Annotated in this window: 54 protein-coding genes and 1 tRNA gene (2 of these 55 cut by a window edge); 29 read left to right on the top strand and 26 right to left on the bottom strand. The window is 55.3% G+C overall.

The features are described 5' to 3' along the window. Positions 1-617, bottom strand: partial view of a 5-(carboxyamino)imidazole ribonucleotide synthase gene (gene purK / locus ACT3RT_RS04450; RefSeq protein WP_485903633.1) — the 5' portion only. The gene continues 448 nt to the left of window position 1, outside the view; 617 of the gene's 1,065 nt are visible here — the first part of the coding sequence; it begins with the start codon at positions 615-617; its stop codon lies beyond the left edge, outside the window. After that, positions 614-1,123 (bottom strand): 5-(carboxyamino)imidazole ribonucleotide mutase, encoded by a 510-nt coding sequence (gene purE, locus ACT3RT_RS04445; protein ID WP_034792251.1) that lies wholly within the window; start codon positions 1,121-1,123, stop codon positions 614-616. The genes purK and purE overlap by 4 nt, the downstream gene beginning before the upstream one ends. A gap of 182 nt (positions 1,124-1,305) precedes the next feature. On the opposite strand from purE, the gene ACT3RT_RS04440 reads away from it, so the two are divergent. Then, complete coding sequence (locus ACT3RT_RS04440; protein ID WP_034792250.1) at positions 1,306-1,917, top strand: MiaE family protein; 612 nt, start codon at positions 1,306-1,308, stop codon at positions 1,915-1,917. Between the two features lie 19 nt (positions 1,918-1,936). On the opposite strand, the gene lpxH is transcribed toward ACT3RT_RS04440, so the two are convergent. Both lpxH and ppiB read right to left on the bottom strand, forming a co-directional pair. After that, a complete protein-coding gene (gene lpxH / locus ACT3RT_RS04435) occupies positions 1,937-2,659 on the bottom strand; it encodes a UDP-2,3-diacylglucosamine diphosphatase (RefSeq protein ID WP_496200616.1) in 723 nt (240 codons plus the stop codon). A gap of 11 nt (positions 2,660-2,670) precedes the next feature. Beyond that, positions 2,671-3,165 (bottom strand): peptidylprolyl isomerase B, encoded by a 495-nt coding sequence (gene ppiB, locus ACT3RT_RS04430; protein WP_034792247.1) that lies wholly within the window; start codon positions 3,163-3,165, stop codon positions 2,671-2,673. Positions 3,166-3,451: 286 nt separating this feature from the next. Here ppiB and cysS point away from each other — a divergent pair, with 286 nt between their 5' ends. Further along, positions 3,452-4,843, top strand: a complete 1,392-nt coding sequence (gene cysS / locus ACT3RT_RS04425; RefSeq protein WP_496202564.1) for a cysteine--tRNA ligase — start codon at positions 3,452-3,454, stop codon at positions 4,841-4,843. Positions 4,844-4,940: 97 nt separating this feature from the next. On the opposite strand, the gene ybcJ is transcribed toward cysS, so the two are convergent. Both ybcJ and folD read right to left on the bottom strand, forming a co-directional pair. Then, entirely contained in the window at positions 4,941-5,162 is a 222-nt protein-coding gene (gene ybcJ / locus ACT3RT_RS04420; RefSeq protein ID WP_034792243.1) for a ribosome-associated protein YbcJ, read from the bottom strand. A gap of 28 nt (positions 5,163-5,190) precedes the next feature. After that, the gene (folD, locus tag ACT3RT_RS04415; RefSeq protein WP_485903639.1) at positions 5,191-6,057 is read right to left on the bottom strand and encodes a bifunctional methylenetetrahydrofolate dehydrogenase/methenyltetrahydrofolate cyclohydrolase FolD; all 867 of its coding nucleotides are present in this window, start codon (positions 6,055-6,057) and stop codon (positions 5,191-5,193) included. A 182-nt stretch (positions 6,058-6,239) separates the two neighbouring features. On the opposite strand from folD, the gene ACT3RT_RS04410 reads away from it, so the two are divergent. Next, complete coding sequence (locus tag ACT3RT_RS04410; protein WP_353503015.1) at positions 6,240-7,151, top strand: L-lactate dehydrogenase; 912 nt, start codon at positions 6,240-6,242, stop codon at positions 7,149-7,151. Between the two features lie 159 nt (positions 7,152-7,310). Further along, a tRNA-Arg gene (locus tag ACT3RT_RS04405) sits at positions 7,311-7,387 on the top strand. Between the two features lie 193 nt (positions 7,388-7,580). Here ACT3RT_RS04405 and ACT3RT_RS04400 read toward each other — a convergent pair. Next, on the bottom strand, positions 7,581-8,024 hold the full coding sequence (locus ACT3RT_RS04400; RefSeq protein WP_396131059.1) for a helix-turn-helix domain-containing protein: 444 nt from the start codon (positions 8,022-8,024) through the stop codon (positions 7,581-7,583). A gap of 114 nt (positions 8,025-8,138) precedes the next feature. Further along, positions 8,139-8,927, bottom strand: a complete 789-nt coding sequence (locus tag ACT3RT_RS04395; protein ID WP_396131058.1) for a MipA/OmpV family protein — start codon at positions 8,925-8,927, stop codon at positions 8,139-8,141. A 127-nt stretch (positions 8,928-9,054) separates the two neighbouring features. Between ACT3RT_RS04395 and ACT3RT_RS04390 the strand changes: the two genes are divergently transcribed. The 3 genes from ACT3RT_RS04390 to eco all read left to right on the top strand — a co-directional run bounded on the left by ACT3RT_RS04390 (position 9,055) and on the right by eco (position 11,956). Next, positions 9,055-9,750, top strand: a complete 696-nt coding sequence (locus tag ACT3RT_RS04390) for a response regulator (protein ID WP_396131057.1) — start codon at positions 9,055-9,057, stop codon at positions 9,748-9,750. Next, positions 9,747-10,931 (top strand): ATP-binding protein, encoded by a 1,185-nt coding sequence (locus tag ACT3RT_RS04385; RefSeq protein ID WP_485903643.1) that lies wholly within the window; start codon positions 9,747-9,749, stop codon positions 10,929-10,931. The genes ACT3RT_RS04390 and ACT3RT_RS04385 overlap by 4 nt, the downstream gene beginning before the upstream one ends. Before the next feature lie 518 nt (positions 10,932-11,449). Beyond that, positions 11,450-11,956, top strand: coding sequence for a serine protease inhibitor ecotin (eco, locus tag ACT3RT_RS04380; protein WP_496202563.1), 507 nt, complete (start codon positions 11,450-11,452; stop codon positions 11,954-11,956). A gap of 48 nt (positions 11,957-12,004) precedes the next feature. On the opposite strand, the gene ACT3RT_RS04375 is transcribed toward eco, so the two are convergent. Next, positions 12,005-12,811, bottom strand: a complete 807-nt coding sequence (locus tag ACT3RT_RS04375; RefSeq protein ID WP_496202562.1) for a polysaccharide lyase family 7 protein — start codon at positions 12,809-12,811, stop codon at positions 12,005-12,007. A gap of 265 nt (positions 12,812-13,076) precedes the next feature. Here ACT3RT_RS04375 and ACT3RT_RS04370 point away from each other — a divergent pair, with 265 nt between their 5' ends. Further along, positions 13,077-14,015: an alpha/beta hydrolase gene (locus ACT3RT_RS04370; RefSeq protein WP_353502975.1), complete on the top strand. Its 939-nt coding sequence runs from the start codon at positions 13,077-13,079 to the stop codon at positions 14,013-14,015. 64 nt (positions 14,016-14,079) lie between these two features. On the opposite strand, the gene ACT3RT_RS04365 is transcribed toward ACT3RT_RS04370, so the two are convergent. The 7 genes from ACT3RT_RS04365 to ACT3RT_RS04335 form a co-directional block, all read right to left on the bottom strand. Continuing rightward, a complete protein-coding gene (locus ACT3RT_RS04365; RefSeq protein ID WP_496202561.1) occupies positions 14,080-14,877 on the bottom strand; it encodes a hypothetical protein in 798 nt (265 codons plus the stop codon). A 31-nt stretch (positions 14,878-14,908) separates the two neighbouring features. Continuing rightward, positions 14,909-16,072 carry an MFS transporter gene (locus ACT3RT_RS04360; RefSeq protein WP_496202560.1) on the bottom strand — a complete coding sequence of 388 codons (1,164 nt, stop codon included), beginning with the start codon at positions 16,070-16,072 and terminating at the stop codon, positions 14,909-14,911. After that, on the bottom strand, positions 16,069-16,896 hold the full coding sequence (locus ACT3RT_RS04355) for a hypothetical protein (protein WP_496202559.1): 828 nt from the start codon (positions 16,894-16,896) through the stop codon (positions 16,069-16,071). The genes ACT3RT_RS04360 and ACT3RT_RS04355 overlap by 4 nt, the downstream gene beginning before the upstream one ends. Positions 16,897-16,907: 11 nt before the next feature. Further along, entirely contained in the window at positions 16,908-18,347 is a 1,440-nt protein-coding gene (locus ACT3RT_RS04350) for a radical SAM protein (RefSeq protein ID WP_496202558.1), read from the bottom strand. Next, entirely contained in the window at positions 18,347-19,624 is a 1,278-nt protein-coding gene (locus tag ACT3RT_RS04345; RefSeq protein WP_485903655.1) for a glycosyltransferase family 2 protein, read from the bottom strand. Before ACT3RT_RS04345 ends, ACT3RT_RS04350 begins: the two co-directional genes overlap by 1 nt. Before the next feature lie 52 nt (positions 19,625-19,676). Beyond that, the gene (locus ACT3RT_RS04340; RefSeq protein ID WP_485903657.1) at positions 19,677-21,026 is read right to left on the bottom strand and encodes a glycosyltransferase family protein; all 1,350 of its coding nucleotides are present in this window, start codon (positions 21,024-21,026) and stop codon (positions 19,677-19,679) included. A gap of 336 nt (positions 21,027-21,362) precedes the next feature. Continuing rightward, positions 21,363-22,274, bottom strand: a complete 912-nt coding sequence (locus tag ACT3RT_RS04335) for a LysR family transcriptional regulator (RefSeq protein WP_496202557.1) — start codon at positions 22,272-22,274, stop codon at positions 21,363-21,365. Positions 22,275-22,423: 149 nt separating this feature from the next. Here ACT3RT_RS04335 and ACT3RT_RS04330 point away from each other — a divergent pair, with 149 nt between their 5' ends. Further along, positions 22,424-23,155: an SDR family NAD(P)-dependent oxidoreductase gene (locus tag ACT3RT_RS04330; RefSeq protein WP_496202556.1), complete on the top strand. Its 732-nt coding sequence runs from the start codon at positions 22,424-22,426 to the stop codon at positions 23,153-23,155. Positions 23,156-23,168: 13 nt separating this feature from the next. Further along, entirely contained in the window at positions 23,169-23,369 is a 201-nt protein-coding gene (locus ACT3RT_RS04325; RefSeq protein ID WP_353502966.1) for a tautomerase family protein, read from the top strand. 37 nt (positions 23,370-23,406) lie between these two features. On the opposite strand, the gene ACT3RT_RS04320 is transcribed toward ACT3RT_RS04325, so the two are convergent. Continuing rightward, on the bottom strand, positions 23,407-23,823 hold the full coding sequence (locus tag ACT3RT_RS04320) for a hypothetical protein (protein ID WP_485903661.1): 417 nt from the start codon (positions 23,821-23,823) through the stop codon (positions 23,407-23,409). Positions 23,824-23,936: 113 nt separating this feature from the next. Here ACT3RT_RS04320 and ACT3RT_RS04315 point away from each other — a divergent pair, with 113 nt between their 5' ends. After that, a complete protein-coding gene (locus ACT3RT_RS04315) occupies positions 23,937-24,827 on the top strand; it encodes a LysR substrate-binding domain-containing protein (protein WP_496202555.1) in 891 nt (296 codons plus the stop codon). 40 nt (positions 24,828-24,867) lie between these two features. Here ACT3RT_RS04315 and ACT3RT_RS04310 read toward each other — a convergent pair whose 3' ends face one another. Beyond that, the gene (locus tag ACT3RT_RS04310) at positions 24,868-26,004 is read right to left on the bottom strand and encodes an ABC transporter substrate-binding protein (protein WP_496202554.1); all 1,137 of its coding nucleotides are present in this window, start codon (positions 26,002-26,004) and stop codon (positions 24,868-24,870) included. Positions 26,005-26,173: 169 nt separating this feature from the next. On the opposite strand from ACT3RT_RS04310, the gene ACT3RT_RS04305 reads away from it, so the two are divergent. After that, the gene (locus ACT3RT_RS04305; RefSeq protein WP_496202553.1) at positions 26,174-28,351 is read left to right on the top strand and encodes a TonB-dependent receptor family protein; all 2,178 of its coding nucleotides are present in this window, start codon (positions 26,174-26,176) and stop codon (positions 28,349-28,351) included. A gap of 99 nt (positions 28,352-28,450) precedes the next feature. On the opposite strand, the gene ACT3RT_RS04300 is transcribed toward ACT3RT_RS04305, so the two are convergent. After that, positions 28,451-29,644: a cytochrome P450 gene (locus ACT3RT_RS04300; protein WP_496202552.1), complete on the bottom strand. Its 1,194-nt coding sequence runs from the start codon at positions 29,642-29,644 to the stop codon at positions 28,451-28,453. Between the two features lie 626 nt (positions 29,645-30,270). On the opposite strand from ACT3RT_RS04300, the gene ACT3RT_RS04295 reads away from it, so the two are divergent. From ACT3RT_RS04295 to ACT3RT_RS04270, 6 genes are all read left to right on the top strand, one after another. Beyond that, positions 30,271-31,575, top strand: a complete 1,305-nt coding sequence (locus tag ACT3RT_RS04295) for an Nramp family divalent metal transporter (RefSeq protein ID WP_496202551.1) — start codon at positions 30,271-30,273, stop codon at positions 31,573-31,575. 165 nt (positions 31,576-31,740) lie between these two features. Further along, the gene (locus ACT3RT_RS04290; protein ID WP_486031262.1) at positions 31,741-33,309 is read left to right on the top strand and encodes a hypothetical protein; all 1,569 of its coding nucleotides are present in this window, start codon (positions 31,741-31,743) and stop codon (positions 33,307-33,309) included. A 57-nt stretch (positions 33,310-33,366) separates the two neighbouring features. Then, entirely contained in the window at positions 33,367-34,938 is a 1,572-nt protein-coding gene (locus tag ACT3RT_RS04285; protein WP_496202550.1) for a hypothetical protein, read from the top strand. 12 nt (positions 34,939-34,950) lie between these two features. Further along, positions 34,951-35,415, top strand: a complete 465-nt coding sequence (locus ACT3RT_RS04280) for a CesT family type III secretion system chaperone (protein ID WP_353502957.1) — start codon at positions 34,951-34,953, stop codon at positions 35,413-35,415. A gap of 176 nt (positions 35,416-35,591) precedes the next feature. Then, complete coding sequence (locus ACT3RT_RS04275; protein WP_496202549.1) at positions 35,592-40,676, top strand: AvrE-family type 3 secretion system effector; 5,085 nt, start codon at positions 35,592-35,594, stop codon at positions 40,674-40,676. Between the two features lie 78 nt (positions 40,677-40,754). Continuing rightward, positions 40,755-41,180: a type III secretion system chaperone gene (locus ACT3RT_RS04270; protein ID WP_486031258.1), complete on the top strand. Its 426-nt coding sequence runs from the start codon at positions 40,755-40,757 to the stop codon at positions 41,178-41,180. On the opposite strand, the gene ACT3RT_RS04265 is transcribed toward ACT3RT_RS04270, so the two are convergent. Beyond that, positions 41,130-41,654 (bottom strand): lytic transglycosylase domain-containing protein, encoded by a 525-nt coding sequence (locus tag ACT3RT_RS04265; protein ID WP_353502954.1) that lies wholly within the window; start codon positions 41,652-41,654, stop codon positions 41,130-41,132. The genes ACT3RT_RS04270 and ACT3RT_RS04265 overlap by 51 nt on opposite strands. A gap of 266 nt (positions 41,655-41,920) precedes the next feature. Here ACT3RT_RS04265 and ACT3RT_RS04260 point away from each other — a divergent pair, with 266 nt between their 5' ends. From ACT3RT_RS04260 to ACT3RT_RS04210, 11 genes are all read left to right on the top strand, one after another. Next, positions 41,921-42,988: a lytic transglycosylase domain-containing protein gene (locus ACT3RT_RS04260; RefSeq protein ID WP_353502953.1), complete on the top strand. Its 1,068-nt coding sequence runs from the start codon at positions 41,921-41,923 to the stop codon at positions 42,986-42,988. Positions 42,989-43,814: 826 nt separating this feature from the next. Beyond that, the gene (locus ACT3RT_RS04255) at positions 43,815-44,798 is read left to right on the top strand and encodes a sigma 54-interacting transcriptional regulator (RefSeq protein ID WP_496202548.1); all 984 of its coding nucleotides are present in this window, start codon (positions 43,815-43,817) and stop codon (positions 44,796-44,798) included. Positions 44,799-44,937: 139 nt separating this feature from the next. Then, complete coding sequence (locus tag ACT3RT_RS04250) at positions 44,938-45,156, top strand: hypothetical protein (RefSeq protein ID WP_185689488.1); 219 nt, start codon at positions 44,938-44,940, stop codon at positions 45,154-45,156. 64 nt (positions 45,157-45,220) lie between these two features. Then, the gene (locus ACT3RT_RS04245) at positions 45,221-45,583 is read left to right on the top strand and encodes an EscI/YscI/HrpB family type III secretion system inner rod protein (protein ID WP_496202547.1); all 363 of its coding nucleotides are present in this window, start codon (positions 45,221-45,223) and stop codon (positions 45,581-45,583) included. A gap of 5 nt (positions 45,584-45,588) precedes the next feature. Next, on the top strand, positions 45,589-46,374 hold the full coding sequence (gene sctJ, locus ACT3RT_RS04240; protein WP_353502950.1) for a type III secretion system inner membrane ring lipoprotein SctJ: 786 nt from the start codon (positions 45,589-45,591) through the stop codon (positions 46,372-46,374). Between the two features lie 19 nt (positions 46,375-46,393). Then, entirely contained in the window at positions 46,394-47,005 is a 612-nt protein-coding gene (locus ACT3RT_RS04235) for a hypothetical protein (RefSeq protein ID WP_496202546.1), read from the top strand. Next, positions 46,992-47,612 (top strand): type III secretion system stator protein SctL, encoded by a 621-nt coding sequence (sctL, locus tag ACT3RT_RS04230; RefSeq protein WP_496202545.1) that lies wholly within the window; start codon positions 46,992-46,994, stop codon positions 47,610-47,612. The genes ACT3RT_RS04235 and sctL overlap by 14 nt, the downstream gene beginning before the upstream one ends. A gap of 137 nt (positions 47,613-47,749) precedes the next feature. After that, a complete protein-coding gene (locus ACT3RT_RS04225; protein ID WP_353502947.1) occupies positions 47,750-47,977 on the top strand; it encodes a type III secretion protein HrpF in 228 nt (75 codons plus the stop codon). Positions 47,978-48,160: 183 nt separating this feature from the next. Then, positions 48,161-50,203 (top strand): type III secretion system outer membrane ring subunit SctC, encoded by a 2,043-nt coding sequence (gene sctC, locus ACT3RT_RS04220; RefSeq protein ID WP_353502946.1) that lies wholly within the window; start codon positions 48,161-48,163, stop codon positions 50,201-50,203. A 9-nt stretch (positions 50,204-50,212) separates the two neighbouring features. Continuing rightward, positions 50,213-50,401 (top strand): HrpT family type III secretion system protein, encoded by a 189-nt coding sequence (gene hrpT, locus ACT3RT_RS04215; protein WP_496202544.1) that lies wholly within the window; start codon positions 50,213-50,215, stop codon positions 50,399-50,401. A 250-nt stretch (positions 50,402-50,651) separates the two neighbouring features. Next, a complete protein-coding gene (locus tag ACT3RT_RS04210) occupies positions 50,652-51,635 on the top strand; it encodes a hypothetical protein (RefSeq protein ID WP_496202543.1) in 984 nt (327 codons plus the stop codon). Between the two features lie 133 nt (positions 51,636-51,768). Here the strand turns inward: ACT3RT_RS04210 and sctU are convergent, their stop codons facing one another. The 6 genes in view from sctU to ACT3RT_RS04180 are tightly spaced (at most 21 nt apart) and all read right to left on the bottom strand, a layout consistent with a single transcriptional unit that may run on beyond the window. Beyond that, positions 51,769-52,854 carry a type III secretion system export apparatus subunit SctU gene (gene sctU, locus ACT3RT_RS04205; protein WP_496202542.1) on the bottom strand — a complete coding sequence of 362 codons (1,086 nt, stop codon included), beginning with the start codon at positions 52,852-52,854 and terminating at the stop codon, positions 51,769-51,771. Further along, complete coding sequence (gene sctT / locus ACT3RT_RS04200) at positions 52,854-53,660, bottom strand: type III secretion system export apparatus subunit SctT (RefSeq protein WP_353502943.1); 807 nt, start codon at positions 53,658-53,660, stop codon at positions 52,854-52,856. Before sctT ends, sctU begins: the two co-directional genes overlap by 1 nt. Position 53,661: 1 nt before the next feature. Beyond that, entirely contained in the window at positions 53,662-53,925 is a 264-nt protein-coding gene (gene sctS / locus ACT3RT_RS04195; protein WP_034792172.1) for a type III secretion system export apparatus subunit SctS, read from the bottom strand. 21 nt (positions 53,926-53,946) lie between these two features. Next, the gene (gene sctR / locus ACT3RT_RS04190; protein ID WP_353502942.1) at positions 53,947-54,612 is read right to left on the bottom strand and encodes a type III secretion system export apparatus subunit SctR; all 666 of its coding nucleotides are present in this window, start codon (positions 54,610-54,612) and stop codon (positions 53,947-53,949) included. After that, the gene (locus ACT3RT_RS04185) at positions 54,612-55,715 is read right to left on the bottom strand and encodes a FliM/FliN family flagellar motor switch protein (RefSeq protein ID WP_496202541.1); all 1,104 of its coding nucleotides are present in this window, start codon (positions 55,713-55,715) and stop codon (positions 54,612-54,614) included. Before ACT3RT_RS04185 ends, sctR begins: the two co-directional genes overlap by 1 nt. Then, positions 55,712-56,265: the 3' portion of a type III secretion system HrpP C-terminal domain-containing protein gene (locus tag ACT3RT_RS04180; RefSeq protein ID WP_496202540.1), read on the bottom strand. The gene runs 139 nt beyond the window's last position; the window shows 554 of its 693 coding nt (coding positions 140-693); its start codon lies off the right edge, out of view; it ends in the stop codon at positions 55,712-55,714. The genes ACT3RT_RS04185 and ACT3RT_RS04180 overlap by 4 nt, the downstream gene beginning before the upstream one ends.

Raw genomic sequence — 56,265 nt, 5'->3', positions numbered from 1 at the left:
GCTTGCTGTTGCAGCGCGGCGTCAGGGGTAGGCAGAGCGACACTGGTGCGCAGAATGCCGTCCTGATGCAGGTTGTGAGTTAGGGGGTAGAAGACGGTTTTGCCATCTTGGCCGCGTGCGCCTACCAGTGACACTTCACCCGAAAAGTTAATGCCTTGCTCGACAATGCACTCACCGTAGCAGTCGGCGGGTAGGGTCTGCTCTTCCCCGGCACGCAAGCGCCACTGGCCGCGACCGTCATAGCCGCCGACGCGGCGTTTGACGATGGCTAATTCGCCAAGCTGGGAAAATACCTGTGGCCATTCGGCGGCGTCAGCCAGCAACTGCCAAGGGGCGGTGGCTAAACCGAGTTGGTCGAGTAACTGTTTTTGCGTCAGGCGGTCGGCCAAACGCGGGAAAATATCGCGGTTCACGAAGGCGCTGTGGGTTGCCAACTCGCGAGTTAAGGCGGTTTCAGGCCAGCGCTCGATTTCAGCGGTGATCACGCTCTGCTGAAAAGGCACGGCTTCCGGCTCGGCGTCCAGCCCGACGGGATAGACGGCGATGCCTAAAGGTTCACCGGCCTGACGCAGCATGCGGCCGAGTTGGCCATTTCCGAGTACGCAAACCGGCTTCATGCTTCCTCCCGAGGATCGGGATTGTTCAGCACTTCGTCAGTCTGCGCCTGACGCCATGCGGCGATATCTTTACCAATCTGCGCGTCGTGCAGCGCCAGAATTTGCGCGGCTAGCAGCGCGGCGTTGGCGGCTCCGGCTTTGCCTATAGCCAGCGTACCCACAGGGATACCGCGCGGCATCTGCACAATAGAATAGAGGCTGTCGACGCCACTCAGCGCGGCGCTTTGCACCGGCACGCCAAGCACTGGCACCAGCGTTTTAGCTGCCAGCATACCCGGCAGGTGAGCCGCGCCACCGGCTCCGGCGATAATCACATCAAAACCGTTGGCAGACGCCTGTTCAGCAAAGCTAAACAGCTTGTCTGGCGTGCGGTGAGCAGAAACAACTTCGACATGGAAAGGAATATTCAGCGTCGTGAGGATCTCGGCGGCGAACTGCATGGTCGCCCAGTCACTTTTTGACCCCATAACAATCGCGATTTTGGCTGGGGTAACGTTGGATGACATGTCGGTAATGCTCCTGTGATAATCAGTAAGTAACGCGCAGAGGCCGCAAATCATATCACGCTCAACTGGCAAGGAAAACGGTTGCGTCGCCGGAAACAGTTGGTTTTATGGTGAGAAGTCAGCGCGGGATTTGTATAATCCGTATCGATACGATCCTAAATAAATGAACTGGAAACTGATTTATGACACAGGCTTTGTTGGCTCCGATTTATGATTTTTTGCATTGCGAAACCCCGGCGCGCTGGGTGGACGTGGCGCTGGAGAATCAAGAGATCATGCTGATTGACCACGCCAACTGTGAAAAGAAGGCGGCGGCCACCGCCATGAGCCTGATGACCAAATACGTCGAGCGCACCGAGCTGTTGTTCTGTGCCGCCCGTCTGGCGCGTGAGGAACTGCACCACTTCGAACAGGTGGTGGAGATCATGCAGCAGCGCAATATTCCCTATACCGTGCTGTCGCCGTCGCGCTACGCCAGCGGCATGATCAAGCATTCGCGCCATCACGATGAGCTGAACATTTTGGTGGATAGATTGATTATCGGGGCTTATATCGAAGCGCGTTCATGCGAGCGTTTTGCCAAAATCGCGCCGCATCTCGATGAGACGCTGTCGCGCTTCTACACGTCGTTACTGCGCTCCGAGGCGCGCCATTTCACGGATTATCTGGAACTGGCGCAGCAGTACGCGGGGGAAGATATTAGCGAGCGGGTGCAGTCTTTCGGGCGCGTTGAGGCGGAGTTAATTCTGTCGCCGGACGAGCAGTTCCGCTTCCACAGCGGCGTGCCGGTCTAACCACTACGCATCAGTTTATTCAGAATGGGAAGGTGATCAGCTCGACGCCCTCGGCGGTGACTTTGATCATCGATCCCTCTTCGTGCCATGCGCCCAGCACCGCGCGATGCCCGGTTTTGCCGTCTAGCGGCACATCGTGGACGGCGGGGCGGTGCGTGTGACCGTGGATCATCCACTCGACGCCGTGGCTTTCCATTTCGGAGATCACCGCTTGCGGGTTGACGTCCATCACTTCTAACGATTTTCCGCTATTGGATGCTTTGCTGTTGGCGCGCATTTTGGCGGCAATGGCTAAACGCCACTTGAGGGGCAGGGCGAGGAACAACTTCTGAATCAGCGGGTTATGCACTTTTTTGCGGAACTTCTGGTAAGCCACGTCGTCGGTACACAGGGTGTCGCCGTGCAGAATAAGCACCCGGCGGCCATACAGCTCCAGCACTTTCTTCTCCGGCAATAGCTGCATCAGGCTGGCGCGGGCAAAGCGGCGGCCAACCAGAAAATCACGATTACCGTGGATGAAGAAACAGGGCACGCCTTGCTGATGTAACTCGTTGAGCGCGGAGGCGATTTCGGCGTGAAGCGGTTCGGGATCGTCGTCGCCTATCCAGGCTTCAAACAGGTCGCCGAGGATGTAAAGTGCGTCGGCCTGCGGCGCATCTTCACGTAAAAAACGCAGAAAACCGGCAGTAATTGCCGGTTCTTGTGCGCACAGATGGATATCTGCAATAAAAAACGTTGCCATTAAGACGACGATTATTCGCTAACGGTAACGCTAGTGATGATCACGTCTTCTTGCGGAACGTCCTGGTGCATGCCGCTGCGGCCAGTTTTTACTTTTTTGATTTTCTCAACCACGTCCAGACCGTCGGTGACTTCTGCGAACACGCAGTAACCCCAACCCTGTGCGTTTTCGCCACGGAAGTTTAGGAAGTCGTTGTCAGTGACGTTGATGAAGAACTGCGCGGTAGCTGAATGTGGGTCATTGGTACGGGCCATAGCCAGCGTGCCTTTGGTGTTTTTCAGACCGTTATTCGCTTCGTTTTTAATCGGCGCATCGGTGTTTTTCTGGTTCATGCCTGGCTCAAAACCGCCGCCCTGGATCATGAAACCGTCGATGACACGGTGGAAAATGGTGTTGTTATAGAAGCCTTTACGGCAATAGTTCAGGAAGTTTTCAACGGTAACCGGCGCTTTATCCGCGAAGGTGTTGATAACAATGTCGCCGTGGTTGGTGTGAAAGGTAACCATAATAATCATCCTGCTTATGTTGATGTGTGCTCTCAGTGTGAGCCCCCAATATAGCCTTTTCTTATACCACAACTCAAAAGCAGGCGTCAGCCGCGGGTTTTAGTTGCTCGCTTTACGAACAAGGGTTGCCAGAGAATCGGCTTAGCCCTAACATTAAATGTTACTTTATAACAATGTAACCAAGAGAAAGCCGCTCTGCGGCGGCTTATGCCGTTTCGGTGAAATCATTTTCGTTATATTATGACCACAATTGACGTTTTCTATGCCCAACACACGGAATAGCCTGATGCTTAAGATTTTTAATACCATGAGTCGCCAAAAAGAGGAATTCAAGCCAATTCATGCCGGTAAAGTCGGTATGTACGTGTGTGGGATAACTGTTTACGACCTCTGTCATATTGGTCATGGTCGCACTTTCGTATCATTTGACGTGGTGGCGCGTTACCTGCGTTATGCCGGGTATTCGCTGAAGTATGTGCGTAATATCACCGATATTGACGATAAAATTATCAAACGTGCAGCGGAAAACGGCGAGAGCTTCACCGCGCTGACCGACCGCATGATCGCCGAGATGCACGCCGATTTCGCCGCGCTGGGCATTCTGCCTCCAGACGCAGAGCCGCGCGCCACGGGCCACATCGCTGAAATCATCGACATCGTGCAGAAGCTTATCGATCGCAAACACGCCTACGTGGCCTCTAACGGCGATGTGATGTTCTGGGTGGAAAGCGATGCTGATTACGGCGCGCTTTCCCGTCAGGATCTCGAGCAGCTGCAGGCTGGTGCGCGGGTGGAAGTTGAAGCCAACGTCAAACGCAATCCAATGGATTTCGTGCTGTGGAAGATGTCCAAGCCGGGCGAACCGAGCTGGACTTCTCCGTGGGGCGAAGGCCGTCCGGGCTGGCACATTGAGTGTTCAGCCATGAACTGCAAACAGTTGGGCGAGCATTTTGACATTCACGGTGGCGGTTCTGACCTGATGTTCCCGCACCATGAAAACGAAATCGCCCAGTCTACCTGTGCTCACGACGGCCCGTATGTGAACACATGGATGCACTCCGGCATGGTGATGATTGACCGCGAAAAGATGTCGAAATCGCTGGATAACTTCTTTACCGTGCGCGACGTGCTGAAATATTACGACGCCGAAAGCGTGCGCTACTTCCTGATGTCTGCGCACTATCGTAGCCAGCTGAACTACAGCGAAGACAACCTCAAACTGGCGCGTACCTCGCTGGAGCGTCTCTACACCGCACTGCGCGGCACTGACGCTGCTGCAAAACCTGCCGGTGGCGAAGCCTTCGTGGCGCGCTTCCGTGACGCCATGGATGACGACTTCAACACCCCAGAAGCCTACTCCGTGCTGTTCGACATGGCGCGCGATATTAACCGTCTGAAAGCGGAAGATATCAATGCAGCCAATGGCTTAGCGGCTGAACTGCGTCAGCTGGCTGGCGTGCTGGGCCTGCTTGAGAAAGACCCAGAGCAGTTCCTGCAATCTGGCGCTCAGGCAGACAATGGTGACGAAGTGGCTGAGATTGAAGCACTGATCAAACAGCGTAACGACGCCCGCGCCAGCAAAGATTGGGGGATGGCGGACAAGGCTCGCGATCGTCTTAATGAGATGGGTATTGTGTTGGAAGATGGCCCAGCCGGAACCACCTGGCGCCGCAAATAGGCTATTTACTTGTCATTTTGCCCCTGGGCAATGCTCAAAAATCAAAAAAAGCGCGGTTGGATTTCTCCACCGCGCTTTTTTATTGCCTTAGCCGAGCTTATTCAGCAGAGGCTTTGACTACCAGCTTGCTGCTGGCGAACTCGACCTGTTGGTCGGCGAGAATTTTGCAACGTTTGCGGGTTTCTACCTGCCCGTTGACCTTCACCTGACCTTCGGCGATCACGGCTTTGGCCGCGGCACCGCTTTCACACCAGCCCATAAACTTGAGCAGGTCGCACAGTTCAACGTGCGGGTGTTTTTCGAGATAAAAAGTTTCCATGTATTCCTGACTTATCAATTACAGATTTTTAGTTGGCGCTGATGTCGTGGTATTCCTCACAAGCCTGCAAGGTATTTTGAATCAGCGTCGCGACCGTCATCGGGCCTACGCCGCCCGGCACCGGTGTAATAAATGAAGCGCGCTCGGCGGCGGCATCAAATTCCACATCGCCGACAACTTTACCATTTTCCAGCCGGTTAATACCGACATCCACCACGATTGCGCCCGGTTTTATCCATTCACCCGGAATAAAGCCCGGTTTACCGACGGCAACCACCACCAGATCGGCGTGTTCAACGTGATGACGCAGGTTCTTGGTGAAGCGATGGGTGACGGTGGTGGTGCAGCCCGCCAGCAGTAACTCCATGCTCATTGGACGGCCGACGATGTTGGACGCGCCAATCACCACGGCATTCAGGCCGTAGGTCTCGATACCATAACGCTCGAGCAGAGTCACAATACCGCGCGGGGTGCATGGGCGCAGGGTCGGCGCGCGCTGGCACAGGCGGCCAACGTTATAAGGGTGGAAGCCATCCACGTCTTTGTCTGGACGAATACTTTCCAACACTTTGACGTTATCGATGCCCGCTGGCAGCGGCAGTTGCACCAAAATGCCGTCGATATCGCTGTCGTTATTCAGCTCATCAATCAATTTGAGCAACTCACCTTCGGTGGTGGTCATCGGCAAGTCATAAGAGCGCGACAGGAAGCCCACTTCTTCGCAAGAGCGACGCTTGTTGGCGACATAAATTTGCGAGGCCGGGTTCTCACCCACCAGAACAACGGCTAAGCCCGGAACGCGTTTTCCGGCTGCAATTCGTTGTTTAACTTTTTCCGCAACTTCGCTTCTAACCTGCTGCGCAATCGTTTTACCGTCAATAATCTTTGCTGACATTAGGGAGTAAATCCATCAATGAGTAAATGCAGGGGGATGGCGCTATTTTGGCAGAAGCGAGGGGCGCTGTCAGGCGTTGAATGATCTTCATCGATAAAATAGCCGCAGTTTTGCTACGACTTGTGGCTAAAAAATAGCTATTTTAAGAGGGCACAACATCAAAATAATAAGGATAAAACAAGATGGTACGTAAAGTAGGTATTGTTGGTGCGGGCCATGTCGGCGCCGATGTCGCTTTTTCACTGGTTACACAAGGATTGTGTGACGTCATCGTCCTGCTCGATGAAAACCAGCCCAAGGCCGCGAGTCAGGCATTAGAGCTGCGTGATATGGCCTCGCTGGTCTCTTCGCGGGTAAAAGTCGTGGCGAATGACTATGCCGAGCTGCACGACGCCGACGTGCTGGTGATCGCCGTCGGGCCGAAAACCCTGCTGCGCGAAGACCGGCTGGAAGAGCTGGCCGAGACGCGTGCGGCAGTTCGACAAGTCATTCCGCAGGTGATTGCCAGCGGCTTTGGTGGTGTCATCCTCAACATCACCAATCCGTGCGACGTCATTACGCAAATCATCCAACAGACCAGCGGCTTGCCGCACAGTCAGGTATTTGGCACCGGCACCTCGCTGGACACCGCTCGCATGAAGCGCGTGGTGGGGGAGTTCTTCGGCTTCGACCCAAAAAGCGTGACCGGCTACGTGCTGGGCGAACACGGCGAATCGCAGTTTGTCGCCTGGAGCACCGTACGCCTCGGCGGCCGCCCGGTAGCCGAACTGGCAGGGGATCGCGACGTAGATTGGGCGCAAATGGACGATAGAGTGCGCGGCGGCGGTTGGGATATTCTCCAAGGCAAAGGCTGGACCAGCTTTGGCATCGCCACCGCCACGGCACGGCTGGTGGACGTCATACTGTCGGATGCCAACAGCGTCTATCCCGTGTCGGCGTGGGATGAGAACCTCAAGGTGTATATCGGCCAGCCGGCGGTTATCGGCAAACGCGGCATAGTGCAAACGCTGATGCCAGAACTCACGGCCTATGAAAATATCGCCTACCACGCCTCATCCCGCGTGATTTCCGCCGCCATCAATTCAGAAAAATAGTACTGATTGATTTTGCAGCTAAAAAACGGGCAGAGCGCTGAATGATCGATAAGTTATGGCAAATTGTTCAGTCATTAAGCAGTGAGTTCGAAAGCCATTGACTCACCGCGGTCTGCCCGTATAATCCGAGTCCGCAACGCTCCCATCCGGGACTGCAATGCGCCCTTAGCTCAGTTGGATAGAGCAACGGCCTTCTAAGCCGTAGGTCACAGGTTCGAGCCCTGTAGGGCGTACCATTCAAATCAAAGTGTTACGTCAGCTTCATTCCAACCTGTTTTAACCCAAGTGTCTTATTCGTGTCGTGATCACTAGCTTGTGAATTCAATTTATTGGCGTGCTCGGAAAGAAGACTCAATGAAAATGAGCACTGCAGCCAACGATTTCTACGTTTTCCACCGCGACAATACAATCCGCGAATAAAGGCGTCCTTCAGGCTGCCAAGCCGATCTCCTGTATATTATTGAATTCCCTAACAGGGAGATTCAGCGCAAACATCTTTTTCAATGTCTGTTGGGTAAAGTCTTCAGCTTGTTCTGGGGTGAATCTTTTCACTCTGCCCGGATTGACCTGCAATCTGGCTTTAAACGCGCGGGTAAAGGTCTGTTGTGATTCATAGCCATATTTCATGGCAACCAGCACGATATCTTTCTCTTGGCCAAGCAGGTCGAGTGCGGCGAAATACAATTGTCTTTTGCTGATATAACTGCCGAGCGTCACGCCAGTATATTTTTTAAATATGCGCTGTAGATGCCAGTGCGAATACCCCGAGTATTCGGCGATAGAATGAATGGTCAGCCCCTGAGTAATATTTTCGTCGAGCCAGGTTAAGACATTGGTGACGATGGATAATTGAAACTCTTCTTTATTTGTCATGTTAATCACTACTGTTGGGAGAATTAACCAGCTCCGAACATCGCGAAAGAGGAATAGGCGGCTGAGTTGTTTCGGCCGCCGGGATTTATTGTCATTGAAGACAATTCATTCGCCTCAGAAGGTGTAAAGCACCGCCGCCGAGGTACTCACTTGATTACGCCGAAATACTATCGGGCTGTCTGAAGCATGGTCATTCAGCCAGGTGTAACCGACATTCATCATCGTCGACCAGTGGGGTGTAAAGCGATGGCTCCACGTCAGGTTATTTTCGACGCCGTACAGCCCGCCGCCGGGCTGATAAGGTGCATAGCCGCTGCGCGCACTCTGCTGCTCGCTCACGCCATAAAACGTCTTCATGTAACGGCGATCGCCAAACAGCGCGGCGGATTCAAACGCCAGGGTATCGCTCTCATCCTGCCAAGGCAGTACTGTCACGGAGGTTTGATATTGCACGCCTTGTCCATCAGTCAGGGGCAGTGTCGCCTTGCCCTCTAGCGAAAGCCATGAGGTGGCTTGCCAGCCCACCGCCATCGCAGTATTAAGCGCGGCTTTAATATTGCCCATGCCTTTTAACCTGTCCGACCCATCACGCCAGCTGGAATTTTTATCAGCACGGCCCAACTGATAGCCCAGCGTATGTTCCAGATACAGCCCGTTTTCGCTTTGCAGGTCGTAGCCGATACCTTTGAGTGAATCGAAAAACACGGCGCCTTGGCGTGCCTGAATCACAGGCAATACATCAGTGCGGCGCTTCTCCGAGCCACTGTAAGCCGGTGCGTTTTGCGCCCCAATACCCAAAGTGACGGTGGATTCCGGTGGGCTGGCCTCACTGGCTTGCGCGGTTGTGATGCTGCTCGCAAAGGCAATATAGGCCATAGGCATAATCATTTTTCTGGATATCATTAGGTTTCTCATTCCCACATGTTTGGGGCTCAATAACAGATTAATGGCGCGTTTGATGCAGGAAGTGTGCTGCCTTAGTGTCAATTATCTGCTTGGGTTTTATGAAGAAACTGTCAAGGTCGTTCAAATGCAGAAAAAAAGAGTGCTGATTATCGAGGATGATGCTGACGCCGCCAGCGTGCTTGAGGCTTACCTTAATCGCGAAAATTATGACGTAGCAATTTCCGGCGATGGTTTACGCGGTCTGGATAAGGCCCGCTGCTGGAAGCCTGACATTATCCTGCTGGATGTCATGTTGCCGGGTATGAATGGTACTGAAGTGCTGTCAACGCTGCGCCGTAAAAGCGATACCCCGGTGATCATGATTTCGGCCATGGGGGAGGCGCCGGACCGAATCGGTGCACTGCGTTACGGAGCGGACGACTATGTGGTGAAGCCCTATAACCCCGGTGAGGTGGTGGCGCGGGTTCAGGCTGTGTTAAGGCGGGCTGCGCCACAACATCGCCAAGAGCAGATTTTACGCTGGCAGAGGCTGGAGATTGATATTGAGTCGATGACAGCCAAGGTGACGGATGTTGCGGGAAGTTCAATTGGGCTTGAGCTAACACCCACTGAATTCGCATTGCTAGTGGCGCTAATGCGCGCGCCAACCCGCGCTTTTACCCGCCAAGAGCTACTGGAACGTTGCCTGCCTGACAGCGAGGCGCTGGAGAGAGTGGTGGATACACACGTCTACAACTTACGTAAAAAACTCGAATCGGCAGGGGTTTTTGAGGTGCTGATCAATGTCCGCTCGGTCGGTTATAGGTTCAGGCAACCATGAGGAGTACACAACCGCAGTCCCTCTGGCGCTGGATTTGCGTCCGCATTTTAGCATTAGCTATCAGCTCGGTCGTGCTGATCGCCCTGTGCATGTGGCTAAGCTACGGCATTCTCAATTTCTGGATAATCTCGCATATGTCGCCGGAGGTGCGAGCCGAGTTTGCGTTATTGCGCGACCAGCCGGAATTGAATCCGGCCCGATTCCATCAAATTGTCGATCAGGGCTGGGGCCTACGTTATTCCGAACCCACCATCGCCACCTCGGATTGGGCGATGGTCGGCATTCTGGTTCTGATTGTCATTCCTTTTATTATTGTGCTGGGCCTACGCGCCGCACGGCCTCTCTCGGCGCAGGTCAGCCAACTGGCCAATGCCGCCGGGGCGGTGGCTCGAGGAGAGTTCGGCACGCGAGCCGTGGTGGCGGAAAAGGTGCCGATGGAGCTCATCCGGCTGACAGAGGATTTCAACGTCATGACCCAGCAGCTTGAACGTTATGACCGTGAACTTCGCGCCTCTCACGTGGCCATGGCCCATGAGCTGCGTTCACCTCTGACTGCCGCGATGGGGAGGCTACAGGGCATGATCGACGGGGTTTTTGCCGCCGAGCCTCAGCAGCTTGAGATGGTCATGAAGCAGTTGCAGTATCTCAGCCGACTGTCCGATGAGCTTCTCCTGCTTTCACTGGCAGATGCTGGCCAGCTGAAGCTCAGTAAAAGCGTCACCAATCTGACTGATATTCTGCATGAACGGATTATTTGGCTGAAGCCACAGGCCACGGCAGCAGGCATGGCCATCACGGTTAACGCGCCGGCCCAATGCCGTTATACCGGCGATCCTTTCCGTCTAGGGCAGGTGTTTACCATTCTGATGGAGAATGCTTTGCGCTACGCCGCCGAGGGCGGGCGTCTGGTGATTAACATTGCCAAGAAAGATCAGGGCCACGAAATAACCTTTCGCGATTATGGTCCGGGTGTGCCAGCTGAGTTTTTGCCGACGATTTTCGAACGTTTTACCCGGGCAGATTCATCTCGGGCGCGTCACTCTGGCGGCTGCGGCCTCGGACTTTCCATTGCCCGCGCGATATGTCAGGCGCATGGCGGCACCATTCACGCCAGACAGCTGGAAGCCGGGGGATTGCTTATCTCGATCTTTTTGCCTTCTTTATTACCCTTATCGCCCTGAGAGCCAAGACGGGCAACAATAATTGCCCGTCTTGATACATCCTTGATGAAACATCGCGTAAGTCTGGACACGGCTTGAGTTGAATAGCGTCATCGCCATTCAGGAACCGCGTTATGACGCTGATATTCATCGATTACGCCAGACGGGCATTAGGCCATCTTTTTACCCTGCATCGGCTGCGTCATTTACTGCCATTTCTTATCCTTTTTCCCACTTTTTTCGTGCTGAATTATTACTCGACAAGACTTCGGCTTGGCTTACTGCTGCTCAGGCGGCGAGGGCGGGATAATAGTCGGGATAGCCTGCGGCCCCGAGGTTTTAGAGCAAAACCGTGCTTGCCGGCGAAAGAAACAGGGAAAAAGTGGTAAAGGGTTTTACATGATCCCGATGGTTAATGCTTTATGTAAAATTACTACTATGAATTTTGATATAACCAATCATTTATGCTAAAAAAACTTACCAAAGTAATTCTTTCATCTGAGAAAGGTTCTCAGAGAACACAAACATAGGGATTGAATATGAAACTCATGGCCTTGGCACTGTCTGGAATGATGATGGCTTTTTCTGCTAACTCAATGGCAGCGGGGGATTCTGCTGATATCAGCAAGCTGCCGTTGGAGAAAGTCGCGCCTTACCCGCAGGCAGAAAAGGGGATGGTTCGTCAGGTGATCTACCTGCCGAAACTGGAAAATGAGGATAATTTTAAGGTTGAGCTATTGATCGGTAAAACCCTAGAAGTGGACTGCAATCGTCATATGATGGGCGGCAAGCTGACCAGCAAAACGCTGCAAGGCTGGGGCTATGACTATCTGGTGCTGGAGCAGCTCTCTTCCCCGGCTTCCACCATGATGGCGTGCCCGAACCAGACTAAAACCAAGAAGTTCATCGCCGCGAACCTCGGCGACCAGACCCTCGATCGCTACAACAGCAAACTGCCAATTGTGATTTACACCCCAAAAGATGTGGAAGTGAAGTACCGCGTCTGGACCACGGATAACAATGTGAAGACGGCTGAAGTGAAGTAAGTCGTAGCTGCCATTAAATGAGGGGCTGAAATGCCCCTCGATTGATTATCAACGATAACTCACATCCAGCGCCCCGTAGGCGACCACGGCTTCGGAGCCGTCGCTGCTGGAATCTTGGTTATAATTCCCCGCTTTGAAGTACAGCTCGATGCCTTGCCAGCTCTCTTTTGGATAGCTGAAGGTTTTCTTGCTGGTCTTGCCGTCTGCCGTGGCTTCGACGGTGACTTTTATCTCGCTTTTGCTGCCTTTGGCTTCAATTTTATAGTCGATTTTGTCTTTTAAACGCACGCCGGAGAGCAGGGTGATGCGCTGCTCTTTATCGCCATAATGTGGTTTGACGCCCGCGACGATGTCGCCGTTTTGCCAGCGCAGTTTCAGCAGCTCCGAGCCGCCCGGTTTGTCGCCGTGGATCTGAGCAAAGATGATGGATTTGGTGTCGGGATTTTTGACGATATACACCGAGCCGGTCTGGATGTTAGTGAAGTCGTCGCCGTTGACGAAGTTCTTCTTGGCTCGGAGTTCGACGCGTGGGAACTCGCTGTGCGGCGTAGAGCCAAAGCCCGACGGCGCTCTGAACATCGTCGCGCCCTGCGGAATGGCCGAGTCGCAGCGTTCGGCGTCGGCGCAGTTGCTGTAGAAATAGCTGTTTTTCAGGCTGCTGGTGATCGGCTCTTCATTAGGTTTTTTACTGCTGTCGAAAGCCTGCAAGATATAGGCGTCTTTCAGAATCGGGAAATTTTTACCGGGGGTATTTTGTCCCCCTTCGGCAAAGGCGTTGGCGCTGCTCAGTGCCAGCAACAGGGCGCTGAATAGGGTGCTTTTACGCTGAATCATCCACTGCATTTTTACCGTCATAACTCGCCCTCATCAATCATGCTTTTCCGGTGGGTTCTAGTACTTGAATCAGTAAAGCACTGGCTTATTAAACGAACGCCATTCACCTGGCATTTAGCGCTATTTGTTAGTAACAACCTTTGTCTAATTCTCTTTTTTCCTGGCGTTTATTCCGCCGAAAGCTCTGCTTACAATAACCCGATCCTGTGAAATAAAGTCTTCAAGATCTCTGCCATTTTCTATGCTGTTATAGAGTCAATATCTGCCCTCACTCATTAGGAAATCCATGGATCGTCGTCAGTTTATTGTAGGTTCCGCCGCTGCGATGGTGGCGATACGCACGGGGTCAGCGCTGGCGCGTAAACACCCGGCGTCGGAAGAGGGCGCTCTGGCCGCGCCGCCGTCGGGGCAGTACACCGAAATTGCTTTATGGAAAGGGACGCCGCCGGGTGGCGGAGGGCCGTCTGGCAGTGAAATTCTGTCGGCTAAGGGCGCGCTGAGTAATGTGACTCATCCGTCGCTGCGCGTGTTTCAACCGTCACGCCCGAACGGGATGGCGGTGCTGGTGGCGTCCGGCGGGGGTTATAAGCGTATGGAGATGGGGCAGGAAGCGTGGCCCGCGGCGGACTGGCTGACCCAACTCGGCTACACCGCCTACGTGCTGACTTATCGCCTGCCCAGCGAAGGCTGGAATGATGGCAGCGTGGTGGCTTTGCAGGACGCCCAGCGCGCGCTGCGTATCGTGCGCAGCCGCGAAAAGCACGTCAGCGTGCTCGGCTTCTCTGCGGGCGGACACTTGCTCGGCTTGGCGGCGACGCGCCCGGATTTCCGCTCATACCCGGAGCAGGACGCGCTGGATAGAACCCCGGCCTATGCCGATCGCGCGGCGCTGATTTACCCGATTATCACTCTTGAGAAGCCTTACACCCACACTTCAACCCACAAGATTTTGGTCGGGCCGCGGGCCACGGATCAAGAGAACGCCGAGTGGTCGGTACAGAATTTTGTTACTCCGCGCACGCCGCCAATGTTTTTGGTGCAGGCTGAGGATGATCCCATTTCTGACCCGCATAACACGCTGATTATGGCTGCCGCCTGCGAGCGCGAGCACGTGCCGGTGGATATGCACCGCTACTCCTCCGGCGGTCACGGTTTTGGCATGGGCAAGCCGGGCACGCCAACCGTGGAGTGGCCTGCGCGCTACAAGGCGTGGCTGGAAGCGTAAGGTTTAAGATTCAATTAGGGCAGCCAGGGGCTGCCCTTTTTTATGCGACGAGTATGTTGAAAGCTTAACCCTGATTGCCGCCGACGGTGATGTAATCGGTGTAAATCTGCGGCGCGCCGGAGAACGACGCCAGCTCCTTCCACTCGGTGTACATCTGCTCGGTGTCCTGATGCTCGGCCACGAACTTCAGGGCTTTCTCGGTGGAAACGTCCAAATCCGGGTGGAACGAGTTGAGCGATTCGAGGCTCTCGATGATCAGCATCACCGCGTATTGATCCAGACGATTGCCGCTCTGGCCCTTCAGCATATGGAATTTCCAGCCCGGATAGTCCTCGACGCGATGAATGTTGTCGGTGATGAACTGCTCAAACTGCTGCGGCGAGACGCCCGGCTTTAAGGCCAAGTTGTGAATGCCGACGATGCGCTCGATTTTCTCCTGCCCCGGCACGTTGCGGTAGTTCGGGCCTGCTGGCAGTGAGCTGTTTTGGTTTTCCGCCACCAGACTGTAGTAGGTGTAAATGGTCGGCAGCTCGGCAAAAGTGCCGAAGGTTTTCCACTCGTCAATCAGCTTAGCGGCCTCGGGATGCTGCTGCCAGAAGGCGCGAGCCTCCGCCGTTTGCTCGCCGTTACTGTCGACATAGCGGGCATAGGTGGCGGCATCTTTGGCCTGATAAACCATCAAATATTGGTTCTCGCGCTCGCCGCGCAGCCCGCGCAACAGCGTCCACTGCCAGCCCGGATAGGCTGGAATGTTCACCCCTTTTTGGCGCACGAACTCTTCGAACTGGTCCGAGGCGACGCCTCTCTTCAGGTTGATACCGACATAGTGCAGGGAGAAAACCGGGCTTAATGCTTCATTCATTGAAACGTCCTCTTTAGATGAAATAGGTGAATTAGCGCGTTAGGGCGCGGGCGCTAAAGCTGACCAGCAACAGGCAGAAAATCGTGCAGCCGAAGGCCAGCGTAAGGTTGGAGTATTTAGCGATAAAGCCAATCAGCGCGGGGCCTGCCAGCAGGCCGACATAGCCGACGAGCGTGACCGCCGGGAAGGCCAGATTGGGTGGCACATGCTCTTGGTTACCCGCCGCGTTGAACAGAATCGGCACCACGTTGGCGATGCCGAGGCCGACCAAAATCAGCCCGGCGAAAGCCACCCACGCCAGATTAACCGTGGTCACCAGCAGCAGGCCGAGCACCGCGCAGAGGCTGCCGAGCAGCAGCATGCGATAGCGGCCAATGGTGTTGATCAGCCGGTCGCCATACAGCCGCGCGAGGGTCACGGCGATGGCGTAGAGGGTGTAACCCAGCCCGGCCTGAGATTTCGCCACGCCGCGCTCGGCATTGAGGAACAGGGAGGACCAGTCGAGCATCGCCCCCTCGGTAAGGAAAACAAAGAAGCACAGCAGCGCGATAAACAGGATCTTGCCGTGGGAGAGGGCAAACAGCGTGCCGCCTTTCTGCTCGCCGTCGATCTCACTTTTGGCTAATAGATCCGCCGAAGCGATAACCAGCAGCAGGGCGATCAGTGCCGCAATCAGCCCGATGGCGGTCGCAGGGGAAACGCCCGCCCACAGCAGCAGGCTGACGCTGCCCGCGCCGGAGATGCTGCCAATGCTGTAGAAGCCGTGAAAACCGGACATTTTAGCCTGCCCGCTTTCCCGTTCGACAATGATCGCCTGCGAGTTCATCGCCACGTCCATGATGCCGTTGATCGCGCCGAACACCAGTAAGGCGGCCCCCATCAGCAGCGGGGCGTCGAGTAAGGCCAGCAGCGGCAAATCCAGCACTAACAGCAAACCGGCGGCCAGAATGATTTTACAACAACCCAATTTGCCAATCAGATGCCCGGTAAACGGCATAATCAGCATCGAGCCGGCGCCAATACAAAACAGCAGCAGCCCCAGCGAGCCTGCGTCAATGCCAATGCGCGACTTCACGAAGGGAATTAACGGAGCCCATGCTGACATGCCTAATCCCGCCAGAAAGAAGATCATCCGGGTGGCGATTTGCTGACGGACATTCTCCGTGGCACCTCGACTCAGCAGATTGATTGTCATAGCGACCGGCTCTCCTCGGCGGGCAGGCTTTCCGCGACGCAGAGATAGTCGGTGTAGATTTGCGGCGAGCCGGAAAAAGAGGCCAGCTGCTTCCACTCTTCATACATCTGCTTGGTGTCGCGATGCGCCTTGGCGAACTTCGCCGCCTCGTCGGTGGCGATGTCCGGCTCAGGGTAGAAGACGTCCAGCGCGGCCATGCTGGCTATCTCCATCATCACCACGTACTGGTCGAGCCGGTTGCCGCGTTCGCCTTTCAGCAAATGGAACTTCCAGTCGGGATAATCTTCAATGCGGTGATGATTGTCGGCAATAAACTGCTCGAACTGCTCCGGCATCACCCCTTCGCGCAGGGCCAGATTGTGAATGCCGATGATGCGCGCAATCGGCTCCTCGCCCGGCTGATCCCGATAGCGGGGGCCGTAGGGGACATCGCTTTTGGCGTTTTCCGCCAGCAATTGGTAGTCGGTGAACAGCGTCGGCAACTGGCTGAAGGTGCCGAGCTTGCGCCACGCCGCCAGAATCTCCAGCGCATCGGAATGCTGCTGCCAGAAGGCTTTCGCCGCCTCGGTTTTCTGTCCGGTGGCGGTGACATAGCGATCGCGGTGCGCCTGACTCTCCATCTCATACAGCATCAGATATTGCCCGACGCGCTCGCCGCGCAGGCCGCGCAGCAGGGTCCAGCGCCAACCGGGATAGCAGGGGATTTTCACCCCCTGCTCACGGACAAAGGCTTCAAACTGCTCGTTGGAGACGCCCGCCTCGGTATCAATGCCAATGTAGTAGAGGCTGAAAACCGGCTGGGTGGCGGATGAAGGTGTTGCCATGGTGAAGCTCCTTATTCCGCGTCGGTGGTGAATTGGGTGTTGATGATCGCCTCGACCAGCGTGATGCCGATGGGCGTCAGGGTCACGACTTCGCCGGAAACTGTCACCAGCTTCTTCTGCACCAGCTTGTACAAGGTGCGATTAATCAGCGGATTTTCGAAGAAGCTGTTGCCGTCGAAACGCTGCTTGAACACCTTGTCATCCACCGGGATCAGAGTGGAAAGCGCCATCTTGAAGGCGTTGACCTCGCGCTGGGCGGGGGAGAAGCCGCGGCTCTCTTCGATAGGCAGCCGGTCTTCGTTCAGCGCTTCTTTGTACTTCTTATAGCCGGTGATGTTGATCGCCTCGGATCGGGTCGACTTAGAGCTGCCGCCCAGCCCAATCGCCACTTCCGGGTACTGTTTATCGAGGTCGGTGATCAGCGCTTTCCATTTTTCCGGCTGCTGATCATTGCGGTGGAAGTACATGGTCGGGTGCTCGGTATAGCCATCGGCCAGATATTTCTCCACCAGTTCGCGCATCTGGTACTGCTTGCCGAGGCCGGGGAAGCTCATGTTGTTAATGTTGATCAGCCCCTTTTTCTGCCACAGGCTTTCGCGCTCGCCGGAGACGCCGGTGCGGTTTTTGATGAACTCATCCATGTGCAGCTTGGTGCAGACCACGTGGGACAGCCCCAGCTCGAGGGTTTTCTCCATGTCATATTTCACGTCATCCACCGTCTGGCCGAGCATGCCGTAAATCAGGTCGACGCTGACCCAGTCGATGTCGATTTCCCGCGCCTGATAGATGGTTTCCACGCACTCATCCGCCGAGTGCATGCGCCCACAGGCGGTGATGATTTCGTCGTTGAAGGACTGGGTGCCGAAGCTGATTTTGCTGAAACCGAGATCTTTTAATATCGCCAGATACGCTTTGTTCAGGGTTCCCGGCTCGCCCTCGAAACGCATGGTGGCGGTGGAGAAGTTAAAGTGGCTTTTGTAGAAGGCCATCATGCGGCGCAGTTCTGGCTCGGGCAGCAGCGACGGGGTGCCGCCGAAGATATTGAATTCGCCGACTTCCACCGTGGCGAGGCTCGGCACGCGCTCCAGCCACATCAGGGCTTCTTTGATATTGAAGTCCACCAGATCGCGGAATACCTCCTGCGAGGAGGCGGCTTTCGGGTTGAGGATCACCGTCGGGTACTGGCAGAAATGGCAGCGATAGCGGCAGGTGGGGATATAGGCCCAGAGGTGGATTTTGCCCGCTTTCTTAATGTCGCTGTCCATATCGGCAAAGAACGACGTCAGCGGGTAGTCGGTGATGTCGCCGGGGAAGACGTGACAGCCAAAGGGATCTTTGTAGACATACTCCAGAAATGCGCGGTTTTCCGGCTGGGCCAGAAATTCATTCACTAAGGGAACGGGGTAGTTTTCGTCAATATCCAGCAGGGAGTTCAGGGCTTCGTTGTTCATCAGAATACGCCTCCATTGGCAAAATAGTTGTGGGCTTCACCGGACTCGCGGTCTTCGCAGAAGTAGTAAACAAAGCGCGTGAAGTCTTCGGCTTTCACCTGGTCGAAACAGGCGGGCAGGGCAGGCGGATAGCCAATGTCGTCGCCGACGGCGCGGCGCATGGCGGCAAAGATCTCATCGCGGAATTCGAAATAGAGGCGATAGGCCGGGGTCTTATAGGCGTGGATCGGTTTGAAATCGATAATACGCATTTCATGTTTTAACTCGTGAATGCGGCGGTAGAGGTTGTCAGCCAGCGGGCCGGAGAAGAAATCGCGCACTTCGCTGTTTTCTAACAAGATATAAGGGTTGAGCAGGGCGGGCAGAATGATGTTTTTCGGCGTATAGTCCTTCACCGAATAGTCCCACGCCTGTTTGGATTCGGCCGGGGTGGTGTCAACCAGCGTCGGCTTTTGCTGCTCAACGTCCGGGCGCACGTCTTTCATGATAATGATGCCGTCGCTGCCGTAAGCAACGCCGGTGATCACTTCATCCAGAATGGTATCGACCCGGCGGCTGTTGATTTCGACATAGGAATTTCTGGCGTAGACCGGCTTGCCGCCGTAGGCGATGATTTTGATGCCGAAGTCCCAGTCGTCGGACAGGTGCTCTACAAAGCGGCCTTTGTTGAGCTGGTAGAAGATTTCAATGCCGCCAATGGCGTCGTACAGGCCGCGCTCGACCCCAAAGCCTTTACCGTCGGGGAAGCCGCCAAACAGCGAGAAAGAGTATTCGCGCAGGCGTAGGGTTTTCTTAATTTCGTTGAACAGGTTAGGGCGTTTTTCGAAATCTTCGGCGTTGTAATAGTAGTTACAGGTGCCTAAATCGCCCTGCTGGCTGACCATGGTGTTAATCAGCTCATACAGCCAGTAGGTGTCCACGGTGCAGTCGGCGTCGGCGGAGACAATATAGTGTTTTCGCTTCTGCCCGAGGCGGCTGTCGCGGGCTTTAGATCGCAGCGAGGCGTAATCCATGCCGCGCTTTCTGGCAGAAGAAACTCCCTGAACTTTCTCATCAATGACATGAATATCCATTGATGGGTTCTTGGCGCTAAATGCGTTTATTTTTGCCACGGAATCATCGGTGGAATTATTATCCACGATAATTAACTCATAGCTGTCGTGAGTGATCAGGTTATCTTTGGTTTTCTGATTGAAGAGTGAAATTAATACTTCATCAATACGGTCGCTTTCATTATATACGGGTAGCACTACTGACACGAAAATTGAGTCGCGCATAAGTTCTCCAGAATAGAGTAATATCCAGAATGAAATGGGTTAGGTTTTTAAATTAATTCACATTTAAAATGTCGATCACATTATTGGAGAGCACCTGCTGCCCCAAGGCGAAGTTTTTATCCGCCACGTGCGCCATATATTCCTTATTGTTAAGGAACTGATATAAATCATGAATAAACTCAGGGTTGGGTAAACCGTCCTGCTGCTCGGATATGGCCATGACCGGGGCTTCGAAGCCGTGCTGGCCGTACACTTCGTGGTAATACTCATAGCTGGTGGTGATGTAGCAGCGCCGGTGGCTCACCGCCTCGCCAATTGGGTTGCCGTAGCTGTCGTAGTCATAAGAGGTGAGGAAAGAGACAAGATCACAGGAGTGATATAAGTCTTCTATGGCGATGGCGTCGCTTTCTGACTGCATACACTCATGGGGCAGCGCGCCGATAAATTTAATATAGGGTTTTACATTCAGTTTTTCAGACAGTTTATCCAGTTCTTGGAAATAACCGTGATTTTCATTTTCATTGCCGGCAACCGCTAAATAGACCCGACGATCGCTGTTGCTGTTATGGAATAATGTATTGAGATGGCTTACTAGCATGACATCGCGGTCTAAACGTTTTTGCGGAATAATACGGGTGGTGCGGGCAATTAAAATATCATCGGCGCGAACGCTTAACCGGTCTCTAATATTGCAACGCGCCTTCTGCGGCGAAAAGTCATAGGTATTTTTCTTCACTTTGACGTCTACGTCGTAATTACACCAGGCTTCAAGTTTCTGCTTCAGGTGATCATTGAGCGTGACATAAGTGATGTGTTTGGATTTTACCGGCTTAATGGCGTGAGAGTAGGGCGCAGGGCCATATTTCATCACCGTCTTTTCGCTGTTCCACATCAGGTCGTGGTCGCGCCAGATAACAAAATTCCCTAAATCTTGCTGCTGGCCGTATTGTTCAATCGCCAGATATAACGCCTTGGTATAAATGATATTTTCCGGCAGGGTGCCGTTTTCAACCACCAGATTACTGATACCCAGCTGCTGCCAGAGCGCCACGATGCGCTGGGCAAGCAGCCGCGCCGTCTGGTCGATGGTCTGTAACAGCGCGGTCTTTTCATTGTCACCGATCGGGCTTTTTTGGCTGATCAGCGCACTGTGGGCGTATTCAATAAAATCCAGATTGTAATGGGGGATCGACGTGATGTCGTCGATGCGCACCAGCGTGAAGACGTCGCGATAGATCGAAAGCTCCACGTCATAGGGCTTATTAAAGTTTCCCTTATCAATCTTGATGTCGTATCCCAAATCCAGATACGACCGGAACCCCCGATCTTGCAGCTTCTTGGCAATTTTCATTGCCTCGACCGTGATCCCTGATACCGCGACAGCATCGAACGAAACAAACATTGCACACTTATCTTGGCTATGTCGCATTGTAACACCTCAAGCTATTTCCATTTAATTCATGTATTTAATGGCGATTTTCTTTGTGGCTCTTTTCTCCGGTAACGATCCCAGTCGAGCGGCGCAGGTGGCCTCCTTGTGCTGTTCGACTTCCTTCAATGAGTGAGACGAAATTTTCGCCAGTTCCACAAACTTTAGAGGGATTTATGTTTTGTGAGGCGCTTCTCAAATCTTCAAAAAGCGCAGGGAATAGATGGGTTATTTTTTGACAGGTAAAAATTCATAAACTATGTGGGTATTCTCTCCACCAGGGGAGAGAAGTTTGGCGAGGGAAGGGGATTAGTAGCGCAGCGCGGCGAGCAGAAAATCAACCATAGTGCGGGTGCGCAGAGGCAGAAAGCGGGCATGAGGATAGAGCAGGTAAAAAGGGCGGTGGGTGCCGCCGAACTCTTTGAGCACTTCCACCAGTTGCCCGCTGTTGAGATCTTCTTGCGCCACGAAGCGATAAATTTGGAACAGCCCCGCGCCGTGGCGAGCCAGCGTCAGGCCGCCGATATAATCTTCAGAGCAGTTAATGTGATGATTCATCACCCTTTCACTGATTTCCCCTTGCTGGCGGAACAACCACGGCAGGGAGCGGCCGCTGCTAGAAAGTTCATAACCAATACAGTGATGATGAGTTAAATCGTCCGGGGTATTCAGCGCGGGCGCGCTCGCCAGATAGTGCGGCGAAGCCACCACAATCAGCTCGGCATCCTCGATTTTACGGGCAATCATATTGGACTCGGCGGGTGCTCTGCCGCGAATCGCCAGATCAAAACCCTCGTCGAAAAAATCGATATTGCGATTGCTGATGTGGGTGTCGACGGCCAGCTGGGGATAGAGCGCCTGAAAGCGCGCCAGCAAAGGCAAGACTCGCCAATGGGCATAGGCCGTCGGCATGCTGAGGCGCACTTTTCCCGCAGGCTGTGACTGCTGCCCGCTGAGCGACATTTCGGCGTCTTTCAACAGAGTCAGGGCTGCTAAACACTGCGCCCGATACTGCTCGCCCGCCTCGGTCAGCCGGATTTGCCGGGTGGTGCGCACAAACAGCCGTACGCCAAGGCGCTCTTCCAAACGGGATACTGCCCGGCTCACCGCCGCCGGGGTTACGCCCGCCTGCGTCGCCGCCTTGCTGAACCCGCCGGTTTCCGCCGCCAGACAGAACAGTTCCAGACTGCCAAGCATGATGTCGTCGAAGTCGCGTTGCATGGGGGAGTTACGCCTTATTGATTACATGAGGTAATAAATGAATGTCATTTAGCCTTATTTATCGCACCTGAACGCATAAGTAAAGTGGCCGCAGTGAGTCAACAGCGGCATTTATCCGAGTGCCAACTTAGCGTTTAAAGGAGAGTGTTATGAGTCAACAAACTGTGGTGATCACCGGCGCATCAAGTGGTATTGGTTTTGCACTGGCTGAAGCGTTCTTAAAGCGTGGCGACAATGTGGTGGGAAATGCCCGTACTAGTGAGCGTCTGGCCGACGCGGCGAAAAAGCTCGGTAACCCGAAAAACTTCGTCGGCGTGGCCGGGGATATCGCCTTGCCGGACACCACCAAGCGCCTGTTTGACACCGCCCTGGAGCAGTTCGGGCGAGTGGATATCTTGATCAACAACGCCGGTATTTTCATCGCCAAGCCGGTGCAGATGTACACCGCCAATGATTTGGACTCGCTGCTGGCGACCAACCTGAAAGGCTTCTTCTTCCCGGCCCAGCGCGCGGCGGAGTTGATGAGCAACCAGCGCAGCGGCCACATCATCAACATCACTGCCAGCCTTGGGGTGCAGCCACTGCGTAAAGTGCCGTCACTGCTGCCGGTAATGGTGAAAGGGGGTCTGAACGCGGCGACGCAGTCACTGGCGCTGGAGCTGGCGGATAAAAACGTGCAGGTCAATGCCGTGGCGCCGGGCGTGATTGAAACCCCGCTGCACAGCGGCGGCGACGGCGTATTCCTGCGCTCGTTGTCACCCGCCGGGCGCACCGGAAGTACCGACGACGTGGTCGATGCGGTGTTGTATCTGGTGGATGCGAAATTCACCTCCGGCGTGGTGTTGCCGGTCGATGGCGGCTCGACCGCCGGCGTTTGGTAACAGGAGATAGGCTATGCCATTCATTAATATACAAGTTACCCGCGAAGGGGTGACCGCCGAGCAGAAAGCCGCGCTGATCGCCGGGGCGACAGATTTGCTGGTGAAAGTGCTGAACAAAGATCCGCAAACCACCTTTGTGATCATTGACGAAGTGGATACCGACAACTGGGGCGTGGCGGGTGAAACCATTACGGTGAGGCGTAAACGCGGATAGTCAGGCTAGGGCGAGGCGGCTTGATTGAGCCTCGCCGTTAACTGCTGGCCCATTTGACCACTATCCGCTGGTTGGGGCCTTTTATACATTCCACCTCTTTTTGATTTTTATTTTCATCGCGATATATAAAGAAGTAGCGGTTTTTTATTTTATTGACCAACAACATATCATTATTTCTAAATTGATACACCGTCAACACATCCCCGCTTTTATCCGTGTAGCTGGCCGGGCGCGGCGCGACAATAAATCCCTCACTCCAGAGTAGGGTCGTTATCACATAATCTGTAATACTGACCGTCATATCTCCTCTGCCCGGACAATTAAGGGCGTATTGCTGCATTGCGTAAATAGAAGAAGAGTACAGGCTACAGCACAGTGTGATGAGTAACATGCTGAGTAATTTGGTTTTTTTCACTCCGTGATTATTCTTTTTCTCTCCATGAAAAATTGACATCTTATTTCCACTTGGTCGGCATTCTGTATTAGTCTTAGGACCAGCAAGGTATAGGAAATATTTAACTGAGTGAACCCTGCTGAGGTTTAAACAGTATTAACTTGAGGTTTAGTATGAATAAGCTAAAAGCCATGGAGGTATTTATCTCTGTTGTTGAAGAGGGGAGCTTTACCGGCGCGGCCAAAAAAGAAGATATGTCCGTGGTGATGGTGGCGAAATATATCAATAACCTCGAAAAGACTTTAAAAACGGATTTATTGCAAAGAACCACCCGTAGCATGATGGTGACCTCCGCCGGGCAGCTGTTTTATGAGTCAGCACAGGGGATTATCGCCAACGTCAACCAAGCCTATGAGGCGATGGAAGGGCTGAACAATGAGCCGCAGGGCTTATTACGCATCAGCGCGCCGATGACCGTGGGCAAAGAGATTGTTGGGCCGATCGTTGCCGAATTTATGCAGATTTACCCGCAAGTTCGCATCGAACTGGTACTTAATAACAGCGTGGCGGACCTGATTGCTGAAGGATACGACTGCGCTTTCCGCATTGGCGATTTGAAAGATTACGCTTTGGTGGCCAAGCCGCTGTTTCTCTATCGGATGATTATTTGCGCCACGCCGGAATACCTGCGCCAGCACGGCACGCCCACCGCGCCCGAGGCGCTAAGTCAGCATCGTTTGCTGATCCACTCGACGTGGAATTCGCGCTTTGCCTGGAACCTGCGCGAAGGGGAGAGTGACATCGCCTGGCCGAATAATTGGGTGATGAAATCCAACGACGGCTATGCCCTGCGCGACGCGGCGCTGGCCAGTAATGGCATTCTGATGCAGCCGCATTTTCTGGTGAAAGATGAGATAGCCAGCGGCAGACTGGTCACGCTGTTGGAGGACTTTCTACCCAAGCCGCGCCCCGTTCACTTGCTCTACGCGCCGAAGAAAAACGACGTCCCCAAGCTGGATAAGTTTGTGCAGTTTGTGGTGGAGAAGTGCGAAGGGATGATGTGAAGAGAGGATTCGCCGAATCCTCTCTGTTGACTAAAGTCGGTTACTGCGGCTTTGCCGCCAGCCAGAACAGGCCCTTCGACGGCTGGTGCAAGAACTCTTTATGCACCATATCGAGGTCTGCCTGCGGGTCGAGATCTTTGAACAGCTCCGGATGCAGGAACTTGGCGATAGCTTCAATAGCAAAGATGTTCAGCGGGCTATCGTAATACTGATGATAAACCGCCAGCACCCGATGCTGCTTGATGGAATCCAGCACGTTGACGCCGTTGCGCGCCATCAGCTTGTCCAGACGTTGCGCCGAAAGCGCGGCGTCAGCGTTGTAGCCCAAAGGCACGCCGATGCTCTCTTTAAAGCTGCTGCTCCAGTCCGCGCCGGTCATCAGGTAAGCGTCCGGCTTGCTGGTGATCAGCTGCTCCAGATTAATGGTGCCGCTTTTGCCCGCAAACAGCGCGCTGCCCAGATTCACCCCGCCCGCGGTTTGAATAAACTCACCAAAGCTGCCTTTTCCGTAGGTAAAACAGCACTCTTCGCCGGTCATGCCCGCGTGACGTTCGATAAACACTTTTGGCTTCTGCTGGTCGCTCAGGGTCGCTACGCGCTGGTTAATCATGTCGATGCGCGACTGGTAGAAGTGTAAAAAGCCTTCGGTTTGCTGCTCATTGCCCAGCGCCTGACCTAACAGGCGAATGCTCGGCACGGTATTGGTCAGCGGATGCAGGCGGAAATCGATAAACACCACCGGCACGCCAATCTTGGTTAACTGCTCAAGAACCCGGCTCTCTTCCAGTTTCTTCTTTACGCCCGCATCAAAAATAATTAGGTCAGGCTTCAAACCTACGGTTTTCTCCACGCTGAAATCGCTGTAGTAGGCGTTCTCCAGCATCGGTAATTTTGCCAGCTCTGGGTAGTCGTTCTTGTAAAGGGTAAACAGGTCAGGGGCTTTGGCTTTTAGCGCGTTATCCCAGGCAATGATTGACTCGAATGGCTTAGTAGGATGAACCAGCTGAAGAGCCTGAATGGCGCGTGAGTCGGCCAAAATGACCCGCTCCGCAGGTTTAGGCAATACCACTTGCCGACCGGTGACATCAGTCAGCGTGATGGGGTCAGCCTGAGCGACAAAAGACACCAGACTACTCAGTCCTAATAACAGCAGGGCCGGCAATGTTTTCGCGAGCATAAGAGGTCTTCCTGAAAGGCGGCTTGAATGGGGATAAATCTTCAAAAAACGCAGTATTTACTAATACTTACACTCCTGATTATAATGCAAACAATTCTCATTACAATTAGCATTAAATATACGTTCTTTACCTAAAGTTAACACTTTTTATAACAGGAAAAAACAAGATATGTCAGCGCGTTACCGCCTTTCCGTCCTCGCCACGGCCGTGGCTATTGCTCTTCCTTATTACGCATCAGCAGCCGACACCAAAACACCAACCACAGCCACGCCATCGACTACCGCCACGCCGGAAGACAGAACGGATTCTGTGACCGTGGTAGGTAACTGGTTAGACAGCGGCGACAATGAAACGGCGGTGCTCGATCACCCTGGCGCGCGGACTATTATCGACCAAAAGCAGATCCGCGAAAAAGGGGCCGAAACGATTGGCGAAGCGCTGCGCGGCACGCCGGGCGTTCAGGTACAGGAAAACAACGGCACCGGCGGTAGTGACATATCTCTGAACATCGGCGTGCGTGGCTTAACCTCTCGCCTCTCCCCGCGTTCCACCATCATGATGGACGGCGTACCTTTGGCGGTGGCGCCTTATGGTCAGCCACAGCTCTCCATGGCACCTCTGTCTATGGGCAACATCCAGTCGATTGACGTGATTCGCGGCGGCGCGGCGGTGCGCTACGGGCCGCAGAACGTCGGCGGGGTGATTAACTTCGTTTCCAAAGACATTCCTAAAACCTTCGGCGGCGATGTCAGCACCCAAACTGAAGGCGCGGCGCACGGCGGCTTGAAAACCTTAACCAGCGCCTCGGTGGGCGGCACGGCGGATAACGGCTTAGGCGCGGAGTTGCTCTATTCTGGCCTGCATGGTCAGGGTTATCGCGAAAATAACGATAACACCGACATCGATGATTTCATGTTCAAAACCAAATACAACTTCACTGAAAAAGATGAGTTGTTGGCTAATTTCCATTACTACAACGCCAGCGCCGGTATGCCGGGCGGCCTGACCGCGCAGCAGTATAAAGACAACCCGTTCCAGTCGGTGCGCCGTTTTGACCAGTTTGAAGGGCGTCGTCAGGATATGTCCTTCAAATATCGTCATCAGGAAGACGACAGCCAGTTTGAATTGCTGACTTACTTCACCAAAAGCTTCCGTAGTAGTGATATCGGCACGACCGGCGCGGGTGCCAACGCTGGCCTGAGCCGTTTCAGCGCCGCGCCGCGTAACTACACCACTTACGCTATCGAGCCAACTTACTCGCAGCTGTTCCGCTTCTGGGATATGGCGCACGAAGTGACAGTCGGCTATCGCTACTTGAACGAAACCTCTGACGAGAAGGGCTATCGCTCCGGCTGGTATGATCCAAGCACCACTTACTCCGCGCCGGATTCACGCGCCACTTACTACCAGCACTCCTCCGGCGGCAGCGAAGCTCACGCGGCCTACATTGATGATGCGATGAACTTCGGCAACTGGACCGTAACGCCGGGCCTGCGCTATGAAAGTATCAAAACTCACGTTGATGATGGCTTCCTGCAAATCTCGCGTGAGAAGCAGTACAGCGAGCCGCTGCCTTCCGTCAATGTGATGTACCACCTGACCGATTCGTGGAAGCTGTTTGCGAACGCCAACACCTCCTTCGGCAGCTTACAATACTTCCAGCTGACTCGTGGTGGCAGCGGCGGCCAGCCAGCGCCGGGCCTCGAGCCAGAGAAAGCCAAGACCTACGAAATCGGTACTCACTATGATGATACCGTGGTTAAAGCTGAGCTGACGGCGTTCTACATCGACTTCGACAACCAGCTTCAGTACATCAACAACACCATCGGCTGGACCTCTCTCGGCGCGACCAAACACAAAGGTGTGGAACTGGCGCTGAGCTATGACCTGAGCGAATTGAGCCACAGCCTTGATGGCGCAAGCGTCTACAGTTCATACACTTACACCAAAGCGACGTCGGTCAACGGTGAGTTTGCTGGCAAAGATCTGCCGTTCTACTCTCGTCAGGTGTTCACCGTGGGGACCCGTTATGAAGTGGGGAGCTGGGTGTGGAATGTGGACGGCTTCGCGCAGTCCAAGCAGCGTTCACCGGGCTCTGCTGACTCCGGCAACGGCTATATCACTGACGAATCTGCCGATGGCCAATACGGCGACATCATGGGTTATATGACGTGGAATGCTCGCGGCGAGTATGACTTCGGACCACGCTGGTCGCACCTGACCGTCGGCGCAGGGATTAAAAACCTGTTTGATCAGCGCTATTTCACTCGCTCCACCGACAACAACAGCGGCAAATATGTTGGTGAACCTCGCACTTACTTCATGCAGGCCTCCATCAAATTCTAATAAAATTAAGCCACTTAGCGGTGGCTTACTCAATAAAAATCCCCCGAGGGCTAGCGCCTGCGGGGGATTTTTTTATGATTTAAAGACAGGTTTCGAAGATTAGAAGCTGGCGATCAACTTACTGACGCCACGCAGGTTAGCGCGCGGGATCCACTCCAGATTATCCAGATCCTGCAATTGCAGATTAGGCAGGCGAGTCAGCAAGACGCTGAGTGCCGATTCCAGCTCAATCAGTGCCAAGCGATGCCCCATGCAGTGATGAATGCCCGCGCCAAAAGCCAGTGAGCGCCCAAGGCGACGAGTAATGTCGAGCTGCTCCGGCTGATCGAATTGCCCGGCATCGCGGTTGGCGGCGCCGATCAGTAGCAGAATCATCGCCCCTTTCGGCACTTTAACTCCGTCGATCTCCACCTCTTCCAGCGCGGTGCGCATGGTCATTTGTACCGAACTGTCGTAGCGCAGACACTCCAGCACGGCATTCGGCAGCAGCTCTGGGTTGTGCTTAATCTGCGCCAACTGCTCGGGGTGGCGGAACAGGGCAATCAGCGAGTTGCTGATCATATTGGTGGTGGTTTCATGCCCGGCCAGGAACAGCAGCACCACGTTGGAGACAATCTCATCGTGGGTCAGGGTTTCGCCGCCGTCATTGATATGTACCAACAGGGAGATCAGATCATCACCCGGCTGCTCGCGGCGCTGGTGGATCACCGCCGAGAAGTACTCATCCAGCACGCTAAAGGCTTCGTTGGCCTGCATGATCTCCTCTTCACTGATTGAGGGATCGAAGGCTTTCACCAGCTGGCCGGTGGCAAGGCCGAGCTTGGTGGCGTCACTCACCGGCACGTCGAGCATTTTACAGATGATGCGCACCGGCAGGGGGAAGGCGAAGTCCTTGGTCAGATCCAAAGTGCCTTGATCTTCAATCTGGTCAATCAGCTCATGGGCGATTGCGAGCGCCATTTCGCGCAGTGAGTCGATTTTTCGCACGTTGAACGCCTTCATCATTAGCCCGCGAATGCGGCTGTGATCCGGCGGATTCAGCATCAGGAACATGCGGCTAAAGGCGCTAAACAGCGGGATGCTGTCGGCTTTGTCTCCATAGCGAATACGCACGGTATCCATATAGCTTTTACCAATTCGCTTGTCGCTGAACAGGGCGTCGACCGTGGCGAATTGGGTGGCGAGGAAGGTATTTGGCCCAACCTGCAGCAGCGGCCCGCTGGCGCGCAGCTTTTGGTAAAACGGGTAGGGGTTTGCGATAAATTCGGGTGACGAAAGGTCTTTTAATTGCATGGCAGGGTACTCCCGGGTGAGTAAAAAAGGCGCTCTGTAGCTGAGTGGAAAAAAATCACTAAAGAGCACTAAAAAATTATTGTTATTGGTCATCCTCCCTCATGTTTTAGCGGGATAGATGCAATGAAGTAGCGTAATTCTGCGAAGCTTTATAAAACCTGATGGCAGTTATTTTCTGTATAAATAAGCCATGGGGTGGCAGAAAATAAACTGCGAGGTGAAAGGGTGTCAATTAAGAAAAGGTGAAGATTTTGCGTCTAATCATTTCACTCAAAAAATCAGTAAATATCTATAATTACTGAAGATTTGCACTGGTGAGATTTGGCATTTTAAGGCCGACATTCCCGCTGACTTAATTCAAATGATTCGCCTAAACGGCTTTTTTAATTCTATTCGCTGTCTTTTAACTGTCATATTTAAAATATTGCCTATCGATTTCATCGGTAAAAAAAATCATTCCAGTTTCATAATCTCGCGCATTTTCTGGATTTTCATATTTTGAAACATAATGTCCCTAATAACCACCAAACTAAGCTTGCGCCATAGAGTATAGCCAATGCTATATTCGTTACAGCCGGGTGAAAACTACACAAAAAAATAACAAGCAAGAACAGGGTAGGTGCAGGATGAGTGGAACAAGCCAGAGTTCTTCCTTAACTGAAAGAACCAACGCCGCGATCGATAACGCGCTGTCGGGCCGCAAAAGCGGTTTGATGACGCCGTTGCTGTTCGCCGGTCCGGCGGTGATCGCCTCGATCGCTTATATGGATCCGGGGAATTTTGCGACCAATATTCAGGCCGGATCTCGCTACGGCTACACCCTGCTGTGGGTGGTGGTGATGGCCAATATCATCGCCATGCTGTTTCAGGCGCTCTCCGCCAAGCTTGGGATCGTCACCAACAAAAACTTAGCCGAAATGTGCCGCGACCAGTTCCCCAAACCTGTGGTGTGGGGCATGTGGGGCGTCAGCGAAGTGGCGGCCATGGCGACGGATCTCGCCGAATTCCTCGGCGGCGCGCTGGCGCTGTCATTGCTTTTCCATATGCCGCTGCTGGTCGGCATGGGGATTACGGCGATGATTACCTACGCGCTATTGATGGTGGAAAAACGCGGTTTCCGGCCGATTGAGCTGATGATTGGCGGGCTGGTCGCCATCATCGCCCTGTGTTATTTGGTGGAAATGTTTATCGTGCCGGTCGATTGGGCCGCCGCCGGGCTGGGAATGATCACCCCACAGCTGCCGGACGCGCAGGCGCTGACCATCTCTGTGGGGATCATCGGTGCCACCGTGATGCCGCACGCTATCTTCCTGCACTCGGGGCTGACTCAGCACCGCACCCACGCCAAGAATCAGGGCGAACGCCGCAAACTGCTGCGCTTTTCTAATATCGAAGTGGTGATTGCCCTGAGCATCGCCGGTTTGGTGAATATCGCCATGGTGATCATGGCCTCCAGCGCTTTCCACGCCGGGCACAGCGACGTGGCGGAAATCGAAACGGCTTACCATACTCTGACACCGCTGCTGGGGATTGGCGCGGCGGGCTTCTTCCTGCTCTCGCTGATCGCCTCCGGTATTTCCAGTTCGGTGGTCGGCACCATGGCCGGGCAGATGATCATGCAGGGCTTTGTGGGCTTCCGTATTCCTATCTGGCTGCGGCGTCTGGTAACGATGATCCCGGCCTTTGTGGTGGTGGCGCTGGGGGTGAATGCCACCGATGCCTTGGTATACAGCCAAGTGGTGCTCAGTCTGGCGCTGCCCGCGCCGATGATTGCGCTGGTGATGTTCACCCGCCGCCGCGACATCATGGGTGAGTTCGTCAATAGCCGGCTGACTGCGGGGATCTCCATTCTTGGCACCGTGGTGATTGTGGCGCTGAATATCATCCTGTTGCTGCAAATTTTTGGGGTGAACATCCCCGGTCTGGAATAAACCTTAACCCCGCCTCTCTTGCTTCCTCCCCTTGGCTTTCGCGCGATTGATTCGCTGAGCCAAGGGGGAACTTTTCCGCCCCGACCTCCACATAACCAAGACCCGCGCGCGCGCCATGGCTCTGCTTGGTGCCTCGCGCCTTCTGCGTTTTGTCCGGAGGCATTTATGAATTCAGCCATCAGTTCTGTACCTCTTCCATCCACGGTGAAAACCTCCGGGGCCGGCTCCAGCTCGGGTCCGAGCGGCAGCACCAAGGCCAGCGGATTTACCGCCGCCGGGCAAGCGAAGCAGGTGAGCGTTTCTTCCAAAGGTTCTGGCGCGATGGCGTCGGAGTGGAAAATGTCTGCCTCGGATGAGCAGGGCAAAGCTTCGGCGCAGGACGCGGGCGGGCTGAAAAGCGTCACGCCGCGATCGCGTCAGGGCAAAGCTTTTGTCGGCGCGGAGGGTGAGGATCAGGCGGCACGGCTGGTCACTTATGCCATGCGCCGCAACATGGGGCAGAAAATCCACAAACAGATGCTGGCGGAAGGGGCGCGTTGGGATGATTTGACGCCAGAAACCACTGTCAAATCCCTGTCGCGCGAAAACATCAAAGGCCTGCACATTCGCTTGCAGGGGCCAGCCTTGGATAAGCCGCTGGCCCCTTATGAAAAAGCCTTTATGAAGCGACTGCTGGAGTCGCCGCTCAGCATCACCCACGCCACCAATGCGCTGGATAAAGTGCAAAATACCGACACCGGCGTGGTGTCGCTCTCCTCGCGGCAAAAGCTGGTGCGCGACGGCGTGCCTTTCCCGAAAGATAACACCTCGAAAATGGATATTCAGGCGCTGGCCAACGACGACAACGTGTTTTTTGCGCTGGAATCGGGGGAAAAACTTCAGAAGCCGTCCAGCCGTTTCGGCAAAAGCGTGATGCGCTTTGACCTGGATTCACCGGCGGTGCAGCAGCACGCCACGCTGCACCTGTTTGACGTGCTCAACGGTTTCCCCGAGGCGGTCAAACATCTCAACACATTGAAAAGCTTACCCCACCGCGACCAGATGCAGACCGCGCACATGTTGGATAAGCACGAGCATTCGCGCTATGGCATGGACCCGAAGGGCAGTCTGTTTCAAGGCAAGGATATGAAGCGCGGCCTCGGGTTGGCGATCATCGACCGAACCCGCGCACTGCCAGAAGGGCTGCGGGCCAGCATTCTGGAGAAAGAGGACATTAACGCCCTGATCAACGGCCTGTTCCGCCCGCAGGTGCTGGTGCCGCGTATGTTTGTCGGCAAGCCGACCGATATCAGCGAGGTGGAAAATATTCGCTCGGCGGCGGTGGATGCCGGTGCGCTCGACGCCTTGCTGACTTCCTATCTGGATGCGGCAGACTCCGACAGCGACTCCGAAAGTGATGAGGAGAGCCTGCTCAGTGATTATGACCTGCCCACCTATGGCAGCGCCGCGCCCTTTAGCTATGACGACAGCTCTGACGAAGAATTCCCAATGGGCTCCCACGCCACCTCGGCGGCCATTCCGCCGTTTATTCCGGATGCCTCTTTCCTCTCTTCGTCGCCGACCAGTTCATCTTCCGGCGGCGGAAATCCGCTGTTGGGCACGCAGTCACCCGGCTCAGTTTCCTCCTCATCTTCCTCCGGTTCTTTCCGCGCGCCGTCGGACACCGACGCCGCCGACACCCTGCTGGAGATGATGAACGCCTTTGCGGCCGAAGATGCGCAGGCACTTTTATGATCCACACTGTGATGTTTTTCGTTGAAGCCAGCACCAGCCGTATGCGGGAGGTTTGTTATGAGCTCTGCCATTAATTCTTTGCCCAAGCTGGCGTCAGTCGCGCCGCTGAATATTTCAAAATCCGGGGGGACCTCGGGCACCGCCAAGGCTAGCAGCCAGACGGCCGCCGGGCAGGCCAAGCAGGTTAGCGTTTCCTCACACGGCGCGGGGGCGCTGGCGTCGAAATGGGACATGTTCCCCATTCAGGAAGATGACGAAGGGGAGGCGCATCAGGCCGGTGCGCTGAAAAGCGTCTCCACCCGCGAGCGCCCGGTGAGAAACTACACCGAAGATGAGGCGGCGAAGATGGTGACTTACGCCATGCGCCGCAATATGGGGCAGAAAATCAACAAAGAGATGTTGGCCCGAGGCACCCACTGGCGCGGGGTGCCGAGCAACAGTTCGGTCGATAAACTCTCCCGCGAGAACCTCAAAAACCTGCATGTCAGATTGCAGGGGCCACTGATGAACCAGCCGCTGGCACCTTTCGAACAGGCATTTTTGAAGAAAATGCTCGAGTCGCCGCTGCGCATTACCCACGCCACCAACTCGCTGGATAAAATTAGCGATCCGGCCACCGGCAAGATCTCGCTTTCATCACGCCAAAAGTTGATCCGCGACGGCGTGGAGTTCCCGCGTGAAAACTCCTCGGCGGCGGATATCGCCGACCTTGCCAACGACGACAACGTGTTCTTTGCGTTGGAATCGGGCGAAGAGCTGCAGAAGAAGTCCAGCCGCTTTGGTAAAGACGTGGTGCGCTTCGACTTCGATTCGCCGAATGTCCAGCAGCACGGCACGCTGCACCTGCTCGACGTGCTGGAAGGACAACTGCCAGACCCGAGCAAACGCTTCGCGACCCTCAATGAGTTGCCGCCGAATGCCAAAAATAATGAAATTTTCGACCTGAATAAGCACGAGAGAAAATTCGATTTTGATGCCAAAAACAGTGTGTTCAAAGGCAGTGATATGAAGCGTGGTATGGCGCTGTCGATCATCGACCGCTGCCGTTCGCTGTCGCCGAGTGTGCGCCAGGATATGCTGGAAAAGGAAGATGTTAACACCTTAATCAATGGCCTGTTCCGCCCGCAGGTGCTGGTGCCGCGCGTGTTTGTCGCTAACCCGACTGACGTGAATGCCATAGTACCGCCGCGTATGCAGGGTGCCATTCCGGGCGACCCAGCCAAGGCTGCCGCCGCGCCTGCCGCCGCTCCCACGGAAAGCGTTAGCGACTCTGAAAGCGATTACGGCCATCTGCCGAGTGACTCGGAAGACGAGGCCGACGACGCCTCCTCCACCAAAGGGTTGATGACCAAGAAGAGCAACGATGCGCCAGCCTTTGGCTATGACTCGGATTCTGACAGCGAGTACAGCCAGCCCTCTGCGCCGCCAAGCCCAACCCTCGGCCCTGGCCCGTCAATTTTTGGGTCGAGCGGTGCCGCGCAGTCGGTGGTGTTTGGCGCGTCCAGCGCGGCGCGGCGCGCGCCTTCGGACACCGACGCGGCGGATACCTTATTAGAAATGATGAACGCGCTGGCGCAAGAGCATGGCAGCGCCTTCCCGAGCGCTCTCGATAATCTAAGCAACCTATAAGGAAGAGTCGAAATGGAACAGGAGGATTTTTACTATCATCTTCAACCACTGTTTGAAGGGCTGGGGGCTGACCCCTCTTCGCTGGGACCGGCGTGGAACTATGAGATAGCCTTTGAGCATTTGCAACTGCACCTCTCAGGGGCCAAAAGCGGGCGCTTGCTGATGGCAACGCGGCTGGGTAAGCCGATGAGCGAGGACGATGGCGAGCTGGGGTGGAAGCTGCTGGAGATGAACGGCTTCAATCAGGAGCTGCCGGCGTTTCATCACAGCGCCACCGCCGACAAATTTATCGTGCTGTGGGTCGAATTGCAGATTGAGAACTGGCAGGGCATTGAGCTGACCGCCATGCTCAACCGCTTTTTATCCCACGCCATGCAGGTCAGTGAACGCCTGCGCCAGCCGTCGGGCAGTCCGAAAGCCAAGAAATTGGTCCCTGCTGCTCATGAGTTAATGATTCGCCAAAGGCATAATTTTTAAAAATTAATAATTGAAGATTTATCGTTAAAAATCATCAAGTTTAGTGCTGTTATCCTGCCCCTTTTCGCCCGAATGCGACCAGGGGCTTGGTTTTTTCTGGAACCAACTCCCTCCCCGCCACACATATTGTGTAGATAAATTAATACTTCCCCCGTAGTTGCATAAGGATTATCACTATGGCACTTAATTTTTCCGCACTGCTTAAACCGAGTCACATGATTAGCAATGCAGATATTGCCCGCCAGCAACAGGGGACAACCTCTGCTAGCCATCTCGCCCAGCAACCCTCCAGACCACGCCAGACGGGGGGCGGCACCTTAGCTCACAGCGCTACGCCGCGTAACGATATTAAGCAACAGAGCTGTCAGGGGAAACTGTCTCGCGGCGGCGTGTTTGGACGTTTTTTGCGTTCAAAGCATGAACCCGTTGGCGCGGGCATTCAGGATCTCGCTCCGCCACGCCTGCCTGAGCTTTCCGAACTTAGCACCGCGCTGGGGGTGCCAGGCAGCGATGGCTGGGGAGCGAAAACCCAGGCCGAGCTGAGTGCCGTGGACAACGCGCCGCCGCCGAAGGTCAACGTGGCGCTCAATGGCAAGGGGCAGGCCCACTTTAGCGTGCCGGACGGCAACCCGCCTTTTGACCGGCTGCTCAATGTCACGCTAGGGCGCTCCGAACATAAATATCAGGGTCATGATGCTAGCGATGGTCAGCAAGTGCTGCTGGATACGCGCGGTCGGCTGATCTCTTTGCAGCAGTCGCCGCTGAATTTGGTCGGTATGGTGAATAGCAAAACCTATGAGAAGCCGATAGAAACCCGCACCGGGCGGATGCCGGTACTGCAATCCACTTCGACTGAAAATCATCAGGTTCGCTTGAGTGCCAACAGCCAGCACGCCGAGATCCTCACCCCAGGTGGGAGACCCGCCTCCAGAGCCAAACTGCCGGATGCCGCCATTCAAAGTGAACTGACCGGGGTATTTAGCCATCGGACCGCCAAGGGGGAAGAGTCCCTGCGGCTGCATGAGAAAAAGATTTATCGCCACGACGCTGCCAGCGGCGAATGGCAGGTGCACGACGCCTTCGACGGAAAAATGTCCAAGCTCAGCCAGCAGGGCAATGGCCATCTTTATGCCGTTGCCGACGACAAAAAGCTGCTGGATCTGACCACCGGCAAGTCGCTACAGGCGCCGGGGAAAATCTCGCAGGTGGCGATGGACGCCAGCGGCCACGCCGTGATCCTTACTGCCGATGAAACCAGCCACGAGCAGCAACTGAGTTTCTACCCGCAGCTGAATGCGCCGATGGCCGCCGCGCAGAAAATGACGATTGCTCCGGCAGGCTTTGCCCCGAGCGCGCTGGCGCTGCACAACAACATGCTCTACGCCACGGACAACATTGGTGAGCTTTATCAGGCGAAGCTTCCGACCAACGGCGGACAGACCATGACCTTTGAGCCGGTGCCTGACGTGCTCAACCAGAACCTGACGATGCAGTTTGGGCAGGGCGTGCGGGTGGAATCCTTGTTCACCGACGACCAGCAGCAGCTGCACGCCAAGTTAAAAGATATGCAGAACCAGCAGCACGCCGTCACGCTTAATGGCAACAACGTGGCGTCGAGCTGGTGTCTCAGCGACAGCATGGTGCTGGATAACCAGAAAGGATTGCCGCGCCCGGAACCCGAAGCTAAGAGCATCATGGATTTCGGCCCGCTCGGACAACTGGCGCTGCACGACGGCAAGGTGCATTACCTCGACCGCGCCACCCAAAGCTGGGTGGCGTCGAAGGAGTCCGCCGAGCAGCTGCGGCGCGGGCAGGACGGCCAGCCGTGGATCCTCAATGAAGGCGAGCTGCGCCGTCTGAAGGTCAACCTGTCGAGTGATGAAATCCGCCACGACAGCAGCTTATTCTCGTTGGGCCGGGTGAAGAACAGCGTCAAGGCCGACCTGCCAGCGGGCGGCTTGGACAAAAAACAGAAAACCGTGGCGATTGATGCGTTATCAGAAGGGCGCTTTGTGGCGCTGAGTGGCGACGGTGACGTGCAATACCAGCAGATTAACAAAGAGAATCGCCGCGAAAAGGTCAGTACCCAGACTCTGAAAGCTGACGCGCTGAAAACCGCTATTACGGGACTCAACGACGGCGGCAAGGCGGGGAAAATCGTCGATATGGCGCTGGGCAAAAACCAGCAAATGTACCTGCTTAGCGAAGAGGGCGGCTTGTTCAGCCTGCCCGCGACCTCGTGGCAGAAGGGCCATACGACCGGGCTGGCGCGCGAAAATGTCCCAGCCACCGAACCTAAAGCGCCCGTAACGCCTGCGGGCACGCCGGAACCTGAGATTATGGAAGTGCCGCGCGAGGGGCCGAAGTACACCTCTCTGACCCAGCGCGGCGCGGATAACTTGTTGCTCAGCAATGAAGAGGGCGATCAGGCTACCTTGCACGAAGGCGAATGGAAAAAGGGGCTGGTGGACTTAGACGAGCGCCCTGAAAAACGCGTGGCGGAAGAGGTCTTCCAGCGCCTCGAAGTAGCAACCAAAGACACCCATCTGCCGGGCACCCACATCACGGTGAAGCGCGAGGTCAACATTGCCGGTTCCACTGGGCAAGACGGCCTGCGGGTGCAAACGCCGTTTAAATCGCGGGTGCGCGCCTTCTTGTTCAAACCGACGATGGAAACGCCGCGCCCGGTAAAAAACGCCGGATATTTTCTCCAGCACGGCTATGCCGGTCGCGAAGGGCTGCGCCCGGTCTATCAGGAGCAGGGTGAGTTGCTCAATCGCCTGCGCGCCACCGATCCCGCCACTTCAAAAGAGGGGATTAAAGCACCACGCCCGCCAATCAGTTCGCGCATCGACAGCATGGACTGGACCGGCAACGAAGATTTGAAACGCGCTTTGATTCGCTTCAACCAAGATTTGACCGACGTCTCCAGCCACCACGCCAATCTGCTGGGCCAGCACTATGGCGTGGTGGACAGCAACAACCAGTTAGTTCTCGGCGAAGGTAAAACCAAGAACAGCGGCAGCGGGCGCTTCAACCCGGCCAGTACCCGCGACGGTGAACTGACCGAAAGCCTCAATCGCATGATGCATTATTACCCGTCGAGCGAAAACAGCCCGGCGAACAGCATTCTGTCACTGATGGAAAGCAAGAAGGTGGTGCTTAACCATCAGAAACCGGAGGTGCCTTTTGGCAAGCAGCGCGACACCCACGACGACGTGGGGCTGGTGAAATCGCAGCTGATCCTTACCTCGCTGACTCAGGCCGACATGCATAACCTGCTGACCGAAATGCAGCAGGCGATGACCAAAAAGGGGCCGGAGAAAGAGGCGGCGATGCAAACCCTGCGGTCGAAATTCAACGAGCTGCGCGACATGACCTGGGGTGAAAACCCGATCAAAAAAGCCACTTCCATGGGCTTCGTCAACAACCGCGGTCTGGAAGCCAACTATGACGCCATCAAGTCGATGACCAAGGCGTTCTCCAAAGAGGACCACGGGGTACACGTCACCAGCCGCAACGTGATGAGCGCCAGCGATAAAGCCGAACTGAACAGCCGCATGAAGGAGACGATTTTGTCGCTGGAGAGTGGCGAAGACATTACTTTCAACCGGGCCTATGGCGCGTCGGGGACCGGCACCATGATCCCCGGCTCGCAAGGCTTTGCCAGCCCCGGCGTGCGGGTCAACGTGGATCGCAGCTACAGCCTGAACTTCTCGCGCGGCGAGACGGGCATCAACGTCAGCTTTGGCCGCAACGGCGGCGGCTCGGGCACGGTATTCGGCGCGGCGGGGTACAACATGCTGACTGATTATCTTCACGAGCACAAAACTGCGCTGGACAGCGAACGCACCCTCTCCCCGGGCTTCCGCCTTGGCGGAACCGTCTCGGCCATGTTGCAGCGGCAGATGCAAAACGGCATCAGCTTTAGCCTCAGCGAAGCCGAGCTGCCGGAGTTTCTGGACGCGCTGACCGAGGGAAACCTTGACCCGCAGGCGCTGATGGATAAAGGGATGGATCACAGCGTGAAGAACGGCAACACCCTGCGTATCAGTATGGATATCAACGCCGCCGCCGTCGCCAGCGTCGGCCTGCCAATCACCAACGATCATGAGAAGAACTCGTCAACCAGCGCCCGCTTTGGCGGCGGGGTTTACGCCGGTGCTAACCTGCTCAACGGCACGCGCGAGCGCAGCACCACCCGCCGCGAGGCCAGCGACCAGCAGTCGCAGAGTGACAACCGCCTGCGCGCTTTTAACCAGTTTAACGCCGGGGCCAACATCGCCATCCCGGTCGGCGTAAACCAGAAAACCGGTGATGAAACTCACTTGCCGCTGTTTGTCGGGGCAGGGGCCAGCATTCAGGCCTCGGTGGATAACCGCACCCGTCAGAATATCAACCTTCAGCTGAAAGACGTCCAGCCGCTGGCCGACGTGCATATCGACAAGCTGATCAAAACGCTGGGGGATCAGTTCACCGATCCGGCCACCAATAAGCTGCTGGAGACCTTGAAAGAGGATGAGGGCAAGCTGCCCGCCGAGAAGCTGAAACTGCTGGTGGGCCACTTTAAAACCCAGCTCAATACGCCGTTCGAGCCGGGCACCACCCTGCGCGGCAACGCCCAGCGCGACGCCATCTTGCAGCTGGCGCAGAGTAATCGTCAGCAGATCCTGGCCGAGCGCAAAGGCAAGGAGATCGGCACCGCCGAGTACCGTTCCACTTACAGCAACCTGAGCAAGCTCGACAGCAACAGCTTCTTCCACAACCTGTTCCACATGGTCAGCACCCGGCCATCGGACAGTAACGCCGACCGTATTGCCAAGATGATGGATGACGACCCGCGTCTGAAACAGATGGTGCGCGAGTTGCAGCAAAACAGCAGCACCGAAGCCGTGGTGACGCTGGAGCTGAACGAGTCGCAGAAAGACAAAATGGCCGGTGAATGGCAGGTGGGCGGCATCACCCCGCAAGAAATTGTGGCCGTGCTGAGTAACAGCGACAACCTGCGCATTAAGTCGATTGGCTTTACCCGTTCGCAAAGCAAAGGTGACGGCTTCGCTACCCCGGCCTTCTTGATTGCCGGCTCTAACAGCGCCTCGGTAGCGATGAGCGTCAACCTCGGCAAAATCAACTTTAGCTACGCGGAGGACCAACTCGACCCAACAGGATTCACCCTGGAAGGGAAAATCACCCGTCCAAATGAAGAGATACATCAGGCGCTTTCAGCTACGCAGAAACAGGGTTTTGTTATTAAAGGGTAAGAGTCTGGGTTAGGGACGCTGCCCGCTTGCGGCGGGCCAGCAAATGAATAACTGAAATGTTAATCACAGGAAAATAAGATGAACGAAAGCGCATATTTGCAGAATTTATTGAGCCACTATGGCCGTCGATTGAATACATCGCTGAAACTGGAAAACGGCGTTTGCGCACTGTTCACCCCGCAGAAACAAGAAGCTGCGATCATTGAGTTACCGCCGGGCAGCGACGCCGTGGTGTTGCATTGTCAGGTGATGGTGCTGGAGCCAAACAGCTCTGCCGCCTTGCTACACAGCATTTTAACCTTGAACTTTGAGATGGACGCCATGCGTGGCTGCTGGCTGGCGCTGGAGGAGCAGAACCTGCGTCTGTGTACTCAGCAGCCGCTCTCCTCGTTGGATAACCGCAACTTCTCCGGCCTGCTTGATGGCTTCATTCAGCAAGCCAGCGAAGTGCAGTCATTTATTCGCGAATTCGTCCACACCCTCCCGACGGCTCTCACGGCCTGACGGCATTTGCTCCAGCGTCAGCAGGGTATCCTGACTGACGCTGTGCAGCAGGCGCTGGTAAATACGCCGTACATCACTGGCGTAGCGATCGCGCTGCGGTTGGCGTGATGGCGCAGCTCCGGCGTTATACATCCCTACCGTGTTCCAGGATTTTCCGTACTGCTGGAACATGCCGTACAACACCCACGCCCCGGTATTCACGCAGGTACAAGGTTCATTCAACAGCTTAGTGCGCGACACCCCAAGGCTTGCCAAATGGGCGAAGTGCGTGCTGTTCACCTGCATCATGCAGACATCTTCCGTGTGGTTGCGATTGGCGCTGTTCACCGCCGACGGATTGAGGTGTGACTCTTTAATGGCAATCGACAGCAGCAGGGCAGGAGGGATGCCGAAGGCTTTTCCGGCGTCCTTAAAGCAATTTGCCTGACTGCTGGCGGAGAGACAGAGAGTGATGGCCAGCAAATGTCGCTTCATCGCCGCGGCTCCATGATAAAGGCTGAAATTCGAATACTTTTATGTGGCCGTTGCCGGGCGGCGGTTCCACGGCATAGCGTTTTTTGCAAAAAGTGTGATGGCTCGGAACTAACCCGCGACAGGACGCACACAAATGACAGGGTAGAAGCGCCATGAGCGTGGCTTCCTGTCTTTTGATTCATCCATAACAGGGTTGCTCAAACGGGTGGTCTGTGGCAGCGCCGTGTGAGAGCAAAAGCATCACTTATTATGAGGATTGAGGAAGAATGATGAATGTTAACGGTTCGGGGTTTACCCCTCAGTACATTCCCCCGGCGGATCTCGGTCCGTCCGGCGGGGTCGGTAACAATAGTGGTGCGGTGAACAATAATAATTCAGGGGCCGGCGCGCTTTCTATGCCGTTAACGGTCACCTTTAGCGCCGCACCGGGTATCACGCCGGTAGATTTCGGTTCGCCATCAGTCTCCGGCGTTAATGGCCCAACGCAAAACAATGCTCCCACTAACCCATTGCAGTCGATGCAAGGACAGGATGGCGCGGCGGGCGCGGGCGGCGGCCAGATGGCCGAGCTGATGAATATGATCCGCCAACTGCTGTCAGAACTGTTGAAAATGCTGGGCGGCGGCGACAATTCAGACCAGCAGAACAGCACGCCGTCGGCCTCTTCGGGCGGTGGTGGTGGTTCAGCGGCACCGTCGTTGGGTGACGGCGGCGGCGGTGGCCCATCTGTTGGCAACAATCTGTTAGCCCAACCGGGCGCGGGGGCGGGTGCAGCGAATGGTGCTAGCGGGGCGAGTGGAGCCAGCGGCGCGGGCGGGGCCGGTGCAACTTCTGGCATGGCTGGCCTCAGTGGTTCGGGTAACTTACACCTGCCGCCGCAGCTAGAGCCTTACCGTCAATCCATCAACAACGCGGCGCAAGCCACGGGAATGCCAGCCAGCGTGATTGCCGGTCAGATTTGGGCGGAATCTCGCGGTAACTTGTCTGCGGCTTCCACCAACGGCGGAAATGGCAAAACCGACGCCGGGCTGATGCAGGTCAACCCAGACACCTACAATGAGATGGCCAAAGAGAACCCGGGCCTGCTTTCGGGTGACCCGAACAGCGCGCAGAACAATATTATGGCCGGGGCACTCTATCTTAAACAGCAGACCAATGCCTTTGGCGGAAATATTGGCGCAGGTCTGCGTGCTTATAACTCTGGCCCGGATGACGTGAATTTATCCAACCTGTCGGATATTTCGAAAACCGGAACCGGTGCCGCGCCTTATGTCGATAATGTTTTAAGCTTTGCTAAAATTATTGAATCAGGCCAAGGCCAATTACCGGCCTAAATAGCGGATTATGTCATTTGAATTGATTTAATAAACTTCATCCGATAATGAAAGAAATTCATTATCGGATTTTTTTATGGTTATTATTTTGAAGATATAACTTTTCTGAAACCTAATTTGGCTTAGTTTTCTAATAAAATTCCCAGTTAAGTGGTAAGAATAATCTCAAATCTTATGGGTTTCGCGTCGGCTGGAATATGTCTAATTGTAAGAAGTATGTCAAAGCGCGATTTTTTTGCCGATTCTGGTGAGCGTTATATTAAGATTTCGTTAAGAAGTGAGATCTGACGCACTATTTTTATGCAAGATTCAGCGAGTTTTAATCGGTTTTTTCAATGGCTGGCACGGTCCATTAGGGGAAATATATTCAAAGATTGAAAATAAATTAAACTGGGAACGTGCCCAGCATCCCATTGATTGTATAACGCTTTTTTGATGCTCTTTAATTGACCATTTTGCTGGCGATCCGCGCTAACCCCTTGTTTGAGCGAAAGGTATCATTTCCCGAAATAGGCAAATGATGACCTATATGGGGTGGTTTTTGAATGTTGTGATAGGTAAAACCGTATTGAGTAATATCTTTGTTAATGATTTGAACCTTGTAAGGATTTCCCTACAATCTTCATTCCGTTTTCCTGATTGCCAGTCTTATTTCTAGTGATAATTTATCTGCAGATTAACGCTGTCAGAGAAACTAAATATGCATCGTTCCTGCATGTTTAACTTTTAATATGCCTACCGGGCGCTAATTCATTCCTGAGTCATTATTTTATTTTAATAATCACAACATTATTATTTTCTTGATAGAAATGGATGCGAGGAAAGTATGAGAGACAATCTTCCGAACTCGACAAAGCCGGCTAAAATAAACCACCACGTTTATGAAGAGTCCCTGGATGAGGATATTCCTGAACAGCGAGAAGTGCGTGAAGAGTGGGATATTCATAGCGACTTTGATTCCATGCTCCAGACCTTAGCGCCGCTGAAAGTTGACCTCGCCCTCGAGGGGGAAACTGGCACAGGTAAAGACACTTTCGCCCGCCGCCTGTATGAGCGTTCCGGCTGCAAGGGGGCTTTTGTGCCGATTAACTGCGCGGCGATCCCCGAATCTCTGGCCGAGAGCGAACTGTTCGGCGTTATGGCCGGAGCCTACACCGGCGCGACCCACGCCCGCGCGGGCTATATCGAAAGTGCCAACGACGGGATTTTATTCCTCGATGAAATCGACAGTATGCCGCTGAGCCTGCAAGCCAAGTTACTGCGCGTGCTGGAATCGCGCAGCGTCAGCCGACTGGGCAGCACGCAACAAATTCCTCTGGATCTGCGTATCGTGGTGGCTTCGCAAAAGCCGCTGGCCAGCCTGGTTGAGCAGAAGCAGTTTCGTCAGGATCTCTATTTCCGACTGACTACCATCAAAATCACGCTGCCCGCGCTGCGTTCCCGCATTAAATATATTATCCCAATGTTTGCCCGTTTCGCGCAGGAGGCGGCGTTGCGTTTAAATTGCGCGCTACCCTCTATCACCGCCAATCTTAGTGAATCGCTGATCATGCACGACTGGCCGGGCAATATTCGTGAGCTAAAAGGGGCCGCCGAACGCTTTGTGCTGGGCATGCCACCTCTGGGTAATGCCATGCGTATCGACAGCGGATCTTTCCGCCTGAAAGAGCGCATGCGCCGCATTGAACACTGCCTGATTGAAGATTGCCTGATGCGCCATCAGAACAAAATTGTCAGCGCGGCCAATGAGCTGGGTATCCCGCGCCGCACGCTGTATCAGCGCATTAAATCTTTGAATAGTTTGGATTAATTGGTTTTTCTAGGCGGATTCCTAATCCGCTAAAATCCGTGAAAATAATTACCCCATGATGGAACCCATCGCCGCCAATTACTACTCAACTAGTGAATGAACACTCATTCACTCTATTCACCTTGAGAGGAGTAACACTATGGGCCCGTTAAATATTCTTGGTGGTTTGGCGTCAAGCGCCGCTGGTAGTGCTTCTAGCCAAGCTCTGCAAGCTGGTTCCGATGCAATCCAAGGGCAGTCTGTTGCAGACACCCTGACCAAAATGGAACGTGACCGTCAGAACGCACAGATCGCTGGTGTGCAAGGTTCTGCGACCACTTTCATCAGTGCTATCCAACAGAACAAAATTTCGTTCTAAGTGTTAACAGGGAACCGATGCTGGTTCCCTGTATTCCCTTCCTGTGCAGTCGCGGAGTGACATTATGAAAATCAATCAACCCCCTGTTATCCAGCCGCTGGCGGCACCTGACCTGTTGGGCAGTGAAGGAAGTGCAATGACCCCCGCCGATGCCAGCTTCTTTGCCTCAGAAATTGGCCAGAGCAGCGATGTCGACGGCAATGATTCTAATGGTCTGCTGAACCACGTCTCCGGCATGTTCAAGCAGATCAACGTGGACAGTCGCCACATCAGCAATGAGCTAACCAAAGCCGCTGGCTCTACCGACCCAATGGCACTCAGTAAAGTGAGCGGCGACTTGTCGAAGTACGATTTAGAAAACCTGATGAACGCCAAAATCGTCTCTAAGTCCGTACAGGGCCTGGATAAACTGACCAACTTGCAATAATGACCATGGTTAACATCGCGCTGAAGATCTTCTCCACCCTGCTGATTGTTTTGGCCTTAGCTGGCTGCGAGCAAAGGGTGGTTCTCAATACCGGTCTGACCGAAAACGACGCCAACGACATTATCGCCGAGCTGTCCCGCTACAAAATCTCTGCCGATAAGCAGATAGATAAAACCGGCGTGACCGTGCTGGTGGACCAAGACACTATTGAGCGTTCGGTGCAGATCCTCAACGCGGCCGGTTTGCCGCACAAAGCGCGCACCAATCTGGGTGAGGTATTCCAGAAAAGCGGCATTATTTCCAGCCCGCTCGAAGAGAGAGCGCGCTACATATTCGCCTTATCGCAGGAAGTGGAGTCAACGCTGGCGCAGATTGATGGCGTGGTGGTGGCGCGGGTTAACGTGGTGCTGCCAGAGCGCGTCGCGCCGGGCGAGCCGATCCAACCGGCCTCGGCGTCAGTCTTTATTAAGTACCAGCCTGACCTCGACCCAGACAGCATCGAGCCGCAAATTCGCCGCCTGGTTTCTACCAGTATTCCGGGGCTGGCGGGCAAAGATAACAGCGCGCTGTCTATCGTGTTTGTTCCGGCAGAGGTCTACAAAGATCATATCGAAATGGTCAACCTCGGGCCTTTCCAGCTGACCATGAACCAGTACGGCACGGTGAAAATGCTGTTTCTGGCTCTGCTGGTGATACTGGCGTTAATCGCCATCGCGCTGGTGGTGAAACCGAAAATTCAGCGGCGCATGTCAGCCAAAAAGGGCGCTGACGTCACCCCAGAAAACGCATGATATTCAGGGGGAATAACCGATGAATGACGCACAAGCCTGGTTGCACTGGTGGACCGAGGGTTATTGGCAGCAGGCGGAGGAGAGCTGGCACAGTCTGGCTTTCTTCCAGCAGCCCGAGTCCTTAACGTCGCGCTTGCAGTCTATCGATCCGCAGCTGATTGCCCGCCAGTTGGGCATTGAAGCCCGCCTGCCGTCTGCCCCTCACACTTTGACGCTCAAGCTGCTGGCGCTGACGGCGGAGCAGCAGAGCTTAGCGCTGCGCCTGACCGCCGAGATTTGCGGTATCTACTCCCCCGAAGCCAACGAACATTTACTGCCTGAAGAAGCCCGGCTGTGGAGCAAGCGCATCTCCCGCGCGCTGCGCCCCGGCCTGTGGCTGCCGGAAAACCTTACGTCGCCTTGGCAAGTAACCATCCTGTTGCTGTTGCGCCACGTATTGCCGATAGGTTGCTGGCAGCGCGTGCGTTTTCTCTTTCCCCAGCCGTGGATTATTGCCTGTGAAGCCGAGCAGGGCGCGGAACTGGCGGCAAACAAGCTGCTGCCGCTGTGGGAAGCCGCGCTGTGGCGAGCTTCACTGCCGGTAGCCTTGGCATCCGGTCCGGCGCAGGAGACGCGAGATGTGGCAGCTTAAAACCTTCGAACTGCTGGCGGAGGCACAGCCAGCAGACAGCATTCGGCTACCGCAGGCCATGTTGCGCCAGCATCAGCAAGGTCTTTCGCTGATGGCTGAGGCCCGGCGGCAGGCCGAGCAGATTGTGCAACAGGCCGAAATTCAGGCCCAGCAGCTGATTGACCAGGCGCGCTACGACGCAGAGCAGCGGGTTGCCGACCTGCTCGCCAATAGCCAAGCCGAGTTTTTGAGCCGGGCGGAAACCCTGTTCGCTGGCTGGCAGGAGCAGCAAATCGAGCAGGAAGCGATGATCGTCGGGCGAGCCAGCGAGTTGCTCAATCAGGTGATGACGCGCCTGCTGGAAGACACCGGCCCGGCGCAGCAGATGAATGCCTTACTGCGCCAGCTATTGCAGGCCCAGCCGCGCGGCCAGCAGGCTACCCTGTGGTGCCATCCTGCCAATAAAGAGCATATTTCTCAATGGCTTGAAGCGCGTCCGCATCTCACATGGGAGCGGCAGTTTGATGAATCCCTTGAGGCTGACCAGCTGCTGTTAGAAACCGCCAGTGGTGAATTACGCATTGGCTGGCAGGCTCTGAAAACGCAGCTGCTGCGCGCTTCGGCCTAGAACGCCTCATTCATCAGTTTAAATTGCCCAATCTTCACTGATTAAATAAAAGCATTGATGAAAACCCGCCGCTTTTTTGGAACCAATTCCCGTCCACCGCTACTCATTATCACCTTTAGTCAAAGCAGGAGGTGAGTATGAGCAGTTTCGATAAGGTACAGCGCCGTCTCGATTCGGCACTGATAACCAGCAATTCCAATGTCTATGACTTAGCCCGTGACTCGATGGGCGGGGCACCGGACTTCTCCGATATCGTTGAATTCAAGCAAGCCATGCTGCGCGAATCCACCGCTAACTGGGCGTCTGGTCAGTTGAGTACGCTCACGCACGATCTGAGCAAAGGCATCATCGATTCAATTAACTAATGTCTGCAACGGCTCGTGGCTGGCTGAATCTGGGTAGCTTCAGAGCCGTTTTTTGCTTTTATCCACTCATTAAGACTCGACGGAAATCAGGGCAACGATGCGCACAACGACTCTTTTTATCTCTTCGAACGGACTGGGTCCTTTATTGAAGAGAGACATTCTCCCTCAGAGGGGAAAATCGCTATGAAGACCTTTTCAACCACACTGACTCATACCCTGATGGCCGCCACTTTGGCTTTAAGCCTGGGCAGCCTCTCTTTTAGCGCCTCGGCCCGCGCCCCGGACGGCTGGAGCAGCGGCGCCTACGCCTATTCGGCACAAAACACGCCGCTGCGCACCGTGCTGGCCGACTTCGCCAGCAGCCACGGCGTCACCCTGAAACTGGGCAATGTGCCCGAAGCCACGGTCAGTGGACGCCTGCGCGCCGACAGCGCCGCGACCTTCCTCGACCGCCTCGGCCTCGAGTACCAGTTCCAGTGGTTTGTCTACAACGACATGCTCTATATCAGCCCGCAGTCTGAGCAGATCTCCAAGCGTATTCGCGTCTCCTCGGAAGCTGCCCCGGATTTAAAAGATGCCCTCGACGGTATCGGCCTGCTTGAGCCGAAATTTGGCTACGGCGAACTACCCGACGACGGCGTGATTCTGGTTACCGGCCCGCCGGAGTACGTGGCGCTGGTCAGCCAGTTCAGCGAGCAGGAGAAAGATTACAAAACCGGCAAAGAGATGATGAGCTTTCCGCTGAAATACGCCTCGGTCTCTGACCGCGAAATTCACTATCGCGACAAAACCCTCACCGTGCCGGGGGTGGCGACCATCCTCAACGAGCTGTTGGGGAAGAAAAACAATAAAAGCGCGCAGGGCGTGAAGGCCAGCGGTAACGGGCAAGACGGCCTGAGCCAGCTGTCGCAGCAGCAGGCGGACAGCATTCTCTCCAGCCTGATCCAGAGCGGCGATCCGCGCGGCTCCAACGATGATTTTGACGATGGCAAAAGCGGCCTGAACCCGCTGGTTTCCGCCGACGTGCGTAACAACGCCCTGCTGGTGCGCGATGATCCGAAAAAACGCGAGCAGTATCAGGCGCTGATTTCGCAAATTGACGTGCCGCAAAAGCTGATTGAGATTGATGCGCTGATCGTTGACGTCGACCGCCACGCCATGTCGGCGCTCTCCGCCAACCTCGGCGGTAGCTTCGGCAACATCACCGCTGGTTCAACCTTGCTCGACGGCAGCAGCACGCTGTTCGTCACCGACTATCAGCGCTTCTTCGCCCAGGTGCAGGCGCTGGAGGGCAACGGCAACGCCTCAATCGTGGCGAACCCGTCGGTGCTGACGCTGGAAAACCAGCCTGCGGTGATCGACTTCAGCCAGACCGCCTTTATCTCCACGGTCGGCGAGCGCGTGGCCAACGTCACGCCAGTGACCGCGGGTACCAGCTTGCAGGTGATCCCGCGCGCCATCGATAACGGCGGCAAATCGACGGTTGAGCTGATTGTTGACGTTGAAGACGGCAAGCTGGACAAGGGGGATGACGGCCAGGCCACCGGCGACAGCCGCGCGGTGGTGAGCACGCAGGCGCAGGTGCAGGAGAAAAACTCGCTGGTCATGGGCGGTTTCCACTCGCGGGAAACCGGCGACGAAGAGCATAAGATCCCCATCCTCGGCAGCATTCCGCTGATTGGTAAATTGTTCACGTCGACGCGCCATGAAACCTCGCAGCGCGAACGCCTGTTTATCATCACGCCGCACTTGGTGGGGGATCAGGTGGACCCGTCGCGCTACATCGGCGACGAGTTCCGCTCCCAGCTGAATGGCTCTTTGGAAGAAGTACAGCGCCGCCAGAAATATGGCTCGATTAAGAATGACGTCGAATCCGCAATGCGCGACTTGGCCGAGAGCGATATCCCGGCGGGCTTTAATCCGGGCGGCGAGGGCGTGGGCATCAACACCCTGTGCGACCCGCTGCGCGGCATTGCTTACGACACCTCGCACAGCCAGTGGTTTAGCAACAAAAACGTGCAGATCACCGTCGGACTCGTGCGCAACACCTCGCTGGCCCCGCTGCGTTTCGACGAAGCAAGCTGCCGTGGTCAGGACGTGCTGGCGGTGTCGGTCTGGCCAAGTGCGTCGCTGGCACCGGGCCAGTCGGCTGAAATCTATGTGGCGTATGAGTCGCGCGGCACGGCTCGCCGTACCCGTACCTCTCTGCTGAGCACCACCCGTTAAGGAGCTGCAATGAAGATTCGTTTAGCATTACTCGCGGTAGCCAGCCTGTTGCTCAGCGCCTGCGCGGCCTCCAATGACAACGGCTGTGACAAGGCGGCCTGCCGCCCGCTGTCTAACCCGCACAGTCTGACTATCTGGTGGCCGTCGGATATCCGCAGCGGCATTCAGGATTATTCTCAAATCCCGGTCGGTCGTTAACGCCAAGCGCCGTGTGCGGGTTATCGCACACGGCGCAGTATTCTGATTTTTCTAGTTTTTATCTCTTCTCATTTCTCACTTTTCTTTTGCCGCTTATCGCATAAATAAAGCGCATTTCCCTGCCGAATTGGGGAACCCACGAGCCGATTTTGTCACTTAATCATCAGACTTCTGCACATTGTTAGCGAGTCCGGACATCTTTAGCAGATGCCCATTTTCCTACATATCCATGATAGTGAGAGGCGACAAAATGAATAATGCTATTGGCGGTGCCCTGACCTTTACCGTTCCGTTATCTGGAAACTCCGCGCCAACGCAAAGCTTCAGCCCGCTGAACTCGGGCGGCGGTGACTTTATGTCTCAACTGGCTGCTGCCATTACTAACGCGCTGTTCGGCGGCCAGCATGGTGCGCAGGGCGCTCAGGGCAACCAGGGCGGCTTTGGTAATCAGGGCGGTTTCGGTGGAGGTCAGGGCGGCGGTTTTGGCGGCGGCTCACCGGTTGGCGGTCAACAAGGCGGCGGCAGCTCGCTGCAACAATTGCTGGCAGAAGTCATGCAAGATTTGGGCATCACGCCGCAGAATTCGCCGTTTAACGGCCAGTCAGGCCAAGCGGGTCAGGCTAACGCTGGCGCGTTCAGTCAGGGGATGCAAAATGGCCTGAGCAACTCATCACAGGGTGGCGGCATGGGCGCTACCGGCGGGCCTGGCGGCTTCGGCGGCCCGGGTCTGGCGATGCCGCCACAGCAGTCCCAGTTTAGCCCGGCTTCTATGCAAGGCCCGGGCAACTTCCAGCAGCTGGGTAACCAGATGGGCAGCGCGATGTCTAACAAAGCCGGTCTGCAACAAATTGACGATATGACCGCCAAAAGTGGCCCTTTCCCGGGCATGAATAAAATCGAAGGTGGCTCGAAAGAAACCGCCAAAGAAATGGGTAAATTCATGGACCAATACCCAGACATCTTTGGCAAGCCGGACGCTGGTAAACTGCCTGGGCTGGTGGGCGGTAACAAGCATAACGGCAGCTGGGAAGATGCCCTGAGCAACGGCGGTATGCTGAGCGATGACTCAGTGAAAAAATTCCAGCAGGCCAAAGGCATGATGAAAAGCGTGATGGAAGGCGACATGGGCAACCCGAACCTGCAACTGCGCGGCGTTGGTGGTTCTTCGGTCGGGATGGACGCTGCAATGACCGCCGGTAACATCAACAAAGCGGCCATGAATCAACTGGTTTAAAACCTTAGTACCTCTCGTTGTGCCGAACGACAAGGATGTCGTTAATAGTTGATAATAAGAAGTTTTACCAGCATTACCCTCTTTGGCGACTCTCATAGGTCGCCTTTTTTATTGGGCATTTTCGTTCGTGATTTCACTCTTCGTATTCAATAATTTGGTCGCTAACCTGCTCTTCCAACTCGCGCAGCAGGCGGTAGATTTGTGCCACGGCTTTGAGGGTTTCGCGCGGGATGTAAGCCCCTTCGCGGGTGGTGCGGTAGAGGGTGCGAGTCAGCCAGATATAGCGAATCACCGGGATTTTGGCGTCGTGCGCCATTTTGATCACTTCGCGCACTTCCTCATCTTCGGTCTTAAACACCAGCTTCGGCAGCGGCGTTTCATCCGGGCGATAGTACAGGCCGACGGCGAAGTGGGTAGGGTTGATCAGCAACACGTCGGCGTTTTCCACATCGGCCGGAGCAACGCGTTTTTTCGGCGCTTCGTTAGCTAGCTCCTGCGCCAGCTGTTTGCGGTGGCCCTTGGTGTGCGGGTCGCCTTCGTTCTGTTTGTACTCGTTTTTCAGGTCTTCCATACTCATGCGGTTCTGCTTGAGGAAGAAATATTTTTGCAGCCCGTAGTCCGCCACGCCAAAGGCCAGCAGCACGCCAAAAATGGTGCGAGTGAGCTTTTCAAGGATCTCAACCGCGGCGTGAATAAAGCCTTCTAGCGAGGTGGTCGACAGCTCGGCAATCTCCCCCAGTTTTGGGGTGATCAACTTGTAGAACACCAAGGCCATCACCACGGCTTTTAGAATACTCACCAGCAGCTGCACGAACTGGCGGCCAGAAAACATCTGCTTGAACTTGCCCATTGGGTTCAGCGCGTCCAGCTTGAGCTGCAACGCCTCGGTGGCGAACAGCGGGCCGAACTGCGCCCAGCCGCCGACGATGCGCAGCAGCACCGCCACCCCCAGCGTCATCATGAAAAACACCGCCACCAGCAGCAGAGCGCTGCCGACAATATCATTGAGCGCCGCGTCGAACGGCTGGTCGAGGCGTTGCAGCGGCAGCACGATCAGCGCCTCTAGCTTCTCCAGACTCTCATCCACCATGGCGAACACGGTTTCGGTCACGCCAAGCATAATCAGCAGCTTGGGGATGTCCTGACTCTGACTGACTTGCCCCTTGCGTCGTGCTTCCTGAAGTTTCTGGGGGGAAGCTTTCTCCGTTTTTTCGGCCACTAAAGAGGACCTCCCTTCGGGAAGACCAGCGCCAGATGGGCAATCAGGTCATGGAATGTCGAGAGCTGGTGGTTGGCGAGGTATTCCAGCGTTGGCAAATACATCAGGAAAAACAGAATGCCGACGATGCTTTTCAGCGGCACGGTCAGCACCGTGGCCTGCAGCTGCGGGCTGTAAATGCTCAGCACGCCGACGCAGAAGTCGAGCAGCATCAGCACCAAAACCAGCGGCGCGGCGAACAGCACGATGTGGGTGAACATGTCGGCCAGCAGGTCGAGGAAGTAGCTGAAGCCCTGTGCGGTGAAGCTCGGCAGCCAGGACTCCAGCGGCCAGAGCCGGTAGCTATCCCAGATCACCTGAGTCATCAGCGACAGGCCGAAACTGAGCATCATCAGCATGATGAACCACTGTTGCAGCATATGGCCGATGATGGTGACGTCGGGGCCGAGCGACGGGTTGAGCTGGCCGCCGGACATCGCCCCGCGCTGGTTATCAAACAGTGCGCCGACGGATTCGAAGATCCAAAAGGGCAGGGAGAGCAGGATGCCGAGGAACATGCCGATCACCACCTCTTTCATGGCGATACCCAGCAGCACGTAAGGATCTTCCGACAGCGCCGATACCGCGGGTTGCAGCGCCGGAACCAGAAACAGCGACAGCGAAACAATGATCGCGCTGCGCACCATGCCTTTTAGGGTGAAAAAGGAGAAGGCCGGTACAATCAGCAGGCAGGGGAAAATCCGGGCTATGCCAAAGCCCAGCGCCAAAATATGGCTGAACAGGCCGTGCATCAGCGTACTTAACATCTTACGGCGCGTTCACTGTCGCCATCATGGCGAAGGCGGACTGGGTGAGATCCAGCAGCTGAACGCCAATCCAGCGCCCGGTCAGGGCAAGGGTGGCACCCACCGCCACCAGCTTGATGGCGAAAGGCAGCGTCTGGTCCTGCAACTGCATCACCGCCTGCAACAGCGAGATGATGATCCCGATGATCACCGCCACGGCCAACGGCGGCGCGGAGAGCATCACCACCAGTACCATCGCCTGCTTAAACATGTAGATAATATCCATACTTCCTCACCCTCAAAAGCGTCACAAATAGCTGTAGAACAGCCCGTCGAGCAGGCGCGTCCAGCCGTTGGCCATCACAAATAACAGAATTTTTAGCGGTAACGAGATGGTCATTGGCGACACCATTTGCATCCCCAGTGCCAGCAGCACGTTGGAGACAATCAGGTCGACAACCACGAAGGGGATGAAGATCAGGAAGCCGATTTTAAAACCGCTTTGCAGCTCGGACAGCACAAAAGCCGGGATCAGCAGCATCAGGTTACTGCGATCTTTCACCGCCGAATCCGCCATATCCTTCGGCCACATGCGCTGGGTATTCTCCTGCAAGTGCGTCTCGATATCGGCGTCCGTGTTGTGCTGCATAAAGACGGTCAGGGGCTGAATGCCATTGGCTAAAGTACTTTCCAGCTTTTCAGACGACGTGGTGTCTATCGGCCGGTCGGTAAACCGCTGGTGCATGCCGTTAAACACCGGCGCCATCACGAACAAGGTGGCGGCCAGCGCGATGCTGTAGAGCGCCATGTTTGGCGGGATCTGCTGCACGCCGAGGGCGTTTCGCGTCAGCATCAGCACAATGGAAATCTTTAAAAAGCTGGTGGTGATCATTAACGCCAGCGGCATTAAAGAGAGCGCGCCAAGCAGCAGCGCCAGCGCCAGCGGGTTAAAGGCATTCAGGTCGGTGGTCATTACACACCTTTCTCGGCGCCAACAGGCTGGTTATTGATGATACTGGTCAATTGCAATCCAAGGCGTCCATCGACGTTAACCAACTCCCCTTTGGCAATCGGGAAACTGCCGTGACACAGCATGGCCGCGCCCGGCGTGACGTTATCCACCACCACCGTCGAGCCGACGTCCAACTGCTGCAATTCGCCCAACGTCAGTTTGAGCTGCCCGCAGCGAATGCTTAACTCCAGCGGCAGAGCGTTAAGCGCCACGTTGAGCTGACTCTCACCGCCGATGTCGTCGTGCATTTCGCTTTGCGCGTAATACCCGGAATCCGTCTCATCCACGTGTGGATACGGATTATCTTCATCTTCAGGCAGCAGTGGGTCATTCGGATAGCTCATGGGTAACTCCTTGATATCGTAAAGTGAAAAGTAGGCGCTGTGCGGGGAGTCGGGCGAAGGTTGTAACGCTCCGTGCAGTGCCAATTGTCCGATGTTAATCACGCCGTGGCCTTCAACGCTGAAGTGTGAAGAGGGCGCACGCAGAACATCGCCTGACTGTAATTGGGTTATCTCCTCCAGCGGCAGCGAGAAGGTCGCCACCACCAGAGGCAAGTTGAGCGGCAGGGCCTCAATCAGCGTCGCGCCTTGTGGCTGCCAGCCGGGCGTGGCCGCCAGCCGGTTAAGGGTTTCGGCCGACAGGCGCAGCTGGCTGCGGGCCTGCTGACCGGCAAAGCTGACCTGTATCTGCAAGCAGAGCGCGTCCGGGCTGCCGGATGCCGAGTCCAGCGGGCGCAGGCTGCCAAACAGCGACGCCACCTCGCTAAACAGGCTCTGATTGAACAGCCCCCAGTACCATTCGCCGTCGTCATCGCTGTCGCCGCTCATCGCCGGGCATTCGCTGAGCAGGGAGAACAGCGGGGCGAAATCGCTAAATGCCAGCGTGCCCGCCGCACAGCTAAAACGCTGCCAATCGGCGTCGCTGGCGGCGTTTTCGCTCAGGCAAAGACTCAACTCACCGGGCTGATTTTCATGCCAGAAAGCCAGCGTCTGGCCCTTGCCTATCCAGCGTCGGGCGTCGGCCTCGGCGCGGCTTTGCTGTCTAAAAATGAGTGAACTCATGCCCATTTATCCTGCGTGCTGTCCTGCGGGCGGCCGTCTTGCAGGTTGAAGCGCAAGCGCACTCGCTGCCCCAGACGCTGCGACAGCGAACGTCCGCAGTTCTCCTGTGCGCCGCGCACCGCCTCAAAACTGCCGCGTGAGAAGGCCAGCGCGATATCCAGCTCGCCGCTGGTGTTTTGGTTAACCTGCGCGGTGACCTCCCCCAGCTGCGGTAGCAGCAGGCTGAAGGTCGCCGGGAAGGCGGGCTGCTTATCGATACCTTCCGTCAGAGCCGGTTCGACAATCTGCCAGCAGGCCGGAGGCGGAGCAGATGGCGCGGTTTCACTGGTTTCCGACAACATCGGCTGGAAGCTTTGCCCGGCGTTATTGTCAGTCAGCATCACTGGCAGCATTGGGGCCAGCGGCTGGTCGTCGCCGGAGAGCAGGCTGGTGAAATCGTCTTTATCGCGGTTCAGCCGCTGTTTGTCCGCGCCGCGTGACGGCGTAGAAGGGCGGCTGCTCTGCTGGCTCGATGCCAGTGTAAACGGCAGGTTTTTGGGCTGCGCGGGGA

Source organism: Ewingella sp. AOP9-I1-14 (assembly GCF_052375995.1).
Taxonomy (GTDB): domain Bacteria; phylum Pseudomonadota; class Gammaproteobacteria; order Enterobacterales; family Enterobacteriaceae; genus Ewingella; species Ewingella allii.
This window is presented reverse-complemented; position numbering and strand designations above follow the sequence as displayed.

Bases quoted from the DNA above. Each gene is read 5' to 3' on its own strand.
- ACT3RT_RS04340 (WP_485903657.1), bottom strand. From the start codon at position 21,026: ATGTTTGTTTCGTTCGATGCTGTCGCGGTATCAGGGATCACGGTCGAG.
- ACT3RT_RS04345 (WP_485903655.1), bottom strand. From the start codon at position 19,624: ATGCGCGACTCAATTTTCGTGTCAGTAGTGCTACCCGTATATAATGAA.
- sctS (WP_034792172.1), bottom strand. From the start codon at position 53,925: ATGGATATTATCTACATGTTTAAGCAGGCGATGGTACTGGTGGTGATG.
- ACT3RT_RS04270 (WP_486031258.1), top strand. From the start codon at position 40,755: ATGAACGAAAGCGCATATTTGCAGAATTTATTGAGCCACTATGGCCGT.
- ACT3RT_RS04330 (WP_496202556.1), top strand. From the start codon at position 22,424: ATGAGTCAACAAACTGTGGTGATCACCGGCGCATCAAGTGGTATTGGT.
- ACT3RT_RS04390 (WP_396131057.1), top strand. From the start codon at position 9,055: ATGCAGAAAAAAAGAGTGCTGATTATCGAGGATGATGCTGACGCCGCC.
- hrpT (WP_496202544.1), top strand. From the start codon at position 50,213: ATGAAGATTCGTTTAGCATTACTCGCGGTAGCCAGCCTGTTGCTCAGC.
- ACT3RT_RS04355 (WP_496202559.1), bottom strand. From the start codon at position 16,896: ATGGCAACACCTTCATCCGCCACCCAGCCGGTTTTCAGCCTCTACTAC.
- ACT3RT_RS04250 (WP_185689488.1), top strand. From the start codon at position 44,938: ATGGGCCCGTTAAATATTCTTGGTGGTTTGGCGTCAAGCGCCGCTGGT.
- ACT3RT_RS04315 (WP_496202555.1), top strand. From the start codon at position 23,937: ATGAATAAGCTAAAAGCCATGGAGGTATTTATCTCTGTTGTTGAAGAG.
- ACT3RT_RS04400 (WP_396131059.1), bottom strand. From the start codon at position 8,024: ATGACAAATAAAGAAGAGTTTCAATTATCCATCGTCACCAATGTCTTA.
- ACT3RT_RS04290 (WP_486031262.1), top strand. From the start codon at position 31,741: ATGAATTCAGCCATCAGTTCTGTACCTCTTCCATCCACGGTGAAAACC.
- ACT3RT_RS04185 (WP_496202541.1), bottom strand. From the start codon at position 55,715: ATGAGTTCACTCATTTTTAGACAGCAAAGCCGCGCCGAGGCCGACGCC.
- ACT3RT_RS04385 (WP_485903643.1), top strand. From the start codon at position 9,747: ATGAGGAGTACACAACCGCAGTCCCTCTGGCGCTGGATTTGCGTCCGC.
- ybcJ (WP_034792243.1), bottom strand. From the start codon at position 5,162: ATGGAAACTTTTTATCTCGAAAAACACCCGCACGTTGAACTGTGCGAC.
- sctJ (WP_353502950.1), top strand. From the start codon at position 45,589: ATGGTTAACATCGCGCTGAAGATCTTCTCCACCCTGCTGATTGTTTTG.
- ACT3RT_RS04210 (WP_496202543.1), top strand. From the start codon at position 50,652: ATGAATAATGCTATTGGCGGTGCCCTGACCTTTACCGTTCCGTTATCT.
- ppiB (WP_034792247.1), bottom strand. From the start codon at position 3,165: ATGGTTACCTTTCACACCAACCACGGCGACATTGTTATCAACACCTTC.
- ACT3RT_RS04320 (WP_485903661.1), bottom strand. From the start codon at position 23,823: ATGTCAATTTTTCATGGAGAGAAAAAGAATAATCACGGAGTGAAAAAA.
- sctR (WP_353502942.1), bottom strand. From the start codon at position 54,612: ATGACCACCGACCTGAATGCCTTTAACCCGCTGGCGCTGGCGCTGCTG.
- ACT3RT_RS04375 (WP_496202562.1), bottom strand. From the start codon at position 12,811: ATGACGGTAAAAATGCAGTGGATGATTCAGCGTAAAAGCACCCTATTC.
- folD (WP_485903639.1), bottom strand. From the start codon at position 6,057: ATGTCAGCAAAGATTATTGACGGTAAAACGATTGCGCAGCAGGTTAGA.
- sctT (WP_353502943.1), bottom strand. From the start codon at position 53,660: ATGTTAAGTACGCTGATGCACGGCCTGTTCAGCCATATTTTGGCGCTG.
- ACT3RT_RS04260 (WP_353502953.1), top strand. From the start codon at position 41,921: ATGATGAATGTTAACGGTTCGGGGTTTACCCCTCAGTACATTCCCCCG.
- ACT3RT_RS04395 (WP_396131058.1), bottom strand. From the start codon at position 8,927: ATGATATCCAGAAAAATGATTATGCCTATGGCCTATATTGCCTTTGCG.
- ACT3RT_RS04295 (WP_496202551.1), top strand. From the start codon at position 30,271: ATGAGTGGAACAAGCCAGAGTTCTTCCTTAACTGAAAGAACCAACGCC.
- cysS (WP_496202564.1), top strand. From the start codon at position 3,452: ATGCTTAAGATTTTTAATACCATGAGTCGCCAAAAAGAGGAATTCAAG.
- ACT3RT_RS04365 (WP_496202561.1), bottom strand. From the start codon at position 14,877: ATGAATGAAGCATTAAGCCCGGTTTTCTCCCTGCACTATGTCGGTATC.
- ACT3RT_RS04335 (WP_496202557.1), bottom strand. From the start codon at position 22,274: ATGCAACGCGACTTCGACGACATCATGCTTGGCAGTCTGGAACTGTTC.
- sctC (WP_353502946.1), top strand. From the start codon at position 48,161: ATGAAGACCTTTTCAACCACACTGACTCATACCCTGATGGCCGCCACT.
- purE (WP_034792251.1), bottom strand. From the start codon at position 1,123: ATGTCATCCAACGTTACCCCAGCCAAAATCGCGATTGTTATGGGGTCA.
- ACT3RT_RS04360 (WP_496202560.1), bottom strand. From the start codon at position 16,072: ATGACAATCAATCTGCTGAGTCGAGGTGCCACGGAGAATGTCCGTCAG.
- ACT3RT_RS04245 (WP_496202547.1), top strand. From the start codon at position 45,221: ATGAAAATCAATCAACCCCCTGTTATCCAGCCGCTGGCGGCACCTGAC.
- sctL (WP_496202545.1), top strand. From the start codon at position 46,992: ATGTGGCAGCTTAAAACCTTCGAACTGCTGGCGGAGGCACAGCCAGCA.
- ACT3RT_RS04265 (WP_353502954.1), bottom strand. From the start codon at position 41,654: ATGAAGCGACATTTGCTGGCCATCACTCTCTGTCTCTCCGCCAGCAGT.
- ACT3RT_RS04440 (WP_034792250.1), top strand. From the start codon at position 1,306: ATGACACAGGCTTTGTTGGCTCCGATTTATGATTTTTTGCATTGCGAA.
- ACT3RT_RS04305 (WP_496202553.1), top strand. From the start codon at position 26,174: ATGTCAGCGCGTTACCGCCTTTCCGTCCTCGCCACGGCCGTGGCTATT.
- ACT3RT_RS04255 (WP_496202548.1), top strand. From the start codon at position 43,815: ATGAGAGACAATCTTCCGAACTCGACAAAGCCGGCTAAAATAAACCAC.
- ACT3RT_RS04325 (WP_353502966.1), top strand. From the start codon at position 23,169: ATGCCATTCATTAATATACAAGTTACCCGCGAAGGGGTGACCGCCGAG.
- lpxH (WP_496200616.1), bottom strand. From the start codon at position 2,659: ATGGCAACGTTTTTTATTGCAGATATCCATCTGTGCGCACAAGAACCG.
- eco (WP_496202563.1), top strand. From the start codon at position 11,450: ATGAAACTCATGGCCTTGGCACTGTCTGGAATGATGATGGCTTTTTCT.
- ACT3RT_RS04280 (WP_353502957.1), top strand. From the start codon at position 34,951: ATGGAACAGGAGGATTTTTACTATCATCTTCAACCACTGTTTGAAGGG.
- ACT3RT_RS04370 (WP_353502975.1), top strand. From the start codon at position 13,077: ATGGATCGTCGTCAGTTTATTGTAGGTTCCGCCGCTGCGATGGTGGCG.
- ACT3RT_RS04235 (WP_496202546.1), top strand. From the start codon at position 46,394: ATGAATGACGCACAAGCCTGGTTGCACTGGTGGACCGAGGGTTATTGG.
- ACT3RT_RS04285 (WP_496202550.1), top strand. From the start codon at position 33,367: ATGAGCTCTGCCATTAATTCTTTGCCCAAGCTGGCGTCAGTCGCGCCG.
- ACT3RT_RS04410 (WP_353503015.1), top strand. From the start codon at position 6,240: ATGGTACGTAAAGTAGGTATTGTTGGTGCGGGCCATGTCGGCGCCGAT.
- ACT3RT_RS04350 (WP_496202558.1), bottom strand. From the start codon at position 18,347: ATGAACAACGAAGCCCTGAACTCCCTGCTGGATATTGACGAAAACTAC.
- ACT3RT_RS04300 (WP_496202552.1), bottom strand. From the start codon at position 29,644: ATGCAATTAAAAGACCTTTCGTCACCCGAATTTATCGCAAACCCCTAC.
- ACT3RT_RS04225 (WP_353502947.1), top strand. From the start codon at position 47,750: ATGAGCAGTTTCGATAAGGTACAGCGCCGTCTCGATTCGGCACTGATA.
- ACT3RT_RS04275 (WP_496202549.1), top strand. From the start codon at position 35,592: ATGGCACTTAATTTTTCCGCACTGCTTAAACCGAGTCACATGATTAGC.
- ACT3RT_RS04310 (WP_496202554.1), bottom strand. From the start codon at position 26,004: ATGCTCGCGAAAACATTGCCGGCCCTGCTGTTATTAGGACTGAGTAGT.